We start from the raw sequence: 57671 nt of genomic DNA, 5'->3' as shown, positions 1-57671 counted from the left end.
GTCAATGCTGCGCTTTCCGCAGGAGGGTCGCCTTCCAATGATCCGGTGGATCATGGTTTTATGTATGGTTGGAGCTTTCAGGATCCGGATGGCCATCTGTGGGAAGTCATGTACATGGATCAGAGCCAGGTCGAATAGAAGCATTAAAGCAAGCAGTTGCAGGATCACAACATGAAGAAGCATACACCTAATAAAATGACGGCAGAGGTCTCCCAGGGTTATGGTGGGAATCTGCCGCTTTACTTTTATTTGGAAATCCATTATATTTGTATGTGCAAGCAATAAAAGGTGATTCAACAGGATGAACTCAGCGAAAGAGGTAGCCGTTATGTTAAATACGTATATCAAGGAATGTCTTTACTTCACTACCAATCGTCTTAGCCGGGTTATCACCAAGATGGCCGAAGATGAGTTTGCCGCAAGCGGATTGTCGCCCACCTATGCTTATTTGCTTATGGCTGTATATGAGAAGGAAGGGATCTCGCAGAAGGAATTAGGCGAAATTCTTCATCTTCAGCCTTCTACCGTAACCCGACTGGTTGAGAAGCTGGCCGTTAAAGGGCTGGTTTATAATCGGGTGGAAGGAAGGATGTCATTGATCTATACAACCGATAAAGGGAAGGCTTTGGAGAAAGTGATTCACGAGTGCTGGATGAATTTGCGCAGTCGTTACGGCGCTATTTTAGGTCATGCCGAAGGTGATGAACTATCGCTGCATCTATACGAGGTGAGTGATCAATTGGAGAATAAGGACTGAGGTCTTTTTGGACACAAGCCGATTGGCCGCAGCGGAAGTCGTGGAATGTTGGAGCTCCAAATAAAAACGCAAAAAAAAGCCCTCCAAGTGAAACTTGAAGGGCTTTCTACCATTAATTGACTTGGACTTCGGTCGTTACCTGCCACAATACGCCGAACTTGTCTTCCAGCAACCCGAACAGCGCTCCCCAGAATTGAGTCTTCAGCGGATCAAGCACCTTACCGCCTTCTGCTAAGCGGTCAAAAGCTTCATGTGCTTCAGCATCGCTCTCAAACGACAGGCTCAGATGAATTCCGTTCCCTCGCTCCAGGGTTTGGAATATGGAGTCCGACATAAAGATTGGAATTCCTCCTGCTACCAGACTAAGATGCATGACCTTGTCTTTAAGCTCTTCCTTGGTTCCAGGAATCTCGCCATGGGTTTGCACGGACAAGATCTCCCCGCCTAATGCTTGGGTATAAAACTCAGCCTGCGCTTTTGCATCCTCAGAGAAAATATACGGTGTCAGTTTAGCCACGTGCAACATCCTTCCCAGTTTTAAAATAATGGATTCGTTTTCCTTGGCTTTAGTATAAACGGTCTGAGTCTCCCGCATTTCTTCTGGATTGCTAAATCTTGCGGCAGCGCTAAAGGCTTGTTTTACAGAATAGGCGACAGCAAGCGTGAGATGGATTCCTTAAACTTGATCCACCTTGATCGCTCCAGATACTGCTTCATCGTAAGCTGGCTGGATACCTGCAGATCCTGATGAAAGATGTGAGTCAATTGTTTTGATAAATCCTCATCGTACAGGAACGCGTTCACTTCAAAATTCAGCTTGAAGCTTCGAACATCGATATTCGCCGTGCCGACGGAAGAAATCTTCTCGTCAATGATGATGGTCTTGGCATGAATGAAGCCATTATTGTAGAGATACACGTTAGCCCCGGTTCTCAGCATTTCCCCGATATAGGATAAGGTCGCCCAATAGACAAAGGGATGGTCCGGTTTATCGGGAATCATCAGGTTAACCTCAACGCCGGACAGCGCCGCAATGCGGAGCGCATCCAGGAGGCTGGCATCGGGGATAAAATACGGCGTCTGAATATGAATCGATTTCTTGGCGGACGAAATCATTTTGATATAACCGTTTTTGATGTGTTCATATCTGGAATCCGGACCGCTGGTCACAATCTGAATCCCGACATTGCCAGGCGAATCGATCTTGGGAAACAGATTCGATTCATAAGAAATATCGTGATGGTGCGAAGCCTGATTCCAGTCGAGAATGAAGCGAACCTGCATCGCATAAACAGCTTCACCTTGAATGCGCAGATGGGTGTCCCGCCAATATCCGAACCTGGAGTTGAGACCCAGGTACTCATCCCCAACGTTAAAACCGCCTACATACCCGATGTCGCCATCAATGATAGCGAGCTTTCGGTGATTCCGGTAATTCAAGCGCAGATTAATGAAGCGCAGCTTGGACGGGAAGAAGGCCTCGGCTTCTCCGCCGGCTTCGCGAAATGCTTTGAAGAAGCCCTTGGTTAATTGACGCGAGCCCAGCTCGTCGTACAGAACCCGGACTTTCACGCCTTCTTTTGCTTTTTTGGTCAACAGGGACATCAGCTTCTTGCCCAGCTCGTCCCGACGGATGATGTAGTATTGAATATGTATATAGACTTTGGCTTCCTCAATATCCTGAAACAACCGTTCAAATTTCTTGCGTCCATCCGTGAAAATTTCAACGTGGTTGTCGTCCGTAAGGATCGCCTGATTCTCATTGATATGCATATGGATTAAATCGCTGCTATCCGCCGCGGCTTGATTGCTGAACGGGTAGTCCCCGTTAGTCATCCCTTCCATTTGAGACAGCAATACCTTCTCGATGCCTGTTTTCTGCAGATCACCCCAATGAAAAAGACGGATTCTTCTTAAATTTTGGGCGAACAACAGGTAGAGCGCAAAACCCAAAATCGGGATAAAAGACAGCACTAGCAGCCATGCCCAGGTGGAGCCGGCATCCCGCCGTTCCCTAAAAACCACGAACATGGAGAACACGATATTCAGTACGATGATCAGACCAAGAGTGATGGATGTAACATGCATGTTCATAATATCCTCCTAAACTATATCCTTGCCCTTGCAATCCTTCATATTATACGTGAGGCGTTAGGAGAAGTATATATCGGCAGGATGAAGTGAACGGAATGGTTATATAAGCGATGGCGCTACAATCCGACATCCTATACCAGTGTAGACGCAAGCGATTTGTATATGCACACATTGTCATGATACGATGGTGAAAAAAATAGGAGAAGGGGCATGCTTTTTGCTGAAAATGAACAAGTTTTTCAAATTATGTCTCGCCGTGATTCTGGTCCTCATTATTATTTATTTGGGATCGCTGGTGGATTTTATATTCAGACCGGTACTTTCGTTCTTCTCGATCATCCTCGTGCCGCTGATGCTGTCAGGATTCTTCTATTACCTGCTCAGGCCGCTGGTTGATCTTCTCGAAAAGCGCAAGCTAAATCGCTCGCTGGCCATCCTGCTCCTATATGTCGTGTTTGCAGGCATACTTACAGGTTTTATTATTGGGGTATGGCCATCCCTGCGGGATCAGATCATTGCTCTTGTGGAGAATGCGCCCGCATTATTTGCTGCCTTAGGTGAACAGTTGCAGGAGTGGGAAAATAACGGGCTCTTTAAGGAGATATTTCCGGAGGATTCTAATCCACTTACCCAATTAACCGATTATTTGAATCAAGGCTTCACGTTCCTGACGAATTATATTATGAACCTCTTCTCGTTCGTGTCGAACTTTGCCATCGTTTTATTTACGTTCCCGATCCTGCTGTATTACATGCTGAAGGAAGGCGGGAAGTTCGGAGAGATGATTGTCAGCTTTTTGCCTAACCGCTTCAAGGAAGTGGGAGCTTCGGTACTGGATGAAATCAACAATGCCCTCAAAGGGTTCATCGTTGGACGAGTGCTCGTCAATCTGGCGCTGGGTGTCTTGATGTACATCGGCTTCCTGATTATTGGTCTTCCTTATGCATTACTGCTGACGACCGTGGCGGTTATCGCGAATTTCATACCATTTATCGGAGCTATTCTATCCTCGATCCCGATCGTGATCATCGGCTTCATTCAATCCCCTGGAACGGCGATCTGGTCGCTTGTTGTCATTCTGGCAGCTCAGCAGATTCAGGATAACCTGATTGGACCATATATCTTTGGCAAACAGCTGGCTATCCATCCGATTACGATCATTATCCTGGTTTTGGTGGGACAGGATCTCGGCGGAATTATAGGGGTTCTGCTGGTGGTACCGATTTACATGATCATTAAGATTATCGTAACGAGAGTTTATCAGCTATTCTTTAAGGAAAAATGGCAAAAAGCATAGACGGGTGATAGGCATGCGGTCGCAGCTGCATACTGAAGCCGCCTAAGAGCGTGGAAGCGTTCTTGGCGGCTTTTTGTATGCCCGAGGTTTGAAGGCGCGCTTGACAATGATATGAAAAATATATAATCTTAAATTAAAGATATTAAATTTAAAGATTGTATATTTTAATTATATGAACCAGAAATCATGTATGGAAACATCGGGTTCGACACGAAACAATGAGGAGGCGATAGATATGGCATTACAAACGGCAGGCATTCATCATATTACCGCTTATGCGCAGGATCCGCAGAGGAATGTTGATTTTTATACGGGTGTGCTTGGACTCAGATTGGTGAAGAAGACGGTGAATTTCGATGCGCCTGAGGTGTACCATTTGTATTTCGGGGATGAGGAGGGGCACCCGGGGACTATTATTACCTTCTTTCCGTCTCCTGCTTCGCGAAGAGGGAGACGTGGAGGAGGGCAGGTTGGGTATACAACCTTTGTTGTCCCTGCGGGTGCCCTGCCTTATTGGGAACAGCGTTTACGGAGCTTCGGCGTTCCTGTCATGAAAGCATTCCGTTTTAACGAACATTATCTTCAATTCTCTGATCGCGATGGACTTTCTCTGGAGCTGGTCGAGCGGGAAGACGGACCGAAGAGCAGTTGGTCTGTAGACGATGTGACGCCGGACACAGCGATTAAGGGGTTTGGCGGTGCGGTCCTGTTCAGCAGCAAGTGGAAGGAAACGAAGATAGCGCTGGAGCAGGTAATGGGACTGACCTTCATGGGAGAGGACGTTAACTATGCGCGGTTTCAATCATTAGGGCCCTTCGGCAACGTGATTGATTTACCGATGCGGGATATCCCGTGGGGCGCCGGAGGTGCCGGAACGACCCATCATATCGCATGGCGGGCTCAAGATGATGGTGAGCACGTTACATGGCAAGAGTGGGTGAAACAGCATGGCTTTTTGCCAACGGATATTAAGAACCGCAACTATTTCAAATCGTTATATTTCAGGGAACGAGGGGGGATCTTGTTTGAGATCGCAACCGATCCGCCCGGATTTACGGTGGATGAAGATCTGGACTCACTGGGGGAACAATTGAAGCTTCCTGCCTGGTTTGAACCGGAGCGAGCCCGTATTGAGGAAGGTCTGGAGCCTATTCAAGTCAAAATACAAGAGAGGGGTAACTGAAATGATATCCATTGACCCGAATACCCAAAGCGAACGGGACACCTACAAGCTGCTCATCGGGAGCGTTGTTCCGCGACCGATCGCTTTTGTTACGACATTATCGGAGGACGGTGTGCTGAATGCGGCACCATTCAGTTATTTCTCCATTCTGTCCAGCAATCCGCCCCTGCTGTCCGTTTCCGTTCAGCGGAAGAACGGTACGGCTAAGGATACAGCGAGAAATGCCATGCAAAGCGGCGAGCTTGTCATCCACATCGTGGACGAAGACAACGTTGAAGCCGTGAACGAAACGGCGGCGAACTTGCCCCCGCATGAGAGTGAACTTGACCGAGCGCATTTAACCCCGGTCGTTAGCGAGGTCGTTAAAGTTCCCGGCGTTCTGGAGAGCAAGATTCGCATGGAATGCGTGCTGGAGCAGGTCGTCACTTTGAATGGAGCGGATCAGCTGCCTGGTGCCGATCTGCTGATTGCCCGCGTAGTTCGCTTCCATGTTGCGGAGGAACTTTACGAGCAAGGCCGGATTGACGCTGCCAAGTTGAAGCCTGTGAGCCGTATGGCTGGTAATATCTATGCTTCACTGGGAGAGATGTTTACGATCGAGAGGCCTGTATAACAATGGACAGGCTGGATAAGGTTAGGATGCGGCGAATATTAAGTTGTGAGCGTCCATATGCCGTTATTCGATAGGATGTTGTTCAGGAAAGAAACGGGGGCTTGTGGAATATCATGCCTGGAATATGTTAACTCTACATGAATATGGAACCGATATGATGAATTCACAATATAGGAGTGGTCGACAAATGAAATTTGAATCCAAGGTTGTCATTGTGACGGGAGGCGCCAGCGGGATCGGCGAAGCAGCAGTAAGGCTTTTTGTAGAAGAGGGAGCCAAGGTTGTTATTGCAGATTATTCGGACCGGGGACAGGCTGTTTCGGATGAATTAAGAGGCGCAGGCTTTGAAACGCTGTTCGTTAAGACGGATGTGACCCAAGAACAGGAAGTTGCAAATATGGTGAAGCAGACGGTTGAGCATTTTGGCCGTGTCGATGTATTGTTCGCCAATGCAGGCATTGCTCATGATGCCCCTGCTGATCAGTTGTCGATGGACAACTGGCAAAAGACGATTGATATTAATCTTACAGGGGTGTTCCTGTGTGATAAATATGTAATCCAACAGATGTTATCCCAAGGAACCGGAGGGGCGATCGTAAACTGCGGCTCGATCCATAGCCATGTCGGAAAAGCGGGTGTTACCGCTTATGCTTCCGCTAAGGGAGGCGTTAAGCTGTTAACCCAGTCGATGGGCGCGGATTATGCTCCAAAAGGGATCCGGGTCAATGCCGTATGCCCGGGATACATCGATACTCCGCTTATTAAGGGAAGAACGGAAGCGATCACCGAGCACCTGGTCGGCCTTCATCCGATGGGCCGCTTGGGACAGCCGGAAGAAGTAGCCAAAGCCGTGTTGTTCCTTGCCAGTGAAGATGCATCCTTCATTACAGGCACAAGCTTACTGGTGGATGGCGGATATACAGCCGTATAATCCATGGACCAAAAATCCCGACACTTATCGGGGTTTTTGGTGTGCATTCATTGCTTCATAAAGCGGTTAATATATGATGCTGGCACCAGCGCTCCCGTAACTAGAAGTAAATGAGTCATAATGGGTTTTTAATGGATAATCAAAAATTTTTTTTGGTTCAGATGGAGTGTAGAAGCTTTCCACTGTTTTGGTCTAATTCATGGCATAAACTATCCATCACATGAACGAGTAAGGGAGGCATGGCAAACGCCTGCTATATAGCGAAAAATAGGTATGGGATAAAATCCCTATGTTGTAGGTGGACAGGCTTGAATGAGGCATTTTTCTAGCTTGTCATACACCCCGGAAGAATGGCATTTCTGCGTCTGAATTTCCAGAAAAAGCGGTTAAAGGGGTTTGACTTTTCCTAAACTTCCCTTTATCATGGACACACGCTTAGTTTCCGGCATACATTTTCCGGAAAGCGGGGGAACCAGTTTCACCAGGGGCGAGTCACTTAGAATCATGAGTGTAGGGTACCATCTTACCCGAGTCCGTCAGCTAACCTCGTCAGCAGTGGATGGGTCTTGCATACATAATGGATGTTCATAACAAAGGCCCTTGATTCTCTTAGGGGCCTTTTCTCTATTTTTTGACCCCCTGCTGGCGGAGCTATGTCTAAATCCCCTGTTTGGTGGTCTTTTTGTATTCTGCTAAAGAGGAGGGGCAAGGCCTGCAAATGTTTAACCAATTGAATCAGTCGGATGGCATTGGGTTTAAGCGTGCAAGGAGATGGATGAATCATCTTCCCTGAAGCCCCGACCCGTGCAAGGTGTCTGAATGTCCTTATATCCAAGTTAATATATGTGTTAACAAGGGTAATTTCAACGTGCCATTTTGTAAGGATTGCAAAGTCATAACGAAAGGTTGTGGAAGGTTTTGAAGAGAGTGCTTGTGCTGATGTTGTCAGTGACTATGGTGGTATTGCTTGCGGCTTGCGGTGACAAAGGGAGTACACTGGATCGCGCCATTGAGCAAGGGTATATCACCGTAGGTTTTGCGAATGAGAAGCCTTATGCCTATAAAGAGGCCAGCGGGGAGCTGACGGGAGAAGCCGTTGAGATTGCTCGGGTTATTCTGGAGCGGCTTGGCATCAAGGAAATGAGGGGAGAGCTGACGGAATTCGGTTCACTGGTTGCCGGACTGCAGGCCGAGCGGTTTGATCTAATCACCGCAGGCATGTTCATTAATCCGGACCGCTGCTCCGCCGTATTGTTTGCCAATCCGGAGTACAGCATCGGGGAAGCCATTGCGGTGAAGCAAGGGAATCCGATGGAACTCGGAAGTTATGAGGATATTGCTAATCATGACCAGGCTAAGGTCGCCGTCATGACAGGCGCGGTTGAAATCGGCTATATGGAGAAGTCCGGTATTCCTTCAGACCGGATCATACAGGTCCCCGACCAGGCCTCGGCTATTAGCGCCCTTCAGGCAGACCGGGTACAGGCGATTACCATGACGGGACCCTCTCTGCAGGCGATGCTGGATTCGGCTAGTGATGACAACATCGAACGTGTAACTGATTTCGAGCAGCCGGTCATCGATGGAGAAAGCGTTCGGGGTTATGGAGCTACGGCGTTCCGCCAAGCGGATACCGAGTTCCAGGAGGCTTATAATGCAGAGCTGCAAAAAATGAAGGAATCAGGCGAGCTGCTGGACATTCTGCAGAAGTTCGGATTCACAGAAGAAGAGCTTCCGGGTGAAATGACGGCTGCTGCGCTTTGCGGGGAATAGCATGCCGAATTCGTGGATTGATTTTCTCCCTACGCTGCTAAAAGGGGCGGAGATCACGATTGTGGTAGCTTTCTTTTCAGCCATCCTTGCGGTCGTGATGTCCTTTGCAGCCGGGTTATGCCGACTGTCGAAGCTGTGGATCATTCGCACATTGACAGCCGTGTACGTGGAAGTCTTTCGGGGAACCTCCTTGCTGGTGCAGCTGTTTTGGTTGTATTTCGCTCTTCCGTTCATCGGCATCGAGCTTCCAAAAATGTTGGCGGCCATCCTCGCGATCGGGCTAAACTTCGGCGCATACGGCTCGGAGATCGTCCGAAGCGCTGTGCTGGCCGTTCCGAAAGGACAGTGGGAAGCCGCTTTAGCGCTTAATCTGAAGCCTTGGCAAAGGCTGTGGAATGTGATATTGCCTCAAGCTTCCTTGCGAATGCTTCCCCCTTTCGGGAATCAGCTTGTGGAACTCATCAAATCCACCTCATTGGTTTATTTCATTACCATGGCGGATTTGACGTATCAGGCGATGGTGCTCCGCAACAATTACATCTCCTGGACGACCGAGATTCTGGTATTGCTGCTCCTCATGTATTTTGTCATTGCTACGCTCGTATCGCTGGCAGTTCGACTGCTGGAGCGTAAATGGACAGCGGGGAGGTTATAGTCATGTGGGACTGGAACTATGTGTGGGATATCCTGCCGCAGCTCTTGAGTGCGTTAAAGATGACGGTATGGGTGACGATCTGCGCTTTCGTGGTGGCATTAATCATCGGATTGCTGCTTGCCTTTGCGACGCGGAGCCGATTTAAGCTGTTGTCGCTTATAACCAAAGGAATCATTGAATTTATTCGCAATACACCGCTGCTGGTTCAGGTCTTCTTCCTGTATTACAGTCTGCCGCTCCTAACGGGAATTTCCATTCCGGCCTTCTATGCCGGGGTCATCGGTCTCGGGCTGCATTACAGCACCTATCTGTCCGAGGTGTACCGTTCCGGAATCGAGGGAGTGCCGAAGGGGCAATGGGAGGCTGCCACAGCACTGAATTACACGAAAGCCCAAACCTGGCGAAGTATTATACTGCCGCAAGCGGTGCCGCCAATCATTCCGGTACTGGGCAATTATTTAATTGTCATGTTTAAAGAAACGCCGATTCTATGCGCCATCACGCTGGTGGAGATGATGCTGACGGCCAAAAATATCGTGTCGCAGTCGTTCCGTGCATTTGAGCCGTATACGCTGGTCGGGATTCTGTTCCTGATCATCAGTTATATCGCATCTTTGCTTGTGCAAAGGCTGGAAAAACGTTTGAATCTGCAGCGTGGAAAATAAAGGAGGGAGTCTATTGAATGCCGTTGTGATCGATGAGCAAGCGGAAGCGTCGAAGGTGCCGCAGCAGGAGAACAATCCCGCTACCGCTGCGGGTACCAAGCCGATTGTGAAATATACGGGCGTGACCAAGTCGTTTGGTGATCTCCAGGTGCTTAAGGGTATCAATCTGGAGATGCAGCCGGGAGAAAAGGTGGCTGTGATCGGTCCAAGCGGATCGGGCAAAACGACGATGGGCCGGATGCTGATGACGCTGGAAGAACCCACCGAAGGAACCATCGAGGTTGATGGCGAGCTGCTCTGGCATATGGAAGAGAAAGGGAGGCTGGTTCGGGCCAGCGAAAAGCATTTGCACCGTATGCGCTGCAACGTTGGTATGGTCTTCCAGCATTTTAATCTGTTTCCGCACATGAATGTGCTTCGTAATGTGACGGAGGCCCCGCGTAAGGTGCTGGGTTTATCCAAGGAGGAGGCGGAGGAGCGGGCCGTCTCCATGCTAAGCAAGGTCGGTTTGGCCGACAAGCTGAAGATGTATCCGTCCAATCTGTCCGGGGGGCAGAAGCAGCGGGTTGCCATCGCCAGAGCGCTGGTCATGCGGCCGAAGGTAATGGTGTTTGACGAGGTCACCTCGGCTCTTGATCCGGAGCTGGTCGGCGAGGTGCTGGAGGTCATTCGGGAAATCGCGGATGAAGGCGAAATGGCTATGATGCTGATTACGCATGAGATGGATTTTGCGAAGGAAATCGCGGATCGGGTCATATTCGGAGCCGATGGAAGAATCGTTGAGCAGGGCACGCCGGAGGAGATATTCGATAATCCCCAGAGCGAGCGGCTGCAGAGCTTCCTGCAGCGATTCCGTTCCAACGGAAATTAGTTCTGGAAAGAGGTGATTGTATAGAATGGCTGTGGATACCGAAACCGAAATTGTTTACCGAAGACCGGAAGCACGGGATGGCACCCGGGTGTGGGAGCTCATACGCGACACCGGATCGCTTGATCTGAACTCCCCTTATTGTTACATGCTGCTTGGAGATTACTTCCATGATACCTGCATGATCGCTGAGCATGAAGGAGATATCATCGGTTTTATTTCCGCCTTCCGTTCTCCTCGTAATCCGGAGACGCTGTTCGTATGGCAAGTGGCCGTTGCTAATTCGCATCGGAGGCAAGGCATTGCCAAGGCGATGCTGACAGGTCTCATGAATCAGAAGGCATGCCATGGCGTCCGTTATATTGAAGCTACGGTATCGCCGAGCAATATGGCGTCCCGTCGTTTGTTTCTCGGTTATGCCGAGGAGAAATCCATTCCCAGCACCGTAACCGTAGGTTATGGAGCAGAGATGTTCCCCGATGGGACATCTCATGAAGATGAGCCGTTATTCGTGATTGGCCCCTTTTTCAATGACATTTAAACAAATGGAGGGAACTATGGACAACCAAGTCATGGAGAAACCGAAGCTTACTGTGTTTAACAAGCTGGAATCGGAAGTAAGAAGTTATTGCCGGAGCTTTCAGACCGTTTTCGACAAGGCCCGGAATGCGAAGCTGTGGGATACGCAGGGCAATGAATACATTGATTTTTTTGCGGGAGCCGGTGCTTTAAATTACGGACATAACAATGAGAAGATTCGCGAGAAACTGGTCGACTACATTCTGAGGGACGGCGTCACGCATAGTCTGGATATGGCTACGGATGCAAAGGAAACGTTTCTGACCCGATTTCAGGAAGTCATCCTGAAGCCGCGCGGGTGGGATCACAAAGTGATGTTTCCCGGTCCGACCGGAACGAATGCCGTAGAGGCAGCGCTCAAAATCGCCCGCAAAGTGACGGGGCGCAGCACCGTTCTATGCTTCACGAATGCCTTTCATGGCATGTCGCTGGGATCGCTGGCGGTTACCGGCAATTCCTTCAAGCGCCAAGGCGCCGGCGTGGATCTGAGCCATTCGGTATTTATGCCTTATGACGGTTACTTTGGCGATGACGTGGATACGATGGCATATATGGAGAAGCTTCTGGATGATCCGGGAAGCGGCATTCCGCTTCCGGCTGCGGTGATCGTCGAGGCGGTGCAGGGGGAAGGCGGATTAAACGCCGCCAGCCGGGAATGGCTGCAGAAGCTGACACGCATCTGCAAGGAAAAGGGGATGCTGCTTATTTTGGATGATATCCAGATGGGCTGCGGCAGAACCGGGCCGTTCTTTAGTTTTGATGATGCCGACATTGAGCCGGATATCGTATGTCTCTCGAAATCGATTGGCGGCTTTGGCTTGCCGATGGCGATTACGCTGATCAAGCCGGAGATCGATATATGGGAGCCGGGGGAGCACAATGGTACCTTCCGGGGCAATAATCTCGGATTCGTGGCCGCGGCCGAAGCGCTGAATTATTGGAAAACGAAAGATTTTCAGCTCGATATCGGCATTAGGGAGAATCGGATTCGCCAATCATTGGAAGGCGTTGTGAAGGATTACCCTAAGCTCGTCGGCGATATTCGCGGCAGAGGCATGATTCAGGGGGTTGCTTTTGATAAGCCGGAGCTTGCAAGCAGACTGTCCGAGATCGCTTTCGAGCAAGGATTGATTATGGAAACGTCGGGTCCGCACAGCGAAGTGGCAAAGCTGATGCCGCCGCTGACGATTGAAATGAACACATTGACACAGGGATTGGGGATATTTGAGAACAGTATGAAACAATTAGCTGCAGAGGAGAGGTTGTCATGATTGTTAAACATTTGGAAGAGATCGTGGATACCAAGGACGATATCGATACCAAGACATGGAATTCGAGAAGGCTGCTGCTCACCAAGGACGGCATGGGTTTCTCTCTCAATGATACCCTCATCAAGGCCGGAACGGAGACGCTGATCTGGTACAAAAACCACGTCGAAGCCGTGTACTGCATCGAAGGGGAGGGGGAGATCGAGGTTATCGGGGGTGAAACCTACCCGATATCCCCAGGGATGATGTATGCGCTGGACGGTCATGAGAAGCATTATTTGAGAGCCCGTTCGCAGATGCGGATGGTCTGCGTATTCAATCCGCCGCTTACCGGTGCTGAAGTTCACGATGAGGAAGGAACCTACCCGCTGCTCGCCCCAATTTCAGACTAAGGAGATGATATGCGATGAGTAATAATCATGTGTCGGCCCTTCAGGAAAAAGAACTGGACGTTTATCCTTCAAGAGTGCATGCGGAGCCCCGAATCCTAAAGAGACAGGATCCTGTCGTTCATTCCGAATGGAGTCCGGATGCAGCGTTAACGCAGGAGCAATCCGACTTCTATGAGCGCAACGGATATTTATTCCTGGAAGACTTCTTTGGTCGAGAGGAGCTGTCGAAATATCAGGCGGAAGCCCGGAGTTTGCAGATAACGGCAAGTGAAGCGGACAAGGATGAAGTGATCCGGGAGCCGGGGGGGAACGAAGTGCGGTCGGTATTCGCGGTGCATGAGAGCCATGAAGTGTTCAAGAAACTATCCCAGCATCCGAGACTCCTGGCGATTATGGAATACCTCTTGGGAGGCGAGACGTATATCCATCAATCCCGAATTAATTACAAGCCGGGCTTTACGGGGAAGGAGTTCTATTGGCACTCCGATTTCGAAACGTGGCATGTCGAGGATGGCATGCCACGCATGAGAGCGTTGAGCTGCTCCATTGCCCTGGAGGATAACTACCCTTATAACGGACCGCTTATGGTTGTGCCGGGGTCGCATAAGGAATTCGTGGCCTGCATCGGCCAAACGCCGGAGGATCACTTCAAGGATTCCCTGCGCAAGCAGGAGTACGGTGTTCCGGATCATGACAGCCTGACACGCATGGTGAAGAAAGGCGGTATCGACACGCCGGTTGGCAAAGCGGGCTCAATCGTGATTTTTGACTGCAACATTATGCACGGTTCGAACAGTAACATTACGCCGATGCCGCGCAGCAATATTTTCATGGTTTATAACAGCGTGGAGAACAAGGTCAAGCAGCCGTATTCGGGCCAGAAGCCAAGACCGGAGTATATCGCCACTCGTGATTCTCAATGATCTCGCTGACACTTATCGGTTCCATCATCGGCATCAACGTAGTCTATGTCTCGATCTTTTCGCTGCGGCTGATTCTGATGATCAAAGGCAGAAGGGGGATCGCCTCCCTTCTGGCCATGCTGGAGGTATTCGTCTACCTGCTCGGCCTCAATCTCGTCCTGCAAAATCTGGACAATCCTTTTAATATGGCGGCCTATTGCCTGGGCTTCGGCCTTGGCGTATATGCCGGCAGTCGGATCGAGGAATATTTGGCACTCGGATACATCGTGGTACAGGTTATCGTTAATTCCGTTGAGACGAATCTGGCGATGAACCTGCGGGAGAAGGGATATGGCGTGACCGCCTGGGAAGCGGACGGCAAGGATGGCAAACGGCTCGTGCTTCAAGTGCTCGTGAAACGGAAGAACGAGCGGCGGTTGATGGAGTCACTATCCAAAATGTCGCCGCAGGCGTTCATTATCTCCCATGAACCGAAAAGTTTCAAAGGTGGCTTCTGGGTACGATTGACGGAAGGACGCAAATTGAAATTGTAGAACACATGTAATAGGAAGGCCTGCTTTGGAACCCGGTTCTGGAGCAGGCTTTTTGGGGTGCGGTATTTGCCGGCCTGATACCCGATATGGGATTTCCGGATCAGGGGCAAGGCGCGATTGCCGCTATGCTTCGAGTCATTCAGGTAAGAACCAACTCCTGCTCATTCTGGTACCAAAAAAAAGCGTAGTCGGTCATCGCGGAGGAGCTTCCGAGCTGGCGCATCATGGCGGCAATATTTCCACGATGGTACGTGCCGTGGTTCACGACATGAAGCATAATCTCGGACAGGCGGGTATCCCGGATCCCGGCATAAGGATTATCCAATCGGATGATCCGTTCCAGGTCAGGGTTTTGGCTGAGAAAAGCCGTGAATCGCTCTGACAGCTCGATAAACCGGAGGTTTAGGTCCTCCAGTGAAATGGACTCAAGCTCGTCTCGGAGCTGGAAGGCCTCCGTTAAAGCATGGTTCATGTCCATTCCGGATAAAATGTTCATCCATCCGAGATCCGCCGTGTAGATGTGAATCATCGCTTCGGATACGGTTGGGAAAATGCTCGTTATTTTCCGATTGTACAATTCGCCCGGCAGCTCCAGGAGGCGGTTGAATATCGCTTGGTTGGCCCATACATGGTACTCATACATTTTGACAGGATAGTTCATCGTGATCGTCCCCTTTGGCTTCTTCGTTTTTGCTTTCTTGGGAACATTGTAAATAAAAAAGTATGACAGCGGACTGTCATACTTATGCGTAAACCTTCAGCATTTTTTCTAATTTGGATTGCATGCGCGTCCTTAAGTCAGCGGGCTCAATGATCTCGATATCCTCGCCAAAGCTCAGCAGGGTAGACCAGAACCACCAGGAATCCGGATGTTCGACCTTGAACGTGAGACGGAGCGAGCCGTCATCATGAAATTCCCGCTGCACATCATAGAATTGATCCATTGCTTTGGCCAAGGCCCGGGGGGATACGTGAAGGATAACTTCTATTGCATCGGATGAAGGTTCCCAGCTGTGCTGCTCCCCTCGGTGGAACGGATTCTGCTCTTGAAGATGGGGCCCGTGCGTGTGCTCCTCTGAATGCTGGTGTTGAAAGGGCTCGGCGGATGGGGACAGCTCCGACATTCTCGAAATCCGGAATTCGCGGTAATCGGCTCTGGTTCTGCAGAAGCCGTACAAATACCAGGATCCGAATTTATACATGAGTCGCAGAGGTTCGACTTTACGGCGAATGCGTTCATTCTTGGCGCTTATGTATTGAAATGAGATCACATGCTTGTCAGTAATGGCGCGGCGAAGGAGACGGAGGCTTTCGTTGTAAGAGCGCCAGCTCCCGATATCCATGGACAATCCCTGCGATGCGGAGTTGCCGGAACGGTCTATGGTCTGCAGACGCTGAATGGTATCCATGGCCCGTTCATCCTCAAACACCGTTGACATGCTGTGCAGGATGGTGATCAGGGCGCTGACATCGTAGGAGCCGAGCAAGCTTTTGTCCATCTTGTATTGCTCCATAATGCCATACCCGCCGTTCACCCCTTGAAACGATACAACCGGAATGCCGGCTGCGCAGATCGCATCGATGTCGCGGTATATGGTTCTTTGGGATACGTTATATTTCTCTGCCAGGGCAGACGCGGACAGGATCTCGTTGTTCAGCAGCATGTAAATCATGGATATGAGCCGCTCCAGTTTCATATCGGTTCAACTCCTCCTGTCTGTTTGGGACCTATTCTCCAATGATTCCGTATTATATCATAGGTTTTATGAATATACTGCAGGCGATAATTCGTTCATGCGGATTGGCCGGAACCTGACCGGCTGTTGTTCCATTCCCACTCATTTTGCCGTACAATATAGGAAATCCCATAATACAAGGAGTGTGAGCCTCATGGCCCGTACCAAAACGCAAAAATCGCTCCGCAAAGCGGAACGTGCCGGAACATGGTCAGCCGTCTCGATGAGAAAGACCAACGAAGATTACAGTTCGCTGTCACAGCATGTGAGAGTGAAGCCGACGAAACAGGAACAATTGAATAAGATTAAGCACAGAAAGCGGATCGGAGACGATGGCGCTTTTTTTGTTGGTTTCGGAGGATGTGATATAGTACGCTAGAGAGGTTAGTTCGGAATGGAGGTTTATGATGGCGAAGCAAAAATATTATGTAGTCTGGGTAGGTAAAGTGCCCGGAATTTATACAAGCTGGGGCGAATGCCAACAGCAAGTCAATCAGTTTACAGGTGCGAAGTTCAAGGCGTTCGAATCCCGAAGCGAAGCGGAACAGGCTTATGCGGCAGGTTATAAAAATTACTGGGGGCAGCAGTCCGGAAGCAAGCCCGGCAGTTCAGGCTCCAAGAGCTACAAGCACATCAGCGCATCAGCCGCTGAAGAACCGGGCGAGATCGATTATGACAGCATCTCCGTAGATGTGGGGACGCGAGGAAACCCTGGACCTGTCGAGTATAAAGGCGTGGATACGCAGACGGGAGATATTCTGTTCTCGTGCGGACCGATTTCGAAGGGAACGAACAATCTCGGCGAGTTTCTGGCCATCGTCCACGCGCTGGCTTACCTGAAGAAAATGGGCAGCACCAAAACGGTGTACAGCGATTCCATGAATGCACTCAAATGGCTGAAGCAGAAAAAGGTGGCCACCACGCTTCCGCGCGACGCGTCAACCCAAGAGATCTGGGATCTGGTGGACCGGGCCGAGCACTGGCTTCGAACCAATACATATGAGAACAAGGTGCTGAAATGGCAAACGAAGAGCTGGGGCGAGATTAAGGCTGATTACGGGCGCAAATAAAGAGGGATTACAGAAGGGAAACGTCCGAAATTTTATATAAAGCCGTTGTTTTATAGCAACGTTTATCGCGTCTGGGCGGCACCTTACATTAGGCGAAGACAGGGAGGAGGCTTCCTTGTCTTCGCTTTTTTGATATGCCATTGACCCTAGGATTCAAGTGCAAAAAAATCCAAATCAATGTATGTGGATAATTCAAACTAAGGACGCTTACTTCACACCGGAAGGACTGTGTATAACATTATGAATGGCTTCGTTATACACAGAGTTATAAACATTATCCCCGTTCATTCTGCACAAATCGAATTTCGATCATATATTTCATGGTAGTTATCCAGCGTTTGTGAACAAATGTGGAGAAGTGCAAGCATAACTCCCCATTCACTGGTGGGAGGAGACCGGTTATCCCCAAAACCGGAGGGTAGCCGTTACGCTTGCAGTGGATCTATCCACAATAGGGCGACTTTTATACCGTGAGCTTAGCCGCGAGTACACCTCACCTTATTCCTTCTCGCGGACCTGCTTATAGTATTGATTGGGGGACATACCGACATATTTTTTGAACACCTTGCTGAAATAGAACGGATCCTCCAGGCCGGTCAGATAACCAATCTCCCCAAAGCTGAGGTGGGTGGCCTCGATTAACTCCTTGGCATGATTGATTCGAACCTGATTCACATAGCGCATGATCGTATGGCCGGTAAGCTTGACGAACACTCGATTGATGTAATCATAGTTGCATTCGAATCGCTGCTCGATCTCCGAGCTGATGATTTTCTCGGCGTAATGTTCATGGATGTAGTCGAGCAGCGCATGCACCTTCATATAAGACTTGGTGTGCGGGCTGTTCTTCTCCAGCTCATCGAACAGGCTCTCACGGGACAGCTCGATCAGCATTTCCATGAATTTGAGCGCGGTCAAACTGCGGTTAAAGTGCTTCCGTCTGTACAGCTGCAGCATTTCGCCGAGGGCATGGTACATGTGATGAAGGCTTTTTTTCTGGGTTAGCGTGCAGGTCTTGGGGAAATATAGCTGCCTGCTGTCATCTTTGCCTGCCGTTTGGTTCTCCCCCATGATCCATTGCTTGGCTAACAAGGACAAGGGCCGCTCGGGGGCTTGATGAATATCGGGGTGTTCAAAATGAATATAGTAGTAGTCACAGGGACGTTTCTGTGTTCCCTCGTGGTCCAGATGCGGTTCAAGGACCAGTAAGTCGCCTTTCTTGAGCACATGTGAAACGCCGTTCTCCCGCATATGAAGCTCGCCGCTCTTCACGAAATACAGAATATACTCGTGTGTGTTCCGCTTGAAATGAATCCAGGGGTTCTTGTAGGAGACAAACCCCATCAGTTTGATCCTTGGCACATAGTCAGCGTTCATCGATAGCACGAATTCCACCCTCTCTCCCAAAAAAACGCGAAGTCGTTTTTGTACAAAAAGAGTAACTTTCACACATTCCCGTTCATTGTAACACAGCCTATACTTGGGATGAATGTATAAGAGGTCGCTTTATTTCAATATTAAAGGAGGCCACTACCCTTGGCTAATATCAATGTAACGGTATGGAATGAATACCGGCACGAGAGACATAATGAACAAATCGCTAAGATTTACCCTGAAGGCATCCACCGTACGATTGCTGATTTTCTGGGAAAGGATGCACAGTTCGTTGTACGCACCGCCGTACTGGATGATCCGGAACACGGCTTGACGGATGAGGTGCTCGCTTCAACGGATGTTCTGATCTGGTGGGGGCATGTGGCTCACGGCGAAGTGCGGGATGATATCGTGGAAAAAGTGCGCCAGCGCGTACTGGACGGCATGGGGATCATCGTGCTGCATTCCGGTCACGGCTCGAAGATCTTCCAGCGCCTTCTCGGCACGAATACAGGCGCACTGAAATGGCGCGATGACGGTGAGAAGGAGCGGTTATGGGTCATCGATCCCAGCCATCCGATCGTTAGCGGACTTGGAGAATATATCGAGGTTCCGCAGGAAGAAATGTACGGTGAGCGCTTTGAGATCCCGGCACCGGATGAACTGGTGTTTGTCTCCTGGTTCGAAGGTGGCGAGGTATTCCGCAGTGGCTGCTGTTACAAGCGCGGACGCGGCAAGCTGTTCTATTTTAGACCGGGACATGAAGCATTTCCGACCTATCATCAACCTGAAATTCAGCAGGTAATTACGAATGCCGTGGCCTGGGCGGCACCGATCCAAGGGGCAAAAGCTTCTTATGGCCGGGTATCTCCGCTGGAGTACAAAGCATTGATCTAAAGTTTTGCCTCGCTAGACGACATCCGTATGAGGGTTGAAGTACACCCCTTGGAATGGAGATTGGATTAAACCTTGGGTTTAACCGATTTAAATTCTTAGGGGTGTATTTTTATTGGCTGAAGGCATAGAGCTTATCCGATTTAACGGGCATGTCATTCGTAAACGGTAAAGCTGCAGAATCAGGGATCATCTCTGAGAGAAATCAGTATATAGGTGCCAGAGGATTGGTGCATCCGACATTTTATGCTATATTAATCTGAAATTCGAGTGAAAATGGGTGAGCCAGTCATGAACTATTGGATGGATCGTTTGCATGCCATGGAACTAAAGACTAAGCTGATGCTGCTGTTTCTTTTGATTGCGGTCATCCCTCTCGCAGTGTTAGGTATTTTCTCCATTCGTAAAGCCTCTAGTGAAATCCAGACCAAAGCCAATGAAATCATTCTGGAAAACCTATCTCAAATCAACTACAGCCTTAATTACTTCGTCGAAGATATTGAACAGCTGTCCATGTATCTGTACAGCAACAAAGACATTCAGGAGATTCTGTCCAAGCCGGCTGCTCGAAGCGTGGAAGAGAAATACCGCGACCAGCAGACGGTCGCTGCCATTTTGAACAGCTTCCTCGGTTTTAAATCATGGGATATCCAGCTGTATGTGCTCGGAGAGAACGGAGACCGTTACTTTACGGGAAAATTTATACCAAGCTCCTATCTACGTTATAACGCGGATTGGGGGCTTTTTCGTAAAGCAAGGCTGGCAGGTGGCGATGTGGTCTGGGATAGCCATTATTCCTTGAAAAAATTCGAGGATTACGGGACGGTCCTCAGCTCTGGCCGATTGCTTAAGCAGATTGATACCGGCAAACCGCTGGGGTATTTCATCGTGGACATTATGGAGCCTGCCCTCGCGGATAAATATGAAAGGGCTTACCGGTATGACGGGGGAGAAGTGTATCTTTTGGATGACAAAGGATATATCATTTCCAGCCATCTCTCCAAACTGGAGGTCGGCACGCGCCTCGAGAAACCTTACCTTTCCACCATTCTGCAAGAAAGAAAGGGATTCTTCCGAATAATGGAACAGGATATTGAACATATGGTCATTTATGATACATCCGATACCCATGGTTTTAAATTGATCAATGTGGTTCCTGTAAGCGCTTTAACCGGTGAGAGCGCCAGCATTCGCAATTTCACGATATTCATTGTCATATTCGGAGTGTTGATCTCTTACTGCACGGCCTTCTTGCTGTCCGATTACATTACCCGACCGCTCCACAAGCTGCGTCGACTAATGAGGCAGGTTGAGAAGGGAGACCTTGAGGTCACCTTCGATTCGAAGTACCGGGATGAGGTTGGTCATCTGGGCGGAAGCTTTAACCGGATGCTTCAGAGGATCAAGGAATTGATTAACCAGGTGTACGAGAAGCAGCTAAAGGTGCAGGAGGCGGAGATCAAAGCGATTCATGCCCAGTTCACCCCCCATTTTTTGTACAATGCGCTGGATTCCATTAATTGGATGGCGCGGATTCACAGGATCGAGGTGATCAGCAGCATCGCGGTTTCGCTGGGCAGCCTGCTGCGCTTCAGCATCCGGCGAGGAAATACCGTTATCCCCATTCGTGAGGATATGCAGCAAATTCGCAATTATCTGACAATCCAAGAAATTCGTTATCGGGATAAAATTACGATTTCGGTGGAGATCGATGAAGGCATTCTGGATTTATGCATCCCCAAATTGCTAATTCAGCCGCTGGTGGAGAATGCGATCAACCATGGACTCGAGATGAAAGCCGGTCAGGGTAGTCTGCTTATCTCCGGCCGATTGGCGGGAGAGCGGGTGCAGTTCGTGGTGGAGGATAACGGACTCGGGATAGCTCCGGATAAACTGCAGCGCATCCTGCGGGGAGAGTACGTTTCCGGTGAGGAGACCAGCACGACCGGAATCGGACTTCATAATCTCTTGCGGAGGCTGGAACTGCATTTTGGACATGCCTACGTTCTGCATATTGATAGCTTGCCGGGTCAAGGGACGAAGGTCAGTCTAAGTATACCGATTATACGGGAGGCGGTAAGCGATGTTTAAAATTCTGATTGCCGATGATGAATGGATGATCCGCGAAGGATTGAAGCAGACGATCAATTGGGAGGCACTGAATTGTGTTCTGGTCGGTGAAGCGGCGGACGGAGAACAGGCTGTGCAGCAAATTCAGGCGTTTCAACCGGATATTCTCATCTCTGACATTCGAATGCCCGGCATGGATGGTCTTGAGTTGGCATGGTCCGCCCAGGAGTTCTGTCCAGAGCTGAAGGTGATTTTTCTTACCGGATTTGATGACTTTGTTTATGCCCAGCAGGCGATCAAACTCAAAGCTTCCGATTTTGTGTTAAAGCCGACAGATCCCGATACGTTGGTAAAGGCAATTGACAAGGTATGTAAGGAGCTTGTCCGGACGAGGCAGCATGCGAGCGTGATGGAGCAGCTGCAGAGTTGGAAAAGGGACAGGGAATCACTCGTTGTTCAGAAGCTGATTCATGACAGCATGCTCGGAATCACGGATACGTCCTCCTTGGAGATGCTGAAGGAATGGCTGGAGGAGACTGCTGGCTTACAGAAGATACGGGTTGCCGTGGTACAGATGGAGGAAGAAGGCGAGGAGCGGCGGCATGAGCGGTGGCTGCATATAAAGGAACGGTTGTATGCCCACATTTACGGTCCCTTGATTATGATAGATGAACTGCAAAGAGCGTGCATTATTCCCGATGAAGAAGGGGCAGTGGGCATGTTGAAGGAAACCGTCACCGGATTTGGCAAAGCGCTGGTCTATGTCGGGGTAAGTCTCTCATATGGGGGGCTTGAGCAGCTGGACCGAGCATATCAGGAAGCGTTAGAGGTTGTCAGGCATAGAGCAGCAAGTAAACAGAGCGGGGTGTCCGTATACGGTGACATCGAACATCTGGATAATGCTGCCGTGCATTTTGCCGAAGGGTTCCGGCAAGTAGAGGCGTATGTCCAACATAATTTTAACGAAGATATCAGCCTGCAACAGCTGGCTGCCCGGTTTCACTTGAGCGAGGCGCATTTCAGCCGTCTGTTCCGCAAACGGCTTGGTGTAAGCTTTATAGAATATTTAACCCGGTTAAGAATGGAGCAGGCAAAGAGATTGCTGGGGGACGAGAATGTGAGGATTTATGAGGTTTCGCTTGCCGTGGGGTATCAGGATTCCCGTTATTTCAGTCAAATTTTTCGTAAATATACTGGGGAAACGCCGACGGAATATCGTAAAAGAATGCTGGAATCACATGGAATGTAATATTTGTGTAAGAAAATTGGACGAAGAAGGCCTTTGAAAGCTAAAGGCCTTCTTTTTTAAACGCTTAGATTCACGCAATTAAGCAAAAAATTAAACATTTATGCAATTTTGTCTCGTTGAGAGGTGGAAGCCTGACAGGTATAGTAAATTCGTGGAAGGGAAAATAACACAAAAATAAAGGGGGATACAAAAAAATGGTGAAAAGATGGCTTACCGCAATCGCTAGTGTGATTATTTTGTTAGGTGTTATTACAGCTTGTGGTGCTCCTGCGACCGAAGGCAAGGGGGAGTCTGATTCCTCGAATTCCAATTCGAATTCCAGCGCGGGTACGGGAAAGCTGACCATTTATTCGCCGAATGCAGCCGAAATCAACAACCCGATTATCAAAGAGTTTCAGGATCGGACAGGTATATCCGTCGATCTGATCTCCGGCGGTACAGGGGAATTGCTGAAGCGTGTGCAGGCTGAGGCAAGCAATCCGCTCGGGGATATTTTTTGGGCAGGAGGAGCCGATTCCTTGGCATCATTTAGCGAATATTTCGAGCCGTATCAAACAAACGAGAAGGGGGATATTTTCCCGGGCTATCTGGATCCGTCCAACTATTGGACACCGTTTAACGCTCTCCCGATGGTAATCACTTACAACAAAGAGCTGGTATCCGAGGATGAGCTGCCTGCATCTTGGGAGGATCTGCTGGATCCCAAGTGGAAGGGGCAGATTGCATTTGCCGATCCAGGCAAGTCGGGCTCCTCCTATACGCAATTGGTGACCATGCTGACGGCTTTTGGTAAGGACGACGAGCAGGGGTGGGAGTATGTCAAGAAACTTGTGGCCAATATGGACGGCAAAATTTTGTCGGGTTCCAGTCTGGTCCAACGCGCCGTACCTGACGGTGAGTTTGCTCTCGGCATCACACTGGAAGATGCTGCACTGCGGTACATGGAAGGCGGCTCGCAGATCGGCATTATTTATCCGAGCGAAGGCACTTCGGCTGTACCTGATGGGGCTGCAATCATCAAAGGAACCAAAAATCCGGATGAAGCGAAGCAGTTTATTGATTTTATTGTCAGCAAGGATGTGCAGGAACTGGTGCAAAAGGAATTTAAGCGCCGCTCGGTTCGAGATGATGTAGAACCGGTGGAAGGCTTGCCTCAGACTGCGGACATCGAACTGGTTGATTACGACTTTAGCTGGGCTTCAGATAACAAAGAAGCCGTTATCAGTAGATTCAACGATATTATGATGGGCAAGGAATAGAGCACAAAGGTGGGGGGATGGCTGGTTGATCCGTGGGCAGTCGTCCTCTCGGATATGGAGGCATTCATGAGTCAAGTGGTATTCGATCATGTTACAAAATACTTTGGAGAGAACAAGGCGGTTAATGATGCGCATTTTTCAATAAACGAAGGGGAGTTTTTTACCCTGCTGGGACCGAGCGGCTGTGGGAAAACCACTCTTCTCCGAACGATTGCCGGCTTCTATAAACAAGAGGAAGGGGATATCTACTTTGGCAGCCGAGTCATTAATGACGTGCCTACCCATGAGCGCAATATCGGGATGGTGTTTCAGAATTACGCGATCTTCCCCCATTTGAGTGTGTTTGACAATGTGGCCTACGGGCTTCGCGCCCGGAAAATTTCGAAACGGGACATCGAGAGCCGGGTGATGGAAGCGCTGGAGATGGTGGAGCTGGCCGATCTCCGAGACAGGATACCCGGTAACATGAGCGGGGGACAGCAGCAGCGGATTGCTCTGGCAAGAGCAATTGTCATCCGTCCCGCACTGCTGCTAATGGACGAGCCGCTGTCCAATTTGGATGCCAAGCTCCGGGTGAAAATGCGGACCGATATCCGTCAATTGCAAAAGGAGCTTAATATCACCACTATTTATGTGACGCATGACCAGGAAGAGGCGCTCGCCGTTTCGGACCGGATCGCAGTACTGAGCGAGGGAGTCATCCAGCAGATCGCTTCCCCGAGGGACATCTATCAATACCCCCGGAATCAGTTCGTGGCCAATTTTATCGGTACTTCCAACTTTCTGGAAGGAACCTGCACGTCTGAATCGGGCGGTGACGACGGGATCGGAACAATACGATTGCTCGGCAAAGAGACGCAGCTGCCAATCAAACAATCTTATTCAGGCAAAGTGATTTTTTCAATTCGTCCCGAGCGGGTGCAGATCAGCGCGGAACCAAGTCCCACTTTTGCCTTTGAAGGAATCGTTCAAGCTGTCAGCTTCTTGGGCGATAAGGTGAGTTACTTAATGAAGCTTGAGGACGGGACCTTTATCGATGTACATGATTATCCGGGCAAAACCCTAAGTCTGTTTCAGGAGAAGCAACGGTTGTTTCTGGATTTTCAGCTTCAACGGTCCGTTATGTATGACAGCGTTGGCCTGGAGGTGATCTATCGTGCAGGCGAAGCTTAAGCCCGTCGGGTCTCCGACCGTTGGACAGCGTCTGCTGCTCAGAAGATGGGATTTCTGGACGTTTGTAACCGTATGTGTGTATATCTTCATGCTGGTGTTCATTATTTACCCGCTGGTGTCCCTGCTGTTAAACAGCTTTATCGGCAAGGACGGGAGCATAACCCTGCAGAACTACCTGGATTTCTTTCAGCTCAAGTATTACCATCAGGCTCTGCTGAACAGCTTTCTTGTATCCGCGTTGGCAACCGTGCTGGCAATTCTGATCGGCACCCCGCTAGCCTACATCGCAACAAGATACGACATCAAATGCAAAGGCTTGATGCAGATGATGGTGATTATGTCTCTGCTATCTCCGCCATTTATCGGAGCGTATTCATGGATTTTATTGATGGGCAATAACGGCTTTGTTACGAGGCTCATCCGGGAGTTGGGGATTGATATTCCTTCCATCTACGGCTGGCACGGGATTGTCATCGTATTTGCCCTGCAATTCTACCCTCATATTTTCCTGTATGTATCCGGTGCACTCAAGACGATCGATACTTCGTTGGAAGAAGCATCCGAGAGTCTGGGAATGACAGCATGGAATCGTTTGCGAACCGTGACGCTGCCGCTCATATTTCCTACGCTGTCGGCAGGGGCACTGATGGTATTTATGGCTTCATTTGCCGATTTCGGCACGCCAATGCTGCTTGGGCAGGGCTATAAAGTGCTGCCGATTCTGGCCTACGAGCAATTTATCAGTGAGATGGGCGGCAATCCCGCAATGGCCAGCACGCTGAGTGTGGTCATGATCTTTTTCTCAACGGCCGTTTTGTTTGGTCAGCGGTATTTTGTATCCCGCAAAAATTATTCCATGACCGGCATGCGAACGCCGACGGTGAAGAAGCTGAAGCGGATGCCGAAGGTTCTGTTGACCGTGCTGGCATTTATTCCAGCCTGTATATCCATTATGCCCCAGCTGACCGTGCTTGTGACCTCCTTCCTTGCGAAAAAGGGACCGGTGTTCCATAGCGGATTCAGTCTAGACAGCTATAAAGAAGTGTTCTTCCGTGTGCCCAAAGCGATCATGAATACGTACTCTTACTCTGTGTTGTCCATCATCGTCATGGTTATTGCGGGCATGCTCATCGCTTATATTCTCGTGCGGCGAAGGTCCAAATTCACGGCTTTTATCGACGGCATCATTATGATTCCCTATATCATGCCGGGCACCGTGCTTGGTATAAGTCTGATCATTGCCTTTAACAAGCCGCCGATAGTGCTGACCGGAACATGGATCATCCTTGTCATTGCCTACGTGATACGAAAAATCCCGTACACGATCAGGTCGAGTACGGCGGTTCTTCACCAGCTGGACCGAAGCGTGGAAGAGGCTTCGATCAGCCTTGGCGAGCCGCCGATGAAAACTTTCTTCAAAACGACGGGCCGGCTGATGGCGCCAGGCGTTATATCCGGAGCCATCCTCAGCTGGATTACAACGATTAATGAATTAAGCTCCACGCTTGTTCTGTATTATGGAGCAACGGCGACCATATCCGTCACGATCTACAGTGAGGTTTTTACCTCCAATTACGGCACCGGCGCCGCACTTGCCTCTATTCTTACGGTGACTACGCTTATATCGCTGCTGATTGCGAACAAGTTGTCGGGCAGCAAGGGGTTGTCCTTGTAACTTATGCTTGCGATGCTCGATTTGGTAGTTCTCCTTCAATATTGCTTCCTTTTATAATGTAAAAAAAGGAGGGGTGCATGCTGGAGCGGAAAAATCGGATTTGGAGCAAGAATGGGCTGATCTGGATTGTCTTTGTACTGATTATTGCCGGAAGTCTGGTCGTTTACTCGACTTATTTCCGGCGGCTCGGGCATCCGCCGGAGCAGAGGATCAAGGAAATAGAGCGAATGGAATGCTGGATTTACAGCAGTGAATGGGAACCGATACTTAAGTCCTTGCAGGCTCGTTATCATGAAGTGGAGATGAATGTGCGCACCTTCCAATCGTATGAGGCGCTGCATTCGGAATTGTCAGCTGCCATCTCTGCAGGACGTGCTCCGCAAATTGCGGAATTGAACAATGCCTACGGTCTGGCGGAATGGGCAGAAGACGGGGCGCTCGTGCCCATCAAACTGCCAGGTGAGACAACGGACCTAACGGCTTCAGCCCGCAATGCGTTCACGTTTCAAGGTAAGCTGTGGGCGATGCCTGCCGGTGCATCGATTCCGGTACTTTACTATAATCAAGACAAGCTTCGGAACGCAAGTTTTCAGAGAGAACTGGAATTTGCGGATCTTGAGCAATTAAATGAAGAGATTTCAGGCTGGGTGAGAGGTCTGAACCATCGCAATGCGTCCATCAAGTGGAAGCAGGTAATGGCGGTGGATGAGAATTTGGCCTTTGTTTTTTTGAATATGTGGGGCCATCCGGCAGAAGAGGAGAGGGGAGAGCGGCTGCTTGAACTTCTGGGGGCATGGAACAGGCTGGTGTTTGATTCCGGTGTGATGTTTCCTCTGGAGCACCGACTGGCTCTGAGTGAATTCATGGACGGACAGATTCTGCTTCTGGTATCAAGCTCGCAACATATGCAGTGGATGGATAAGTATATTGCAGGCAAGTTCAATTATGGCGTAGTTCCTCTGCCGGGAGCAGTGGACCAAGGGGTCTCGCCGGGCTTTAGCGCTTTCGCCGTGCTTGCCGGGGGAGGCAACAGAGAACTGGCGCAGGAGCTTGTTAACCACATCGCTTCCCCGTATATACAGGACACTTTGCTGGATGCGACAGGCTATATGCCGGTCCGTCAAGACAGCCTGGACTCGCTGGCGCGGCAAACAGCGGAGGGGACCCGTTATAACATGTTGTTACGGCTGGTCGGGAATGATGACGGGATTGCACCAATGTCTGACGATTACAGACGTTGGAACCGAATCGATGAAACACTGAAAGCCTTGGAGATAGAGCGTAGACCGGATCTGAAGCAGAAGGCGGCCGATCTGCTGCCCCTTCTTCCCTGATCTGTCATACAGAGATTGGAGAACGAGATCATATGCGGGGGAGCTCCGTGGGAGGGATATGAAAACATGATGAAAGTGCAAAATTTGTCGATACAGGGGAGCGGTATCTGGAACGAGGATGCGCTTATTATCAACGATCAGCTGCAGATATACGGCGTTATAGACGGTGCCACTTCGTTGGTGCCGTTTCGAGGCTCAGAGGGGGAGACTGGCGGACGGATTGCCTCGCAGTTGTTAAAGCGATATTTTGAGCAGATTTCACCGGAAGAAAAGCGTAATCTGGAGCAGTTGACCCGTGAGGCCAATCGCATATTGGGAGTGGAAATGCAGGCGCACGACATACCGACCGATTCCAAGGATCAGTTATGGACGGCGGGAATTGCAGTGATCCGGATTACTGACCATTATATCGAATATGCTCAATCAGGCGACTGCATGATTATGGGTGCCTATGCTGACGGGTCTGTGCGCATGGTGACACGGGACCATGTGGCGCATATTGATTATGAATCCAAGCTAATCTGGGAACAGGCCGTCCTGGCCGGAGTCCAGTCGAAGGATCAGTTATGGGAGTTGGTGAAGCCTCGCATTCTCAAGAATAAAGAAAAAATGAATACGGCCAGAGGCTACTCCGTTCTGAATGGACGTTTGGACGCGGAGGATTTTATTGAGTACGGCAAGATTAACCGGATTCAGCTTGAGGAGCTGCTGCTGCATACCGACGGACTCTATTATCCAGAAAAATTGGTGAATGGGGGCAGACGGACCTCCGAGGAAATTTTGTTCCGCAATATTAAGTCGCGGGGACTGAAAGAGTATGCCGATTGGCTGGTGGCGTTGGAACAAAGCGATCCGGAATGTATTACCTATCCACGATTTAAATTGTCTGACGATAAATCTGCGGTTTTGATCAGACTGGGGTAACCTTAGTTCAAGATATATGCCAGCTCCAACTCGCTATCGAATTTTGTGTCAGATCACGTTATAATGTACCCAATTCGGTTACGACATAAATAAAAGTGGGTTGGATCATGGATCAGGATAAACAGCGCCTTAGCATTGAGGCGGCAAGATTGTACTATATGTCGGATTACAGCCAGCAGGATATCGCGACAAGACTCGGCGTTTCACGTCCTACGGTCTCCAGGCTGCTTCAGCACGCCAAGGAGCAGGGCTATGTGCAGATCAGCATTGTGGACCCTCTCGAGGACCTGGACGCTTTGGGCGAAGGAGTGAAGAAGAAGTACGAACTGGAACAGGTGCTGGTGAGTTATTCCCCCATCAATGAATACCGCGAAATTCAGAAGCATATCAGCAAAAGGGCAGCCGATTACCTTCATGAAACGGTTCAGGATGCTGATATTATCGGCGTGACCTGGGGAACGACCATGCATGCCGTGGCACTTCAGCTGCAGCAGAAGCCCGTTCGGGGCGTAGAGGTCGTGCAGTTGAAGGGCGGTGTCAGCCACTCGCATGTGAACACGTACGCCGCCGAGATTGTCAATCTTTTTGCTGAGGCGTACCACACGATGGCGAGATATTTGCCGCTGCCCGTCATCTTTGATACCACTGAGCTGAAAGAAATGGTGGAGCGAGACCGGCATATCCAGCGGATTATCCAATTAGGCAAACAAGCCAACATCGCCATGTTCACGGTCGGTACTGTTCATGAGGACGCACTTCTGTTTAGGCTCGGCTATCTTAGCAAGGAAGAACAGAAGCTGCTGCAGAAGATCGGTGCGGGCGATATTTGCTCTCGGTTTTTTGATGTGGAGGGCAGGGTGTGCAGCGAGAATATTAACAATCGTACGGTGGGCATCGATTTGGATGATCTTCGGCACAAGGAAAAATCCATTCTCGTCGCAGGCGGGCAGCGAAAGGTAGATGCCATTCGAGCGGCGCTGGTCGGTAAATATGCAAACATTCTGGTGACGGACCAGTTCACGGCGCAAGCCTTGTTATCATGAAATGCTCAACTTGATGTGGATAATGAAATAGACACCTCGTTTTAGGGAGATTTGAAGCCGGTACAGCTTCTCGCTCGCCTTGATGAGGTGTTTTTTAATGCGTTGAAATTAGCTCTCTATGCAGGAAGAGGGGCTTCTTTTCTGTTTATGTTTACCTTGATCGGGTATAGAGCATAGTAAAAGGAATGAATTGTTAGATTATTCCTGAATGATGAATTGTCGCTCAGCGAACAATGATATATATCATTGCAATAAATGGGAATGAACATATTTTCAATATGCATTTTACATATGTTCAGGTCTGTGATATGATGGTCCCGTCTAAAGGATTAAGCGTTATGATAGCGCTTTTACAAGATTGCAAAAAAAACAGATTAAGGAGTGTTTTAACCAGATGAATATAGCAGGAATGATCGACCACACGCTCTTGAAGGCGGATGCAACCCAAGCCGAGATTACGAAAATTACGGATGAGGCCAAAAAGTACGGATTTGCTTCGGTATGTGTGAACCCGACTTGGGTATCCTACTGTGCTGAGCAGCTAGCGGACACCAACGTCAAAGTATGCACGGTCATCGGTTTCCCACTGGGAGCTGCGACATCCGCGGTAAAAGCCTTTGAAGCGAAGGACGCTATCGCTAACGGGGCCAAAGAGGTTGATATGGTAATCAACATTGGAGCGCTTAAAGATCGTAACGATGAGTTTGTACTGAACGATATTCAGGCTGTAGTGGACGCGGCGAAAGGCAAAGCTCTGGTTAAAGTCATCATTGAGACAAGCCTTCTGACGGAGGAAGAAAAGGTGCGTGCAAGCAAGTTGTCTGTGCAAGCTGGAGCCGATTTCGTGAAGACGTCAACAGGGTTCTCCACGGGCGGAGCGACGGCGGAAGACGTTGCCCTGATGCGCAAGACCGTTGGCGAGAACACCGGTGTGAAGGCTTCCGGCGGCGTACGCAGCAAGGAAGACATGGACCGCATGATTGAAGCGGGTGCAACGCGTATCGGTGCGAGCTGCGGCGTGAAAATCATGGAGGGCGGCCAATCCAGCTCATCCTACTAATGTCTTGGCCATTTTCGATTGTCGATGATTCGGTAGCCGAGTAATATCAAAAAATTCACCTATGGGGGAACAACGACGATGAAATATTTAATCGCCATACTAGGTTTGCTGGTCGTATTCGGTCTTGCGTTCCTTATCAGCAATGATAAGCGCCACATTCGTTACCGTCCGCTGGCTGTCATGATTGGGCTGCAGCTGATCCTTGGATTTATACTGCTGAACACCAATGTCGGCGAGTATCTTGTTAAAGGGATAGCGAATACGTTTAAAGCGCTGCTTGACTACGCCGGAGCCGGAATCGGGTTTGTATTTGGCGGCTTTGCCATTGAAGGTAATGGTCCGTTCTTCTTGAATGTCCTGCTGCCAATCGTGTTTATTTCCGCGTTGATTGGTATACTTCAATATATTAAGGTGCTGCCGTTTATCGTAAGATATATCGGTCTCGTCTTGAGTAAAGTCAACGGCATGGGTAAGCTGGAGTCTTACAACGCGGTAGCTTCCGCGATTCTGGGGCAATCCGAAGTGTTTATTTCGGTAAAAAAACAGATCGCCTTAATTCCGAAGCACCGTATGTATACGCTCTGTGCTTCCGCGATGTCCACGGTATCGATGTCGATCGTCGGTGCTTACATGAGCATGATCGAGCCACGGTACGTGGTGACCGCGCTTGTACTGAACCTGTTTGGCGGATTTATCATTGCTTCCATCGTCAATCCTTACAAGGTGGATAAGGAAGAGGATATCCTGGAGGTGCAAGAAGAGGAGAAGCAATCCTTCTTCGAGATGCTGGGCGAGTACATCATGGACGGTTTCAAGGTAGCGATTACCGTTGCAGCGATGCTCCTTGGTTTCGTTGCTTTAATCGCGATGATCAACGGCATTTTTGATATTATTTTCGGAATCACCTTCCAGGAGCTGTTAGGATATATTTTTGCTCCATTTGCTTTTGTCATGGGCGTGCCTTGGAAAGAAGCAGTGGATGCAGGCAGCATCATGGCTACGAAGCTGGTATCGAATGAGTTCGTTGCGATGCTCGATCTGGCCAACTTCACGAATATGTCCGAACGCACCGTGGGTATCGTATCGGTATTCCTGGTGTCCTTTGCGAACTTCTCCTCGATCGGCATCATTGCCGGCGCGGTCAAAGGCCTGAACGAGAAGCAGGGGAACGTGGTTGCGCGTTTCGGTCTCAAGCTGTTGTACGGCGCAACGCTGGTGAGCGTGCTGTCGGCCACGATTACCGGACTGTTCCTGTAAGCCAGGTTTGAAGGACTACTACAAGCGAGCCTTATGGATAGTTTGATTAAAAACTCATATATGAGGGGGAGCAATGGATATGGAACGTTTTGACCGAATTCACTTGATCGTATTGGACTCTGTAGGTATCGGTGAAGCACCGGATGCGGCTGATTTTGACGATGTCGGATCCGACACGCTGGGTCATATCGCCCGCGAATGCGGCGGGCTCAACATGCCGAATATGGCAGCGCTCGGGCTGTCCAACATTCGGGAGATCGAGGGAGTCCCTGTCGCGGACAAACCTAGGGCTTACTATACGAAGATGCAGGAAGCTTCGAATGGCAAAGATACCATGACGGGTCACTGGGAGATCATGGGCCTGTATATCGATACGCCATTCCGCGTGTTCCCGGACGGATTCCCGGATGAGCTGATCCAGCGCATTGAAGAGAAGACCGGACGCAAGGTCATCGGGAACAAGCCGGCCAGCGGAACGGAGATTATCGAAGAGCTTGGCGAAGAGCACGTAAAAACGGGGGCTTTGATCATCTATACCTCGGCGGACTCCGTGCTTCAAATCGCTGCGCATGAGGATATCGTTCCACTGAAAGAGCTGTACGAAATCTGCGAATTCTGCCGCGAAATCACACTGGAAGATCCTTATATGCTCGGCCGGATCATCGCGCGTCCGTTCATTGGCGAGGTGGGGAGCTTCAAGCGTACGGCGAATCGGCATGACTATGCCTTGAAGCCATTCGGACGTACCACGATGAACGAAATGAAAGATGCTGGTCTAGACGTCATTGCTCTTGGTAAAATCTCCGATATTTTTGATGGCGAAGGCATTACGAAGGCAGTCAGAACCGTATCGAATATGGACGGCATGGACAAAATGGTGCAAACCCTGGGTGAATCCTTCAAGGGATTGAGCTTCCTGAACCTCGTGGATTTCGATGCGGTATACGGACACCGACGCGATCCAAAAGGATATGGCCAAGCGTTGGAGGATTACGATCAGCGCCTGCCCGAGGTATTTGAGAAAATGACGGAAAAGGATCTACTGATCATCACGGCCGACCACGGGAATGATCCGACTTACAAAGGAACGGACCATACGCGTGAGTACGTACCGCTGCTTGTTTATTCTCCACGTTTTGCGGAGGGGAAGGAACTTCCGCTTCGCAAAACCTTTGCTGACCTTGGCGCCACGGTTGCCGACAACTTTGGCGTGAAGCTGCCAGAGCACGGAACAAGCTTTTTGAATGATTTGAAATAATCGAAAATGTGGAGGAATGGGACATGAGTACACATATTGGAGCGAAACCAGGAGATATTGCGGAGTCGATTCTGCTGCCAGGCGACCCGCTGCGCGCTAAATTTATTGCCGAGACGTATCTGGAGGATGTGACCTGCTACAACGAAGTGCGGGGCATGCTCGGATTTACGGGAACCTACAAAGGAAAACGCATCTCCGTGCAAGGTTCGGGCATGGGCGTGCCTTCCATCGGGATTTATGTCAATGAACTCATTCGGGATTATGGCGTCAAAAATTTGTTCCGTGTCGGAACATGCGGTGCGATGCAAGAGCACGTTCGTGTGCGCGACGTTATCCTGGCCCAGGCGGCTTGCTCGGATTCCGGCATGAACCGTCACCACTTTAACGGTTATGATTTCTCCCCGATCGCCAGCTTCCCGCTGTTGCTCGGCGCGTATGAGCGCGGCAAGGAGAAAGGCCTTAAGATGCATGTCGGTAACGTGTTCACGTCCGATGTGTTCTACCGTGAGGACAAATCAGTGGTTGAGAAGCTGATGCAGCACGGCGTGCTGGGCGTAGAGATGGAAACAACGGCCCTCTACACAATTGCCGCACGCTTCGGCGTAAATGCTCTGACGATCCTGACTGTAAGTGACCACTTACTGACAGGGGAAGAGACTTCGTCCGAGGAGCGCCAAACGACGTTTAACGAGATGATGGAAGTCGCGTTGGATACAGCGATTTCGTTGTAAGGAAACTGTCCCGAGCGAAGAAGGCGGAATTGTTTTGGAGAAGTGAAGCGGGGCAACGGCGATTGGAAGAACAATCCGCATTTGTAGTGATGCCCGTGGAAGGAACACAATCATCGCAAACAGTGAGGAGAATGTACGATGAGAATGGTTGATTTAATTGCGAAGAAACGAGACGGCAAGGAACTGACAACCGAAGAGATCAATTTCTTCATCGACGGATATACCAAGGGAGATATTCCCGACTATCAGGTGAGCGCCATGAACATGGCGATTTATTTCCAGGACATGACCGATCGGGAGCGGGCGGACCTGACGATGGCAATGGTAAACTCCGGAGAAACGATTGATCTGTCCGCAATTGAGGGAATCAAGGTTGATAAACACTCCACCGGGGGCGTAGGCGACACCACGACACTCGTTCTGGCTCCGCTTGTAGCGGCACTGGATATTCCCGTAGCGAAGATGTCCGGACGCGGCCTCGGCCATACCGGAGGAACGATTGACAAGTTGGAGTCCATTGAAGGATTTCATGTGGAGATCAGCAAAGACGAATTTGTGAACCTTGTGAATCAACATAAAATCGCCGTCATCGGCCAAACCGGGAACCTCACCCCGGCGGACAAAAAACTGTATGCGCTTCGGGATGTGACGGCTACCGTTAATTCCATTCCGCTGATTGCCAGCTCCATTATGAGCAAGAAGATTGCTGCAGGCTCGGATGCGATTGTACTGGATGTTAAAACCGGAGCAGGCGCGTTCATGAAAACCGTGGAGGATGCCAGGGAATTGGCACACGCCATGGTTAGCATTGGCAACAATGTCGGCCGCAAAACGATGGCCGTCATTTCCGATATGAGTCAGCCGCTTGGGGTTGCGATCGGCAATTCGCTGGAAGTACAGGAAGCAATCGATGCGCTTCGCGGCGAGGGTCCGAAGGATCTGGAGGAGCTGTGCCTGGCTCTAGGCCGGCAGATGGTTTTCCTTGCTCAAAAGGCAGATTCGCTTGAAGATGCCGAAGAGATGTTAAGAGAGGTTATCCGCAACGGCAAGGCATTGGAGAAATTCAAGGAATTCATCCAGAACCAGGGCGGAGATCCATCCGTGGTGGATCACCCCGACCGACTGCCGAAGGCGCAGTATCTGATTGAGCTTCCTGCACAGCAGGACGGTGTTGTCGCGGAGCTAGTAGCGGATGAGATCGGTACCGCAGCGATGCTGCTTGGAGCCGGTCGTGCAACGAAGGAATCCGAGATTGACTTGGCTGTAGGCCTGATGCTGAACAAGAAGGTCGGCGATGCCGTGAAGAAGGGCGATTCCCTTGTAACCATTCATGCTAACCGCGAGAACGTAGATGACGTGAAGCAGAAGCTGTATGAGAGCATTCGGATTGCAGATCATGCGGATGCGCCAGTATTGATTTATGACATTGTGACGGAGTAAGGTGAAGCCTTAATCCGAAGCGATGTCATAAACCGAACACTAAGGACAACAGGGTGAGCACCCACTGCTCGTGCGAATCGCTCATCCCTATATCAGTGCCTCATTTTCAAAGCTAAGCTGGAAACCTGCCTCCCGTTTTTTATAAACGGGGGCAGGTTTTTTGGCGGTCCCCGTCATAAAACGGGTGGAAGCCCTCATAAGATGGTAGTGGGGAAAACGTAAGGCATTTAACGGGAGAGGGAGATGTGTAGCCCGGGCAAGAGTCATCCTGCTTGAAGGAGGCTTTTGGCCATGACCATCGATCAGTTGATTGCTTTGCTGGCACTTATCGTTATGATCATCGGACTTGTGGTGAAGAAGGAGTCTTAACCTGTAAAGTCCGGGAGGGCTGCTGCTAAGTAGAAATTCTACTGATGCAGCAGTCTTTTTCTTTCTAATAGGTTGATAGAGTTCGATATAAGTCATATACTTAGATTGCAATGTTCTCCATTATTCATCATTTATTGGGAGGAAACTATGCTATATTTTGCAGCGTTTGTCATATCTATGGTGCTGGTATTGGTCCTGATTCCGCCATTTCGCAAGCTTGCGATCAAGCTTGATTTTGTGGACAAGCCAAGGCCGGACAGCGAGCGGAAAATACACCGCGAGCCAATACCGCTGACGGCGGGAATCGCCATATTTATCGGATTTTTCATCACTTATTTTGCACTTACCGGCGTCATTTCAAGGGAAGCGGTAGGTATCTTTATCGGTAGCGCCTTGATTCTCGGGATTGGCCTCGTGGACGATTGGTATAAGTCCCAGGGCAAGGAGCTGGCATCGCTGCCGAAGCTCATTGTACAGGTCAGCGCAGCCGTCGTTGTATACAGCTATGGCATCGCGTTTGAAGGATTCAACAATCCGTTTACGGGTCAGTATATTAACCTGCCGGAATGGCTGCAGCTCATCTTAACGATTCTGTGGATTTTCGGTGTAACGACAGTCATTAATTTCTCGGATGGCATCGACGGTCTTGCCGGAGGACTCTCCGCCATATCCGGAGGTACGCTGTTTGTTGTGGCGATTACGCTGGGCAGAGGCGAGTCCGCGCTCCTCGCTGTCATTCTTGTAGGTGCCGCGCTAGGATATCTAAAGTACAACAAGCCGCCGGCCAGAGTGTTTATGGGGGATGCCGGAGCCACTTTCCTTGGGTTCATACTCGGGATTATTGCTCTGGATGGTGCGTTTAAAGGGGCAACCCTGGCGTCCTTATTCGTTCCAATCTTCGCACTGGGCGTGCCGATCTTCGATAATATCATCGTAGTCATCCGCAGAATGCTTCAGTCGAAGCCGATCTATCAGGCCGATGCATCCCAGGCGCATTATCGTTTATTGGCAACGGGACTCAATCAGAAGCAGACACTAGTATTTCTGTGCTTGCTGAATCTCTGTTTCGGTCTGGCTGCCATCATACTTGCGATGAATGGCGGCGCTTGAGGCGTTTAAGCCTGCCATAAGCTTTATCCAGTGCGTTATTAAAGTCTCGTCTCCAAATGGATGTTGGTGGCGGGACTTTTTTTTAGAGATAAGAAAGTATAAACTTCAGAGGCTTACCATCCTTATCTCGCAAGAAAAATTTCCGCTAAATGCGGTCTGTCTTCTGAGAAAGTACGTCGATAGACGTTTTTTTATTACAATGGTAGAAGGTATACGAAGCAGGAGGTCTGTGGATGAATGACATGACAGGGAAAATCATCATCGTGACAGGAGCGAACTCCGGAATGGGCCTGGCGACAACCGTGGAGCTGGCCAAAGGGGGAGGGCACGTCGTCATGGCTTGTCGGAGCCAAGCCAGAGGAGAAGCGGCTCTTCGGCAAGCGTTACAAGAGAGCGGCAGCTCGAAAATTGAGCTGATGACATTGGATTTGGGCTCTTTTGATAGCATCAGAGTTTTTGCTTCCGACTTTAAGGCCAAATACGACAGGCTCGATGTATTGGTAAACAACGCGGGTGTGGTCACCCTCAAGCGGGAATTGACGCAGGACGGATATGAAGCCATGATGGGGGTCAATCATCTGGGGCATTTTTTACTGACGAACGAGCTCCTGGAGCCTCTTCAGCGTGCCCGCCAGGGGAGGGTTGTGAACGTATCCTCTGGCGCACACAAAGTGGGCAGCATCCACTTGGATGACCCTAATCTCGGTAAAGGATTCAATGTGGTCAAAGGTTATGCGCAGTCCAAATTGGCGAATATTTTATTTACGAAAGAGCTGGCTCGTCGGATGCAGCCGACAAAGGTAACGGTCAATGCGCTCCATCCCGGTGCAGTGAGTACCAGCATTGGCGTGAACCGGGATACAGGCTTTGGCAGAGCGGTCCATAAGCTACTTGGTCCGTTCTTTCTAACCGCGCAGGAAGGTGCGCGGACAGCGATTTACTTGGCTTCAAGCCCTGAAGTAGAGCATGTGACAGGGGAATATTACGTTAAATGCAAACCAGCCAAGACCACCGAGAAGGCAAGGGATCCGAAACTTGCCGCTCGCCTGTGGGCATGGAGTGAACAACAGGTAGGTTGGAAGTCGGACAAAGGTCGATGAACTTATGCATTTCAAGAAGGCTCGGTTCTATGAGTGAGGCTAAATCTGATTGATCCGATAAGGGCATGATCGGACTACAAGGAACGACGAGACCAATCGGCCCATTAGTATGATGACGACTAACTGTAAATGAAGGTCCATGCTGGCGAACAAATAAACGGGATATCTCCAGATCAACATGATCTTGGGATATCCCGTTTCATTTTACGATCGATGTTCATGATAGGCCATAGAAGCACGAAATATGCTACTTCGTTGTTTTCATATCGATCGCGCTGCGAACAAATCCGCTGGTACCGTCAAGGAGTTTGGACGCTTCTGCGGCATTGACATTAGCCAGAAGCATCACGATGGCGGTTTTGACATGGGCGCCGGATTCATGGTATGCCTTCTCAACAGCATCCTCAGATGCTCCCGTTGCCAGGGTGATAATGCGTTTGGCGCGATGCACAAGCTTGTTATTGGACGGGTTGAGGTCGACCATTAGGTTTTTGTACACTTTGCCGATTCGAATCATGGCGGTCGTTGTCAGCATGTTCAGAATCAGCTTTTGCGAAGTACCGGCCTTCATCCGCGTGGAGCCCATGATCACTTCCGGTCCGACAACAGCTTCGATCACAAAATCCGCGTACTGATGCATCGGCGATTCGTAGTTATTACAGAGTCCGATGACAACGGCTCCACACTCCTTGGCGCGTCTCATTGCACCAAGAACATAGGGCGTGCGGCCGCTTGCAGCGATGCCGATGACAACATCCTTCTCGTTGATCCCGTTTTCATGGATATCCTGTTCACCTAACTCCTCGCTATCCTCGGCACCTTCGATAGCTTCCTTCACGGCCCTGAAACCACCAGCGATCAATCCCTGCACCATAGAAGGGTCTGTCCCATAGGTAGGCGGACACTCGGATGCATCCAGAATCCCGATTCGACCGCTGGTTCCGGCACCTATATAGAACAATCTGCCCCCCTTCTGGAAAGCTTCTACTACGAGATCTGCCGCTCTAGCTATAAGAGGAATAAGCTCGCGGATCGCATCGGTGATCAGGCTATCCTCGCTATTGATGAGGATCATAATTTGTTCTGAGCTCAACTGATCAATGTTCTGCGTATTTTCATGAGGCTGTTCGGTTGTCAATTGACTTAGAATATTCGTCATGAGACAGGTCTCCTTTTTTGCCTTGGAATATGGACGGGCACTGATGTAAAGCTACAGCAAGTCAGAGACGCCGTCTGTAAATAGCTTGCAGGCTAACAGGGCCGCGCCATGGGCGGGTGTACGTTCACGATTTCCTTCGGGGAACCGGAGGCGGGGATAACGCGTTAGCAGAATGCTAGTGTACGTTTCCCGAAACGATTGCGAATGTTTGAAGATCGAGCCGATCCGCACGAGTTCACTCTCTGCGAATTCAGCTTGCCGCCTGATGAGAGCGCTTGTTGTATCGGCCAGTTCTTCTGCCTGCTGCCGGATGATACGGTTTGCCGCTTCATCACCGGCTTCGGCTGCTTCTATGCAGCAGCGGGCGAAGGAAGCGATATCCTGTTTCGTTATAGCGGGCTGGTAAATGTAAGATTTGAGATCGGTAATATGCTGGAGAGGATAGGCTGCAACAATCAGGCTGCTCATGATGGTGGGTGCCAAAATGCCCTCGTGGCTCTTAATGACAGATTTTAGAGCCTGAAGTCCGATCTGATAGCCGCTGCCTTCGTCTCCGAGAAGATGTCCCCAGCCACCGACGCGGTGGATGTCTCCCGATTTGGTTATAGCATAGGTATTGGATCCGGTTCCCGAGATCGCAAGTATTCCATACTGACGTTCCAGTACGGCCATTAATGAAATTTCGGCTTCCGAGCGCATGTAAATACGCATCGAGAGCTGCCGCTGCTGGAAATAGGAATGAAGGAAGGACTGAACACGACGTCGTTCTTCTGCAGAGCTTACACCTGACATTCCAAGACATATTGATGTAAATATTAATGACTTATTAAAAAGAGGTGCCAGAAGCCCATCCAACACCGTTCGGAGTTCCTCCATCGCTTTATCAAAGGTTACAATGTAGGGATTGGTGGAACCTCTGGTAAACCGGGACAACACTTCTCCAGCGCTGTTGATAGCGGTTGCTTCGGTCTTGGTACCGCCACCATCCACACCGATAAAAATTTCCATATTGAACCACTTCGCTTTCTATAACCAGTATAGGAGAAAACAGAAGTGTTGTAAAATAAAATTTTAAATCATGAATTATGTATTGAAATATAATTTCATACAATTTATAATAAACTCAATCCACTGATATTGAAAGCGATACCAGTCATGCTTTCGTTCAAGTTGTGTAAAGTAATATTACATATGGGTGATCATCAGAGGATTATTTGTAAAGGGGGGGCAAGAAATGAACGGCGGATTGGTTCGATTGCGTGAGGTGTATGATTCATTAAATCCGTCCGAGCGCAAAGTTGCAGCCTTCATTTTGCAGGAACCGGCAGAGATGATACAGATGTCGGTCGCGGATCTTGCAGTCCGAAGCGGTTCCAGTCAGGCTGCCATAGTACGCCTGTGCAAAACGATGGGTTTCAAAGGCTATCAGGATCTGAAGCTGAAGGTAGCTGGAGACTTGCAGGAGCCATTAGCCACCGGGTATCAGGATATCCGGCCCAATGACAGCATTTCTGCAATTATACAGAACGTCTCGAACAACAACATTCAATCGATTCGGGATACGATGAAGATTATGGAGGAAGGGAAGGTAGAAGAGGCCGTTCTGGCCCTCGATCAATCGAAGCGCATTTTCATGTTCGGGGTAGGGGCTTCCAATCTGATCGGGATGGATGCTCAACAGAAATTTTTGCGGATTAATAAGGTATGCATATCTTTTCCGGATCCACATGTTCAGCTCACCTCGGCGGTACTGCTGACGCCAGATGATACGGCCGTATGCATTTCCTACTCCGGTGAAACGGATGAAGTGATCCGCGCAGCAGCCATTGCGAGGGAGAAGGGGTGCAAGACGATTGGCATTACCAAATACGGTGATTCTACCTTGAGCCGATCGGTAGACATTCCCTTGTACACCTCTTCCACGGAGAACGAGATTCGCAGTGGCGCGATGTCCTCTCGTATTACGCAGCTTAATCTTATCGATATTTTATATCTTGGCGTCGCCAGCCGGAATTACGAGAATTCAGTGAAATACCTGGATGAGAGTCGGCAAGCGATCAAGCGGTTGTAGTTGATAGCGAAAACCACAAATATATAAATGATAAGGGGAGTAGTACATGAAGAAAAAAGGTTGGCTTACATTGTTGGCTTCTTTGATGCTCGTGTTTACCGCAGCTTGCGGCGGATCCGGTGGGGCGAAGACTCCGGAAGGCGGATCCGGGACCACATCGGAAGGAAACGGTGAGGCCGCACCGAAGCAGGATACGGTTGTCGTCTGGACTTATCCGGTTCATGGTAAATACGAAGATGAGTTGAAAGAGCATGTGGCGGATCTGAAAGAAAAATATCCGCACATTACGGTCCAAACCGAAGTGCTCTCCTGGGCTGAAGGTCCGAAGAAGTTCGACGTGGCCTTGAATGCGGGTAACCCGCCTGACCTCTATTTCCACGCGGTGGATGGAGCTTATGTGGATACGGGCCTTGCACTGGAGCTTTCCCCTTATATTACAGACGAGATCAAAAACGACTACCTGCCGGGAACGCTTGAGCTGGGCCAAATCCAGGGCAAACAATATGGACTTCCGCTGTACCAATCCCTCTGGGCTTGGGGCGGCAACAAGAAGATTCTTGAAGAAGCCGGCATCGACTGGAAGGCTATTCAAGAGAACGGCTGGACTTGGACCGAATTTAAGGCAGCTGCCGAGAAGCTGACCAAGAAGCTCCCGAACGGAAATACGCAGTATGCGCTGGTGACGGACGGTACTTCCCTGGACTTCATGGAAATGCTGACACGCAGCAACGGCATGCCGGACGTTCTGAACGATAAAGGCGAGTTCCAATGGAACGACGAGCGGATTCTGGACACGATGACATTCGTGTCCGATCTGATGAAAGCCGGACATTTGCCTGCCGAGACTGCCGCGGTTACGCCGGCGAAACGGATGGATCTGTTCTATGCAGAGGAAGCCGCGGTTGTGTCCAAAGCGATTCCTTACTACGATGTGATGCTTCAGAACCGCGCGAAGGATATTGACAGCGGTACGGTCCAAGGCGCGAAAATCGAGTTCGTCCTGCTGCCGGTTCCGCATAATGACGGGGCGGAGCGCAAGACATCCATGTTTGGTGAAGGCTATGTCGCTTTCAAACAGAAGAAGGATAAAGGCGAAGAGCATGCGAAGAACACGTTCCTGATCATGGAAGGACTGAGCGGCGCGAAAGCCGGCAATTCCGCGAATGAACTGGTGTTGCCTTTCGTTCGCAAATCCCAAGCGGAGTTTTATGAAGGCAAAGGACTCGGTACGGAATCCACAATCAAAGCAGCGGAAATTTTCGCAAACTTCAAAGAAATTCCGGTGACCCTGAACCTCGATGCAGATGCCTCAGGCAACCAGAAGAAGTTCAAGGAGCAAGTGGTGAAGCCGAACATTCAGGCGCTGTTCTCGGGAGAGAAGACACCGGAGCAGATCGCGCAGGACTTCAAGGATAAAGGCAAACAAATTTTAGGACAGTAATTGAAGTTATAAGGGGGTGTCCCGTTGTCCTTAGCAGGAACAAAACGGGTCACTCCCTTTTTAAACCAACCACTCCAGGCTTCAAAAGGCTTCATGAAAATACTTCACCTGTGCGCAAAGGAGGAAATCAAATGCAGACTGCCCCGGCGCAAACCCGGCCCTCGCGTCCCCCAATGAAGGGTTATCTACGCGAATATGGATGGGCGTATTTATTCATTTTGGCTCCCGTACTGTTGTTCTTGATATTTACGCTTTACCCGGTCGCCTCCGCCTTTCTGATGAGCTTTCAGGAATATAGCGTGATGGGCTCCGAATGGATCGGAACGGACAATTACACACGGATGGTACAGGATGAAGTGTTCTGGAAATCCATGAGGAATACGGTTTTATTTACGATCGGTACCGTTCCGGTTAACATTGTCATCACGTATGCATTATCCTTTTTTATTTTTCAGATGAAGAATAAATGGCAGACGTTCTTCAAGGCTACGATGTATTTGCCGGCCGTTGCTTCCGGCGTCACCATCTCGGTCGTATGGCTCGCGATTTACGATCCGACCCATGCGGGGCTGCTGAATCGCTTCATTGGTTTGTTCGGATTTGACCCGGTCATATGGCTCGGCAAATCGAACACCGCACTCTTTTCGCTCATCTTGATGAACTGGCTCGGTTCTCATGGTGCGGGCATTATTCTGTATTTGGCTGCCATGGGCGGAATTCCCAAATCGCTCTATGAAGCTGCGGATATTGACCATGCAAGCGGTTGGTCCAAATTCTGGCGCATTACGTGGCCGCTGATGAAACCAACCACGTTGTATCTGCTGGTGACGGGTGTCATTACGTCCTTCCAGGTATTTATCTCGGTGTATCTGATGACGCAGGGCGGTCCGAACTTCGCGACGACAACCATCGCCTACCTGATTTACAGCACCGCCTTCAACTTCTATGAATTTGGACTCGCAGCAGCGCAATCTTTTGTATTAGCCGCATTGATTATTGTCATTTCCATCATTCAGTTCAAATACTTCTCGTCCGACGTGGAGTATTAATGCATATTTCTGAAGCTAAAAGGGGGTGCACCTATGAAATCAAGATCAAAATTGATCATGCTGATTGTGGCTTCGGTCATCTTGGTGGTATGGAGCGTTCTGACGATCATTCCGATGTACTGGATGTTGATTGGCTCTGTGCAGGACACCAAATCAGCGGCTTCGTTTATCCCGAAAATGATTCCGGACGTATTTTCCGTGGCCCCGTACGAGCGTTTTTTTGGCAAAACCAACGTCATGAGATGGCTCTTTAACTCCTTATTGATCTCGTCCATCCTGACGGTGACCAACGTATTCCTGGCCTCACTCGCAGGATATGCCTTTGCGAAGCTGAAGTTCCCAGGGAACAAAGCGGTATTTTGGGTTTTGCTCAGCACGATGATGATCCCGGCGCAAGTGACGCTGATTCCGCTCTATATTTTGATGATTGACGTATTTGATCTCGGGAATACATACACGGCTATTCTTCTTCCCGGCATTGTAAGCGTGGGCAATATTTTCTTGATGAAGCAGTACATGTCATCACTGCCTACCTCTCTGATTCATGCAGCGCGTATCGACGCTTGCGGGGAATTCGGCATCTTCTGGAAAGTTATTCTTCCGATGGCTAAACCGGGTCTTGCCGTGCTGGCGATTTTCACGTTCGTTGCATCCTGGAACGATTTCTTCTGGCCCTTCCTCGTGACAAATTCGACGGAAATGAGGACCATTCAAGTCGGTCTGGCTTCCTTCGTTTATGCGGACACGACCGATTTCGGCGCACTTATGGCTGGAGCAACCGTCGCGGCACTGCCGATGATGATCCTGTTCTTCTCGCTTCAGCGCTATTTCCTGCAAGGCATCACCATTGGAGCCGTTAAAGGCTAGAAGGAGGCAAAGTTATGGCACGCGTAGAATTCCGTAATATACGAAAAGAATTTGTAGACGACAACAAAGGGACCTTTACCGCTGTAGGGGGGTCGGACTTTGTGATCAATGATAAAGAGTTCGTGGTATTTGTCGGTCCTTCCGGCTGCGGCAAAACCACCTCGCTGCGCATGATTGCAGGCCTTGAGCGTCAGACGTCCGGCGATATCGTCATCGGCGACCGGGTGGTGAACAATCTTCATCCGAAAGACCGGGATATCGCCATGGTGTTTCAGGATTATGCGCTGTATCCGCATATGACGATTCGCGAGAATCTTTCCTTCGGCTTGAAGAACTTGAAGAAGCCCAAGGCTTATATTGAGCAAAAAGTAGCGCAGGCAGCATCCATTCTCGGCCTGGAGTCGATGATTGACAGGAAGCCGCGCGAGCTGTCCGGTGGACAGCGTCAACGTGTGGCGGTTGGGCGGGCCATCGTGCGCGACCCGCAGGTGTTCCTCTTTGACGAGCCGCTGTCGAACCTGGATGCGAAGCTTCGCGTGCAGATGCGGGTAGAGCTGTCCGAGCTGCACAAGCGACTGGAAGCCACCATTGTATATGTAACGCATGATCAGGTTGAAGCGATGACGCTTGGTGAGCGGATCGTCGTGATGAACAACGGCATTATCCAGCAGATCGCATCACCAACTGAGCTGTATGCGAAACCGCAGAACATGTTCGTAGCCGGCTTTATCGGTTCCCCGCCGATGAACTTTATCGATGTGCAGAAGGAAGGAAATGTCCTCCGGATGGAAGGCGGGGTATTCACCATTCCGGACGCGATGGCGGGTGCGCTGAGTAAATACGACAATGAGCATCTTATTCTGGGGGTTCGCCCCGAGCATATTACCGGCGAGGATATGCCAGGCACAACCAATCTGGATTACAAATATTCCACCAAGGTTCAGGTCGTTGAACATCTCGGTTCTGAGAACCTGGTGTACTTCCGCATAGGAAACCGGACCGTTACCGCGAAGGTTCACCCGGAAACGACGGGTTATCCGGGCATGGACAAAACCTTCATTTTCAATTTCGATAAGGTGCATTTCTTCGATCCTGAGACGGAACAGCGTATCGATTGGTAAACAACGACGAAGAGGAGAGGAAAGCTATGCGCAAGCTGAATGATGTGTTGAAGAAGACCGGGGTTGAGATTTACCGTGAGATTACGGCGGTGGCCTTATACAGCATGATTACCTCGCTGGTGCTCGTAACGGTGGTTATGTTTGTGCCGCTGTGGGTAGCGCTGGTGCTGCTGCCGGTTCTGTATATGCCGCTGTTCTATGGTGTTTGTTATGCCTATCACCGCAAAACGGAGCGGGGCAAGTCCAGGCTGAAAGACGTGTTTCAAGGTGCGCTTAAAGGGCTTGGACCCGCCGTCGTCATGGGCTTCTTCTTCGTGGTGATGACATTGATTCTATGGTCCACCTGGTGGTATTACGGAGGCAAAGAGGGGATCGGCTATCTTGCGATTGGCGTGTTCCAAACTTATTTTGTTGTCATGGCGCTCATCTCCCAATTCTACACCTTTCAGCTTGTCATTCAGGAAGGGATGGGCATCTTCAAGGCCATGGCCCACAGTGTCAAGCTGTTCCTGAAGTTTCCGGCCTATACACTGGGCGCATGCTTTCAAGCCTTCTGCGTTGCGATTCCGCTGATGGTTACGGTCGTTGGCTTTGGATTTTTGTTTAACGGTATGTGGGCTATATACCAGCACAAGGTTACGTATAATGTACTGAATCCGGAAGAGGCCAAACCGGTGGAAGACGGTGTGGTAGCCTCGGAAGCGAGAGGTGTAAGCATATGATGAGAAGCAACGTGCGGAGCGGAATTGATATGCTGCCGAACATCAAGCATGAGAAAATCACGGGTCGTCGCCTTGGCGTCATCACGAATCCGACGGGGCTTACGTCGGATTTTCGTTCATCTATCGAGGTGATTGCAGGCCTACCCGAGTCCGAATTGACGGCTTTGTTTGCTTGCGAGCATGGGCTGCGAGGTCAGCTGCAGGCAGGCAAGCACGTCGATGATGAAGTGGACCCGGTATTCGGCGTGCCGGTGTACAGCCTGTATGGTTCGCGGCGTAAACCGGATGCCGACATGCTGAAGAACGTGGACACGGTCATCTTCGATATTCAAGACATCGGTGTCCGTTTCTACACGTATTTGACCACGCTGCTCTATGTCATGGAGGCATGCGCTGAGCAAGGCAAGAGCTTGCTTGTCCTGGACCGGCCGAATCCGCTTGGCGGTGAGCGCTGTGAAGGCGGCTTGCTGCAGCCGGGATATGAATCCATGGTGGGAGGATGGCAGATTCCGATTAGCACCGGGATGACCATTGGCGAATTTGCGCGCATGGCCAATGACTTGCGGGGGACCGGATGTGATCTGGATGTGATTCGGCTCGAAGGATGGACGCGCGACATGGTTTATACCGACACGGGTCTTCCGTGGGTACCGCCTTCCCCGAACATTCCTACGATGGATACGGTGCGGCTGTACAGCGGGACCTGCTTCTTCGAAGGGACCAATCTTTCGGAAGGCAGGGGGACGACCCGGCCGTTTGAATGGATCGGTGCTCCATGGGTCAATGGAGAAGAGTTGGCGAAGGCATTCAACGCGTACGGACTGCCAGGTGTGTTTGCCCATTCCATGTACATGACGCCCACCTTCTCGAAGCATCAGGGCGAAGGCTGCGGCGGGGTGATGTTGTTTGTAACGAATTCGGCAAAAGTGGAAGCTGTGCGTACAGGGCTTGTGGTGTTGCACCTGGTCAGCCGAATGTACCCGGATCAGTTCCAGTGGCTTACCCCACCGGAGGGACGCAACCGGTATTTTATTGATTTACTGACGGGCAGCGAAGATGTCCGGCGGCACATCCACGAAGAAGCCGGACTCCAGCGCATTGTTGCCGAATGGGGCAAGGATGCGGAGCGGTGGAGAATGATGCGGGCTCCTTACCTGCTGTATGGGGAGGCGTAAAGTATGATGTTCTCACCATGGAAGGATGGAGGGCCGACCGTTGTGGTCGGCCTGATGTCGGGCACTTCGCTTGACGGCATCGATGCGGCCATCGTCCGCATACACGGAAGCGGCCTCGAGGCATCGGTTGAATTGCTGCATTACTATAGCAAGCCATACGAACCGGAGCTCCGTCAGCGGCTGCGCAATTTGTGCAGTGAAGAGAATTCCAATAGCGCTGCTGTATGCAGTATGAATGCATACCTGGGGTATCAGTTCGGGGCGGCAGTCCTGGAAGTGGTCGCCGATGCCGGCATGCGAATCGATGAGGTGGATTTGGTAAGCTCACATGGACAGACGATCTGGCATCAGCCTGTACCTGAACAAGGTGATCCCTATGCTGTCGCTTCGACTCTACAGATCGGTGATATATCCGTTATCGCCAAGCACACCGGCAAACTTACGGTAGGAGACTTCCGTCCCGCAGATATGGCGGTTGGGGGGCAAGGGGCTCCGTTTGCTCCTTACGGAGATTTGATCCTGTTTCGGCACCCGCAGCGGGGAAGGCTGCTGCAGAACATCGGCGGGATCGGCAATTGCTCGGCGCTGCCCGCAGGGGCGGATCCTGCGGATGTGCTGGCCTTTGATACCGGGCCCGGCAATATGATCATGGATGCTGTAGTCCATATGCTGTCCGGAGGGCAGCTTTCGTATGACGACAGCGGAACATGGGCTGCCCGAGGCAAGCCGGATCAGGCCTTGTTAAGCGAGATGATGGAGCATCCTTATTTTCACGCCGAGCCGCCCAAATCAACGGGAAGAGAATGGTTTGGTCATAATTATGCGGTTTCATTTCTGGAACAAGCCAGGCTCAGGAAGCTTTCGGATGAGGACGTGATGGCAACGGCTACGGCGTTTACCGCCCATACTATTGCGGACAGCTATGTGAGATACGTGTTTCCTCGTTACAAGATCGATGAAGTGATCGTGACCGGCGGAGGAGCCCACAACAAGACGCTGCTCTCCATGTTAAGCGAGCTGCTGCCGGAACAGAAAGTCATGACCTCCAAGGCGCTGGGCTTTGATGACGATGCCAAAGAAGCCGTCATTTTTGGACTCTTAGGCAATGACTTCATGCTCGGTGTTCCTAACAATTTGCCTGCGGCGACGGGAGCCGATCGCCCAACCGTTATGGGGAAGCTGGCCCTGCCATAGCGGAGGAAGCATAAACCGTTCATAAACCTGTGCTTAGTCCGAACATAAACCCGAGCATAACCGTTCATTAAAGACCGCGGGACGGTAATGCCAAGCGATGGTGGATAGATAATGTTAAACAGCGATTAGATAAGTAAAGTGATTATTATTTGTTGTAGTCAAACCCGTATAGGGGAGGGGGAAACAACGTGCTGGAATCTGTTATTCGCGAGCAGCTGGCCGCCGTGGTTGGCGGGAAGTGGTTCAAGGACGATCCGGAAAGTCTCGTCTCTTACAGTTATGATGCTACGCCGCTATATCAAGCGATGCCGGACGGAGTTATCTTTCCTGGAAGCACGCAGGAAGTATCCGACATCGTTAAAATTTGCTCAAAACACCGCATACCCGTTATTACGCGGGGAGCTGGCAGCAATCTGTGCGGAGGGACCATTCCGCTTCAGGGCGGTCTGATTGTGGTCATGACCCGAATGAATAAGCTGCTGGAGATCGATGCCGATAACCTGACCGCGACCTTCCAGACCGGTTTGAATACAAAGCAGTTTCATCTGGCGGTTGAACAGACAGGGCTGTTCTATCCTCCGGATCCAAGCAGCATGATCATCTGCACGATGGGCGGTAATATCGCTCTGGGAGCTGGCGGGCTGCGCGGCTTGAAGTATGGAACGACCAAGGATTACGTCCTTGGCCTGGAAGCCGTATTGCCGGATGGCAGCATCCTGTGCACGGGCGGCAAGCTGGTGAAGGATGCGGCAGGGTATGATTTGACCCGACTGTTGGTAGGATCAGGCGGTACGCTAGCCATTCTGACCGAGGCCACGGTTAAGTTGATTCCTAAGCCTTCATACAGGAAGGCGATGGTTGCCGTCTACGACGATCTTAACGCGGCGGCCCGAACGGTTTCGAATATTATAGCGAATCATATTTTCCCGTGTACCTTGGAATTCATGGATCAGCCGACCCTCCAGGTGGTTGAGGAATTTGCCAAAATCGGACTGCCGGTTCACGCCAAAGCGATGCTGGCGATCGAGCAGGACGGCAATGTCGATGATGTGGAGCGGGATCTAAAGAACCTGGAGGAGATATGTCTCGCTTCTGGCGCGGTTCAGCTCAACATCGCCAAGACACCAGAGGAGGGTGCGAAGGTAATGGAGGCGAGACGGAGCGCGCTTGCCGCGCTATCCCGATTGCGGCCGACCACGATCTTGGAGGACGCGACGGTTCCGCGTTCGAAAATTGCGGACATGGTGCTTGAAGTTCAGCGTATCGCCCAGAAATACGACGTGCAGATTTGCACATTCGGCCATGCCGGGGATGGCAATCTGCATCCGACCGCGATGACGGATGCCCGTGACCCGGAAGAGATTCACCGCGTGGAGCAGGCATTCGCCGAAATCTTTGAGGTGGCGATTGCCATGGGGGGCACCATTACCGGTGAGCATGGCGTCGGTATCGTGAAGGCTCCTTACCTGGAATGGAAGGTGGGCCAAGCCGGCATCAAGATGATGAAATCCATTAAGGATGCGATTGATCCGCACCAGATCATGAATCCCGGCAAGTTGTTTGCGGAAACCCGGAAGCGAATTGTTTTCCAGGAGCGGACAGAGCTGGCAGAACGGGACTCAGCTTCGGATCAGGATCAGAAGATCGAAACATCGTGAGAGGAGGCGAACGCGCATGAGTTCAACCCATGAGAAGCTTGCACAATCGCTAAAGCTGACGCTGGATGAGGATCAATTGACGAATTGTATGCGCTGCGGGTTTTGCCAGACCGCCTGTCCGACCTTCCTCGAGACAGGGCTCGAAGCTGCCTCCCCCCGCGGGCGGATTGCGCTTATGAAAGCGGTTGTGGATGGTTTGATGGAGCCGGATGAGAGCTTTCGGAGCCAGATGGATCTATGTCTGGGCTGCAGAGCCTGTGAGCCTGCTTGTCCTTCCGATGTGAAATATGGCCAGCTGATCGAGCAGACCCGGGCGGCGATTGCGGCCGAGAAGCCTTATTCGCTGCCGGTACGAGTCGTCCGTAAGACGTTCCTGCAAGGGATATTCCCGCATCGCGGAAGACTGAAGCTGATCGGCAAGACGCTTTCGTTCTACCAGAAATCCGGCCTTCAAAAGTTTGCGCGCAGTTCCGGAGCCATGAAGCTGTTTCCCGACCATCTCCAACAGCTGGAGAAGGCGCTGCCTCCCGTAACGGGCGACGGCCTGGAAGAGCTGTGGAGCAAGGCTGGCTTGCCCTACCGCCGCGAGACGACAGACAGCGGTTCAAGGCTAATGGTTATCCCTGCGGCTGGGGCTAAGGTTGGCCGGGTCGGGATGTTCCGTGGCTGCATTATGGATGTCATGTTTGCATCCACGAACATGAACACCGTACGGCTGCTGCGGCAGGCCGGGTTCGAGATTGTCATTCCGGAGGAGCAGGTATGCTGCGGAGCGCTGCATGCGCATGCTGGTGAGATGGGCGATGCCAAGCAGTTGGCCGGTCAGAACATATGGGCTTTCGGGGAAGCGGACGTGGATTACATTGCAAGCAATGCAGGAGGCTGTGGAGCACTACTGAAGGAATACGATCATCTGATGCATGCAGAACCGGATGAGCGGCTTCAGCAAGCGGCGATTCGTTTTGCAGATCAGGTGAAGGACATCTCCGAGCTGCTGCACAGCCTCGGTCGGCCGCTTACGCCGATTCAGGCGGAAAATCCGCAGAACGGGGCCATAACCGTCACCTATCAGGACTCTTGCCACTTGCGCAATGTGATGAGAGTACAAGGCGAGCCGCGCCAACTGATGGAGCTGCTTCCGGCTGTACAGATGTGCGAGCTTCAGGGGGCCGAGGTATGCTGCGGTTCCGCCGGCATTTATAATTTGACCCAGACGGAAATGTCGACCACGCTTCTGGATCACAAGATGGAACATGTGGAGGCTACCGGAGCCAAGGTCATCGTGACTTCGAACCCGGGATGCCTGCTGCAGATGAAGTGGGGGATCGAGCGTGCCGGTAAACAAAATGGCGTAGAGGCCGTTCATCTTGTGGATTTTCTGGCTGAGCAGGTGCTGATTGAGGATAAGCGTGACTAATTGTACAAATTGGGGCAACTTCATGGTCATTATGATCGTGGGGATGCCCTTTTTAGCCTGATTATCATAATTCAGGGTGTCTGTTGCGGCCATTTATTATATATAATGGTTCCAACCTGCATTAATCTTATCAGTACTATGATATAAGGATCGATATAGTGATATAAGGCAACGAACCGGTTTACATCGTTTCCTATCAAAGGTATGGTAAACCGATGAGGGGAGTTCTCCCTCACTGGGTTCATATTAGTACGTATAAGCAAAAATGCAATCATGCGAGGAGGAGAGCGATACCATGAAAGAGAGCTTTGATCCGTCACTCATAGACCGATTGGAAAGTCCCGAAAGGAAGAAGGAGTTACCGGCATCTTCGCTGCTAGAGAAGCTCCAAGTGAGCGGCGGGGTGGATGTCCTTGACATTGGGGCAGGTACCGGCTATTTTTCCATACCGGCAGCCGAGTTAACGACAGGCACGGTTTACGCGCTGGATACCGAGCCAGCCATGCTGGACATGATGCGGGGGCGTGCACAGGAACAGGGACTCACGAATATTAAGGTGATGGAAGGCATGTTGGAAAAGCTTCCCCTCCAGGATGAAGGTGTGGATCGAGTCATCGCTTCCCTGATCCTTCATATCACCGATCAATTGGAGGAGTCCATCCGCCAGATGGCAAGAGTGCTGCGACCAGGAGGACGATGCTTGTGTTTGGAGTGGCAAGAGGATCCGGCTGAGAAGCGGGTTCCCCGTCCGAACCGGGTTGATCCGCATGTGATGAAGGTTTTGTTGGAGCAAGCTGGGCTGCATGTGGAAGGCATCGAGTATCCTACAGAGCGTCATTATCTGATCATCGCCAGTAAATAGCGAATGTCGATGAAGCCTCTTGCTGGATGGACTCTCCCCTTTAAATCGACCGCCGTCTAGCGCCGCCTCACCACGTTTTGTGGAGGTCGGTTCTCAGATCGGTGCATATATTGATACATCTGGAACATTTTGGGGGAGGGGGCCGTCTTAGGTTTGAGGTGATTCATTGATGAGAAAATCCATGGTTATGATCCTGCTTAGCTGCTTGCTGCTGCTCGTGAGTCTGTACACGGTCAAACCAGCCAACGTATTTGCCTGTTCTTGTGCAGGACCGCCTACGGTTGAGGAGAGCTTGGAACGGAGTGCAGCGATATTTGCAGGCAAAGTGACCAAGCTGGTTGGCCCGAAGCCGAAGCTGGTGATGTCATCCGCAGATCCGGTTCATGTTATGTTAGAGGTAACGGAAGTATGGAAGGGCGAATTGGCCGGAATGACGGAGCTTACAACAGCTATGTCATCAGCCAGCTGCGGTTATGATCAATTTGCCGTAGGGAGCGAATTCCTGGTGTTCGCATCTGTAGAATCGGGTCAGCTGAGAACAGGGATGTGTGATGGTACGAAGCTCCTCTCCAGCGCAGGCAAAGAGTTAACCGAGCTTGGAGATGGATACCTTCCGGAAGATGCATCTGCTCGGGGATCAGGGCCCGATACGTTTGCCGAGGGCGTGCCTTCAGGTGAAGGTCAGAATTCAGGGCAATCTCCATTCTTACTGAAGCCCGTCTTGGGGGGAGTTGCAGTAGTGCTGCTGGCAGCGGGGGTATGGCTTTATTTTTGGAGGAAGAAAAGAGAAATATAAAGGGAATGTAAAATGTTTACTCCTGTAACCTATTTCCGAGTTGAAACTTTATCGCCGATTGTCGGGGTAAAGTTTTTTTGTTTCCTTTGGTCTTTTGATACGTATGTATGGTAGAGCTTGCGATATTGCGGTTGCGGTTGAAGTGATTTTGGCTGCCGTTGCCCTTGCTCTGACGCTGCCGGAACCCGGCCTCACGAATATCGGGGGCATGGACGGCGAATAATGAACATAGGAAAAAAGAGAGGAATTGTGATCTCGCGTGTAAAATTATCGTTTCTGCGCAACCTTACATTATAATTTATGATACGAGGAGAAACGATTGTCATTGAATAAATGAAGTTCGAAGTTAGATAAAATGCTGCCTGCCCTGATTCTGTTTATGGTTTTGGAGAGTCATATGACTTTCTGGGTTACAGCCGAGCTGAAGCTGCCTCCGAGGATACAGCAAGCATACGCTACCGTTCCCGTGCCCGCCCGCGTATAAACAGAAGGAAGACATTCCTAACGGAAATGATTGAGGTTCCCTTGGCTTAGGAGTAGAATAAGATGAGGTAGGGCGCTTTTCGCTTTTCTTTTTTTGGATACAAGACAAGAAGAAAAAGCAGATACACCTTGTGATTGTGAATTAGCCTTATTGGCCGGGGAGTGAGGAGAGGCAGGTGCCTGTCTTCAAGAATCTTCGGTCAGCTAAGGCTTTTTGATTTGAATAGGAGATAACAACCATATGAGAAGGAGTGAGCAGGATTGATAATTCTCAAAACACAAGAACAAATCGCCAAGATGAATAAAGCGGGGGACATTCTCGCCGAATGCCACCGGCAGATTGCCAAGATGATCAAACCGGGCGTGACAACACTGGAGATTGATCAATTTGTCGAGCGGTTTCTGGCAGAGCGCGGCGCGACACCGGAGCAGAAGGGGTATCACGGATATCCCTTTGCCACCTGCGCATCGGTTAATGACGTAATTTGCCATGGTTTTCCGAGCCATGAGCCATTGAAGGACGGGGATATCGTTACCATTGATATGGTGGTGAAGTATGATGGCTGGCTCGCCGATTCTGCTTGGTCCTATCCGGTCGGAAACGTGTCCGAGGAAGCGCAGCATCTGCTGGATGTAACGAAGAAATCCCTGTATCTCGGCATTGAGCAAGCGGTGATCGGCAATCGAATCGGAGACATCTCCCATGCGATTCAAACCTATGCGGAATCCCAAAATTTATCGGTCGTCCGCCACTTCGTGGGGCATGCCATCGGTGAAAATATGCATGAGGAGCCGCAAGTACCCCATTACGGCCCACCTAATCGCGGGACACGACTTAAAGAGGGCATGGTCATCACCATTGAACCGATGCTGAATCTCGGCACATATCAATGCAAGATCGATTCAGACGGATGGACCGCGAGAACGGTAGATGGCAAATGGTCCGCGCAGTATGAGCATACGCTCGCCATCACAAAGGATGGCCCAGTGATTCTGACGGAACAATAAGATGCGACTCCGTAGGGGCTAACGCTCCCTATGGAGCCGTCGGACGGTATAAGCTATAAAACTCTATTCATGGCTTAAAAGAAATGCTCCAACGGAGCAGGCGGAATTGTTCTGTAGAAACGAAAGTGGTCGCCTTTGCCCCCGGATTCCAACGATATAAATCGTGATTCGAAGGAAATCTGGGGGCAACAGCGATCGGAGGACAATCCGCATGCGGAGTGTTGCATCAGCTCTCAGAATTCGTCTTTGAATAGACTACGATTCGACATCTGCGAATACGCGATCAATGAATAGACGCCAATCCCAGTTTTTCTTATAATAGAGTAATCATTTTACAAGCGAAGGGAACATGGAACATGACGATACGAAAAGCACTAACAGTAGCGGGCTCCGATACGAGTGGCGGCGCTGGCATCCAGGCTGACCTGAAGACGTTTCAGGAATTTGACGTATACGGTATGACCGCACTGACCACGATTGTCTGCATGGAACCAAAGACATGGGACCATCAGGTTTTCCCGGTGGCGCTAGATATTGTAGAAACGCAGCTGAAAACCGTCCTCGAGGGCATTGGCATCGACGCCATGAAGACCGGCATGCTCGGATCCGTAGAGATCATCGAGCTTGTGTCCCAGTATATCGACCGCTATAATCTGGAACGAATTGTCATCGATCCGGTGATGGTCTGCAAAGGCACGGATGAAGTGCTGCAGCCGGAAAATACGGAAGCGATGCTGGAGTTCCTTCTCCCGCGCGCCGATCTGGTAACGCCAAATCTGTTCGAGGCGTCCCAACTGGCTAAGTCCGGCCCGATTACAACACTGGATCAAATGCAGGAGGCTGCGGCCATTATTCATGAGCGCGGCGCGAAGAATGTGCTGATTAAAGACAGAGGCAAGATCCGCGAAGGCAAAGCGATGGACCTGCTCTATGACGGAAACAGCTTTGAATGGTTCGAGGCTGATACCATCGTAACGAAGTACACCCATGGCGCGGGCTGCACGTCATCCGCTTCCATTACAGCTAATCTTGCTAAAGGCTTGACCGTTCGCGAGTCGGTACAGCAAGCGAAGGCATTCATTACCCAAGCCATCTCCAATGGCTTCCCGCTGAATGAATTCGTAGGTCCGACAAGACATTCCGCGCATCGCAGTTTATCTGCAAATTAAACAAAATACATTTTTTTGCAAGCTTATTCATGCATGGAATTCGGCTTGCAGAGAGTGACGCCAAACCTTTCTTCCAAGAAGAAAGGTTTTTTTGTTGTTAGTTGAACTCGCTGCATATAGTGTATAGGAGCAAAGGCATGCTTCGTTTTACGCGTTTTTTGGGGAGGGATAGGGCGGCTTAGGTCCTTTCCAGTATAATTATGTGCTATACTTTATACAGGGTCTGATAGAAACAGGAAGAAAATGTTTAGGGGTTGAGACATGTTTCAGGACATTTTGGATTTTTTGATCAAGTTTGGTCCATGGGGATTGTTTATTCATTCGTTTGCTGATGCTGTAATTTTTCCGGTTCCCGCCTTTTTTCTGCAGGTTTCGCTAAGCATCATGCATCCGCAGAATGCGCTGTGGCTTGCAACGTATGGCTTTATCGGGTGCTTGCTGGGGACGCCGCTGGGTTATTTAATCGGAAAGCTGCTTGGGAAGTCGGTACTATACAAGATTTTGAAAAAAGAGTGGATTGACTCTGCTACGAACATGTTTCAGAAAAACGGCGAGGCCGCCATATTGATTGGTTCCTTCACGCCGGTACCCTTTAAGGTGTTCACGATTCTATCGGGGTGCTTGAACTTCCCGTTATGGAGACTTCTTGCTTATGCCGCTATAGGCAGAGCTACCAAGTTTTATGTGGTAGGTACCTTGTTTTACCTGTACGGTAACGCGGCAGAAGGTATGGTTAAGGATGTATCGTTATATATTGCGCTTATTGCCGTTCCGCTTCTGTTGATCGGTGTGTACTTTAACCGCAAACGCAAGCGTAAGAAA

At 50.3% G+C, this 57671-nt stretch carries 55 protein-coding genes and 1 riboswitch (2 of these 56 cut by a window edge); of the genes, 48 read left to right on the top strand and 7 right to left on the bottom strand.

All coding sequences use genetic code 11. The features are described 5' to 3' along the window. On the top strand, positions 1 to 138 hold the end of the coding sequence (locus tag AB4124_RS25110) for a VOC family protein (RefSeq protein WP_441974539.1). 273 nt of this gene lie to the left of the window's left edge; 138 of the gene's 411 nt are visible here — the last part of the coding sequence; its start codon lies off the left edge, out of view; it ends in the stop codon at positions 136 to 138. Between the two features lie 163 nt (positions 139 to 301). Next, on the top strand, positions 302 to 757 hold the full coding sequence (locus AB4124_RS25105; RefSeq protein WP_430200546.1) for a MarR family winged helix-turn-helix transcriptional regulator: 456 nt from the start codon (positions 302 to 304) through the stop codon (positions 755 to 757). 112 nt (positions 758 to 869) lie between these two features. Here the strand turns inward: AB4124_RS25105 and AB4124_RS25100 are convergent, their stop codons facing one another. Next, positions 870 to 1274 (bottom strand): VOC family protein, encoded by a 405-nt coding sequence (locus AB4124_RS25100; protein ID WP_076325301.1) that lies wholly within the window; start codon positions 1272 to 1274, stop codon positions 870 to 872. Positions 1275 to 1396: 122 nt separating this feature from the next. After that, positions 1397 to 2845: a cardiolipin synthase gene (gene cls / locus AB4124_RS25095; RefSeq protein WP_441974556.1), complete on the bottom strand. Its 1449-nt coding sequence runs from the start codon at positions 2843 to 2845 to the stop codon at positions 1397 to 1399. A gap of 223 nt (positions 2846 to 3068) precedes the next feature. On the opposite strand from cls, the gene AB4124_RS25090 reads away from it, so the two are divergent. From AB4124_RS25090 to AB4124_RS25030, 13 genes are all read left to right on the top strand, one after another. Beyond that, the gene (locus AB4124_RS25090) at positions 3069 to 4148 is read left to right on the top strand and encodes an AI-2E family transporter (protein WP_076325302.1); all 1080 of its coding nucleotides are present in this window, start codon (positions 3069 to 3071) and stop codon (positions 4146 to 4148) included. 235 nt (positions 4149 to 4383) lie between these two features. Continuing rightward, the gene (locus AB4124_RS25085) at positions 4384 to 5331 is read left to right on the top strand and encodes a ring-cleaving dioxygenase (RefSeq protein ID WP_441974538.1); all 948 of its coding nucleotides are present in this window, start codon (positions 4384 to 4386) and stop codon (positions 5329 to 5331) included. A 1-nt stretch (position 5332) separates the two neighbouring features. Next, positions 5333 to 5944 (top strand): flavin reductase family protein, encoded by a 612-nt coding sequence (locus AB4124_RS25080; protein ID WP_076325304.1) that lies wholly within the window; start codon positions 5333 to 5335, stop codon positions 5942 to 5944. A gap of 187 nt (positions 5945 to 6131) precedes the next feature. After that, positions 6132 to 6875: an SDR family NAD(P)-dependent oxidoreductase gene (locus tag AB4124_RS25075; protein ID WP_076325305.1), complete on the top strand. Its 744-nt coding sequence runs from the start codon at positions 6132 to 6134 to the stop codon at positions 6873 to 6875. A 422-nt stretch (positions 6876 to 7297) separates the two neighbouring features. Next, a riboswitch (cyclic di-AMP (ydaO/yuaA leader) is annotated at positions 7298 to 7443 on the top strand. Positions 7444 to 7793: 350 nt separating this feature from the next. Next, entirely contained in the window at positions 7794 to 8648 is an 855-nt protein-coding gene (ehuB, locus tag AB4124_RS25070; RefSeq protein ID WP_441974537.1) for an ectoine/hydroxyectoine ABC transporter substrate-binding protein EhuB, read from the top strand. Between the two features lies 1 nt (position 8649). Next, complete coding sequence (gene ehuC, locus AB4124_RS25065) at positions 8650 to 9303, top strand: ectoine/hydroxyectoine ABC transporter permease subunit EhuC (RefSeq protein ID WP_076325306.1); 654 nt, start codon at positions 8650 to 8652, stop codon at positions 9301 to 9303. Positions 9304 to 9305: 2 nt separating this feature from the next. Beyond that, a complete protein-coding gene (gene ehuD / locus AB4124_RS25060) occupies positions 9306 to 9968 on the top strand; it encodes an ectoine/hydroxyectoine ABC transporter permease subunit EhuD (protein WP_215161867.1) in 663 nt (220 codons plus the stop codon). Positions 9969 to 9981: 13 nt separating this feature from the next. Beyond that, positions 9982 to 10839: an ectoine/hydroxyectoine ABC transporter ATP-binding protein EhuA gene (ehuA, locus tag AB4124_RS25055; RefSeq protein WP_083659798.1), complete on the top strand. Its 858-nt coding sequence runs from the start codon at positions 9982 to 9984 to the stop codon at positions 10837 to 10839. A 25-nt stretch (positions 10840 to 10864) separates the two neighbouring features. Further along, the gene (gene ectA, locus AB4124_RS25050; RefSeq protein ID WP_215161873.1) at positions 10865 to 11377 is read left to right on the top strand and encodes a diaminobutyrate acetyltransferase; all 513 of its coding nucleotides are present in this window, start codon (positions 10865 to 10867) and stop codon (positions 11375 to 11377) included. A 16-nt stretch (positions 11378 to 11393) separates the two neighbouring features. Next, positions 11394 to 12686 carry a diaminobutyrate--2-oxoglutarate transaminase gene (gene ectB / locus AB4124_RS25045; RefSeq protein WP_441974536.1) on the top strand — a complete coding sequence of 431 codons (1293 nt, stop codon included), beginning with the start codon at positions 11394 to 11396 and terminating at the stop codon, positions 12684 to 12686. After that, positions 12683 to 13075, top strand: a complete 393-nt coding sequence (locus AB4124_RS25040; protein WP_076325310.1) for an ectoine synthase — start codon at positions 12683 to 12685, stop codon at positions 13073 to 13075. Before ectB ends, AB4124_RS25040 begins: the two co-directional genes overlap by 4 nt. A gap of 14 nt (positions 13076 to 13089) precedes the next feature. Next, positions 13090 to 13998 (top strand): ectoine hydroxylase, encoded by a 909-nt coding sequence (gene thpD, locus AB4124_RS25035; protein ID WP_441974535.1) that lies wholly within the window; start codon positions 13090 to 13092, stop codon positions 13996 to 13998. Next, the gene (locus AB4124_RS25030) at positions 13995 to 14531 is read left to right on the top strand and encodes a DUF2179 domain-containing protein (protein WP_076325312.1); all 537 of its coding nucleotides are present in this window, start codon (positions 13995 to 13997) and stop codon (positions 14529 to 14531) included. Before thpD ends, AB4124_RS25030 begins: the two co-directional genes overlap by 4 nt. Before the next feature lie 139 nt (positions 14532 to 14670). Here AB4124_RS25030 and AB4124_RS25025 read toward each other — a convergent pair whose 3' ends face one another. Then, positions 14671 to 15192: a DinB family protein gene (locus AB4124_RS25025; RefSeq protein WP_441974534.1), complete on the bottom strand. Its 522-nt coding sequence runs from the start codon at positions 15190 to 15192 to the stop codon at positions 14671 to 14673. An 82-nt stretch (positions 15193 to 15274) separates the two neighbouring features. Next, a complete protein-coding gene (locus AB4124_RS25020) occupies positions 15275 to 16228 on the bottom strand; it encodes a helix-turn-helix transcriptional regulator (RefSeq protein ID WP_441974533.1) in 954 nt (317 codons plus the stop codon). Positions 16229 to 16421: 193 nt separating this feature from the next. Here AB4124_RS25020 and AB4124_RS25015 point away from each other — a divergent pair, with 193 nt between their 5' ends. Then, the gene (locus AB4124_RS25015; protein WP_076325315.1) at positions 16422 to 16646 is read left to right on the top strand and encodes a hypothetical protein; all 225 of its coding nucleotides are present in this window, start codon (positions 16422 to 16424) and stop codon (positions 16644 to 16646) included. 28 nt (positions 16647 to 16674) lie between these two features. Next, positions 16675 to 17337 (top strand): ribonuclease H, encoded by a 663-nt coding sequence (gene rnhA / locus AB4124_RS25010; RefSeq protein WP_441974532.1) that lies wholly within the window; start codon positions 16675 to 16677, stop codon positions 17335 to 17337. 498 nt (positions 17338 to 17835) lie between these two features. On the opposite strand, the gene AB4124_RS25005 is transcribed toward rnhA, so the two are convergent. After that, positions 17836 to 18723, bottom strand: a complete 888-nt coding sequence (locus tag AB4124_RS25005; RefSeq protein ID WP_430182335.1) for a helix-turn-helix domain-containing protein — start codon at positions 18721 to 18723, stop codon at positions 17836 to 17838. A gap of 150 nt (positions 18724 to 18873) precedes the next feature. Here AB4124_RS25005 and AB4124_RS25000 point away from each other — a divergent pair, with 150 nt between their 5' ends. From AB4124_RS25000 to AB4124_RS24925, 16 genes are all read left to right on the top strand, one after another. Further along, a complete protein-coding gene (locus tag AB4124_RS25000; protein ID WP_215161887.1) occupies positions 18874 to 19608 on the top strand; it encodes a ThuA domain-containing protein in 735 nt (244 codons plus the stop codon). A 288-nt stretch (positions 19609 to 19896) separates the two neighbouring features. After that, complete coding sequence (locus AB4124_RS24995; protein WP_430200555.1) at positions 19897 to 21696, top strand: cache domain-containing sensor histidine kinase; 1800 nt, start codon at positions 19897 to 19899, stop codon at positions 21694 to 21696. Beyond that, entirely contained in the window at positions 21689 to 22924 is a 1236-nt protein-coding gene (locus AB4124_RS24990; protein ID WP_441974531.1) for a response regulator, read from the top strand. Before AB4124_RS24995 ends, AB4124_RS24990 begins: the two co-directional genes overlap by 8 nt. Before the next feature lie 194 nt (positions 22925 to 23118). Continuing rightward, complete coding sequence (locus AB4124_RS24985; protein WP_076325320.1) at positions 23119 to 24183, top strand: ABC transporter substrate-binding protein; 1065 nt, start codon at positions 23119 to 23121, stop codon at positions 24181 to 24183. Positions 24184 to 24249: 66 nt separating this feature from the next. Then, positions 24250 to 25356: an ABC transporter ATP-binding protein gene (locus AB4124_RS24980; RefSeq protein WP_215161894.1), complete on the top strand. Its 1107-nt coding sequence runs from the start codon at positions 24250 to 24252 to the stop codon at positions 25354 to 25356. After that, positions 25340 to 27031, top strand: a complete 1692-nt coding sequence (locus AB4124_RS24975) for an ABC transporter permease (protein WP_441974530.1) — start codon at positions 25340 to 25342, stop codon at positions 27029 to 27031. Before AB4124_RS24980 ends, AB4124_RS24975 begins: the two co-directional genes overlap by 17 nt. 77 nt (positions 27032 to 27108) lie before the next feature. Further along, positions 27109 to 28365 (top strand): extracellular solute-binding protein, encoded by a 1257-nt coding sequence (locus AB4124_RS24970; RefSeq protein WP_441974529.1) that lies wholly within the window; start codon positions 27109 to 27111, stop codon positions 28363 to 28365. A 66-nt stretch (positions 28366 to 28431) separates the two neighbouring features. Continuing rightward, positions 28432 to 29289, top strand: a complete 858-nt coding sequence (locus tag AB4124_RS24965; RefSeq protein ID WP_441974528.1) for a protein phosphatase 2C domain-containing protein — start codon at positions 28432 to 28434, stop codon at positions 29287 to 29289. Between the two features lie 107 nt (positions 29290 to 29396). After that, positions 29397 to 30332 carry a sugar-binding transcriptional regulator gene (locus tag AB4124_RS24960; RefSeq protein WP_441974527.1) on the top strand — a complete coding sequence of 312 codons (936 nt, stop codon included), beginning with the start codon at positions 29397 to 29399 and terminating at the stop codon, positions 30330 to 30332. Between the two features lie 394 nt (positions 30333 to 30726). Continuing rightward, a complete protein-coding gene (gene deoC, locus AB4124_RS24955) occupies positions 30727 to 31392 on the top strand; it encodes a deoxyribose-phosphate aldolase (RefSeq protein WP_430109612.1) in 666 nt (221 codons plus the stop codon). 78 nt (positions 31393 to 31470) lie between these two features. Next, positions 31471 to 32649 carry a NupC/NupG family nucleoside CNT transporter gene (locus tag AB4124_RS24950; protein ID WP_441974526.1) on the top strand — a complete coding sequence of 393 codons (1179 nt, stop codon included), beginning with the start codon at positions 31471 to 31473 and terminating at the stop codon, positions 32647 to 32649. Between the two features lie 79 nt (positions 32650 to 32728). Further along, on the top strand, positions 32729 to 33907 hold the full coding sequence (gene deoB, locus AB4124_RS24945; RefSeq protein ID WP_430109616.1) for a phosphopentomutase: 1179 nt from the start codon (positions 32729 to 32731) through the stop codon (positions 33905 to 33907). A gap of 23 nt (positions 33908 to 33930) precedes the next feature. After that, positions 33931 to 34638, top strand: coding sequence for a purine-nucleoside phosphorylase (deoD, locus tag AB4124_RS24940; protein ID WP_076325327.1), 708 nt, complete (start codon positions 33931 to 33933; stop codon positions 34636 to 34638). Between the two features lie 138 nt (positions 34639 to 34776). Then, positions 34777 to 36078, top strand: coding sequence for a pyrimidine-nucleoside phosphorylase (locus AB4124_RS24935; protein WP_076325328.1), 1302 nt, complete (start codon positions 34777 to 34779; stop codon positions 36076 to 36078). 516 nt (positions 36079 to 36594) lie between these two features. Beyond that, positions 36595 to 37557: an MraY family glycosyltransferase gene (locus AB4124_RS24930; RefSeq protein WP_076325329.1), complete on the top strand. Its 963-nt coding sequence runs from the start codon at positions 36595 to 36597 to the stop codon at positions 37555 to 37557. Between the two features lie 233 nt (positions 37558 to 37790). Continuing rightward, a complete protein-coding gene (locus AB4124_RS24925) occupies positions 37791 to 38657 on the top strand; it encodes an SDR family oxidoreductase (RefSeq protein WP_441974525.1) in 867 nt (288 codons plus the stop codon). Positions 38658 to 38904: 247 nt separating this feature from the next. On the opposite strand, the gene murQ is transcribed toward AB4124_RS24925, so the two are convergent. After that, complete coding sequence (murQ, locus tag AB4124_RS24920; RefSeq protein WP_076325330.1) at positions 38905 to 39816, bottom strand: N-acetylmuramic acid 6-phosphate etherase; 912 nt, start codon at positions 39814 to 39816, stop codon at positions 38905 to 38907. 51 nt (positions 39817 to 39867) lie between these two features. Further along, complete coding sequence (locus tag AB4124_RS24915; RefSeq protein WP_441974524.1) at positions 39868 to 40824, bottom strand: BadF/BadG/BcrA/BcrD ATPase family protein; 957 nt, start codon at positions 40822 to 40824, stop codon at positions 39868 to 39870. A 226-nt stretch (positions 40825 to 41050) separates the two neighbouring features. Here AB4124_RS24915 and AB4124_RS24910 point away from each other — a divergent pair, with 226 nt between their 5' ends. The 15 genes from AB4124_RS24910 to AB4124_RS24840 form a co-directional block, all read left to right on the top strand. Then, positions 41051 to 41887, top strand: a complete 837-nt coding sequence (locus AB4124_RS24910; protein WP_076325332.1) for a MurR/RpiR family transcriptional regulator — start codon at positions 41051 to 41053, stop codon at positions 41885 to 41887. A 46-nt stretch (positions 41888 to 41933) separates the two neighbouring features. Further along, entirely contained in the window at positions 41934 to 43328 is a 1395-nt protein-coding gene (locus tag AB4124_RS24905) for an ABC transporter substrate-binding protein (protein ID WP_339291787.1), read from the top strand. Between the two features lie 131 nt (positions 43329 to 43459). Then, positions 43460 to 44377 (top strand): carbohydrate ABC transporter permease, encoded by a 918-nt coding sequence (locus AB4124_RS24900; protein WP_098749028.1) that lies wholly within the window; start codon positions 43460 to 43462, stop codon positions 44375 to 44377. Positions 44378 to 44410: 33 nt separating this feature from the next. After that, positions 44411 to 45244 carry a carbohydrate ABC transporter permease gene (locus tag AB4124_RS24895; RefSeq protein ID WP_076325335.1) on the top strand — a complete coding sequence of 278 codons (834 nt, stop codon included), beginning with the start codon at positions 44411 to 44413 and terminating at the stop codon, positions 45242 to 45244. A gap of 14 nt (positions 45245 to 45258) precedes the next feature. After that, positions 45259 to 46365, top strand: coding sequence for an ABC transporter ATP-binding protein (locus AB4124_RS24890; RefSeq protein WP_441974523.1), 1107 nt, complete (start codon positions 45259 to 45261; stop codon positions 46363 to 46365). 26 nt (positions 46366 to 46391) lie between these two features. Next, entirely contained in the window at positions 46392 to 47087 is a 696-nt protein-coding gene (locus AB4124_RS24885; protein WP_430109630.1) for a hypothetical protein, read from the top strand. Continuing rightward, positions 47084 to 48262, top strand: a complete 1179-nt coding sequence (locus AB4124_RS24880) for a DUF1343 domain-containing protein (protein ID WP_441974522.1) — start codon at positions 47084 to 47086, stop codon at positions 48260 to 48262. The genes AB4124_RS24885 and AB4124_RS24880 overlap by 4 nt, the downstream gene beginning before the upstream one ends. A gap of 3 nt (positions 48263 to 48265) precedes the next feature. Next, on the top strand, positions 48266 to 49456 hold the full coding sequence (locus tag AB4124_RS24875) for an anhydro-N-acetylmuramic acid kinase (protein WP_441974521.1): 1191 nt from the start codon (positions 48266 to 48268) through the stop codon (positions 49454 to 49456). A gap of 188 nt (positions 49457 to 49644) precedes the next feature. Further along, positions 49645 to 51114, top strand: a complete 1470-nt coding sequence (locus tag AB4124_RS24870; protein ID WP_441974520.1) for an FAD-linked oxidase C-terminal domain-containing protein — start codon at positions 49645 to 49647, stop codon at positions 51112 to 51114. 16 nt (positions 51115 to 51130) lie between these two features. Next, positions 51131 to 52531, top strand: coding sequence for a (Fe-S)-binding protein (locus AB4124_RS24865; protein WP_076325341.1), 1401 nt, complete (start codon positions 51131 to 51133; stop codon positions 52529 to 52531). A 295-nt stretch (positions 52532 to 52826) separates the two neighbouring features. Further along, a complete protein-coding gene (locus AB4124_RS24860; RefSeq protein ID WP_430109644.1) occupies positions 52827 to 53393 on the top strand; it encodes a class I SAM-dependent methyltransferase in 567 nt (188 codons plus the stop codon). A gap of 169 nt (positions 53394 to 53562) precedes the next feature. After that, entirely contained in the window at positions 53563 to 54189 is a 627-nt protein-coding gene (locus AB4124_RS24855; RefSeq protein WP_441974519.1) for a hypothetical protein, read from the top strand. A 744-nt stretch (positions 54190 to 54933) separates the two neighbouring features. Then, entirely contained in the window at positions 54934 to 55680 is a 747-nt protein-coding gene (map, locus tag AB4124_RS24850) for a type I methionyl aminopeptidase (protein WP_076325344.1), read from the top strand. Positions 55681 to 56036: 356 nt separating this feature from the next. After that, entirely contained in the window at positions 56037 to 56849 is an 813-nt protein-coding gene (gene pdxK, locus AB4124_RS24845) for a pyridoxine/pyridoxal/pyridoxamine kinase (protein WP_076325345.1), read from the top strand. Positions 56850 to 57110: 261 nt separating this feature from the next. Continuing rightward, on the top strand, positions 57111 to 57671 hold the 5' portion of the coding sequence (locus AB4124_RS24840) for a YqaA family protein (protein WP_076325346.1). Its footprint extends 102 nt past the window's final position; the window shows 561 of its 663 coding nt (coding positions 1-561); its start codon is at positions 57111 to 57113; the stop codon falls past the right edge of the window.

It is taken from the genome of Paenibacillus sp. 2KB_20, assembly GCF_052115765.1.
Taxonomy (GTDB): Bacteria; Bacillota; Bacilli; order Paenibacillales; family Paenibacillaceae; genus Paenibacillus_AQ.
Note: the sequence above shows the minus strand (reverse complement) of the source record. Positions and strands in the feature narration are given on the sequence as shown.

Excerpts from the sequence above, each read along its gene's own strand:
- ectA (WP_215161873.1), top strand. The coding sequence starts at position 10,865 with ATGGCTGTGGATACCGAAACCGAAATTGTTTACCGAAGACCGGAAGCA.
- AB4124_RS24880 (WP_441974522.1), top strand. The coding sequence starts at position 47,084 with ATGATGAGAAGCAACGTGCGGAGCGGAATTGATATGCTGCCGAACATC.
- AB4124_RS25020 (WP_441974533.1), bottom strand. The coding sequence starts at position 16,228 with ATGAAACTGGAGCGGCTCATATCCATGATTTACATGCTGCTGAACAAC.
- AB4124_RS24990 (WP_441974531.1), top strand. The coding sequence starts at position 21,689 with ATGTTTAAAATTCTGATTGCCGATGATGAATGGATGATCCGCGAAGGA.
- AB4124_RS24970 (WP_441974529.1), top strand. The coding sequence starts at position 27,109 with ATGCTGGAGCGGAAAAATCGGATTTGGAGCAAGAATGGGCTGATCTGG.
- AB4124_RS24885 (WP_430109630.1), top strand. The coding sequence starts at position 46,392 with ATGCGCAAGCTGAATGATGTGTTGAAGAAGACCGGGGTTGAGATTTAC.
- pdxK (WP_076325345.1), top strand. The coding sequence starts at position 56,037 with ATGACGATACGAAAAGCACTAACAGTAGCGGGCTCCGATACGAGTGGC.
- AB4124_RS25015 (WP_076325315.1), top strand. The coding sequence starts at position 16,422 with ATGGCCCGTACCAAAACGCAAAAATCGCTCCGCAAAGCGGAACGTGCC.
- ehuC (WP_076325306.1), top strand. The coding sequence starts at position 8,650 with ATGCCGAATTCGTGGATTGATTTTCTCCCTACGCTGCTAAAAGGGGCG.
- cls (WP_441974556.1), bottom strand. The coding sequence starts at position 2,845 with ATGCATGTTACATCCATCACTCTTGGTCTGATCATCGTACTGAATATC.
- AB4124_RS24905 (WP_339291787.1), top strand. The coding sequence starts at position 41,934 with ATGAAGAAAAAAGGTTGGCTTACATTGTTGGCTTCTTTGATGCTCGTG.
- AB4124_RS24960 (WP_441974527.1), top strand. The coding sequence starts at position 29,397 with ATGGATCAGGATAAACAGCGCCTTAGCATTGAGGCGGCAAGATTGTAC.
- AB4124_RS24875 (WP_441974521.1), top strand. The coding sequence starts at position 48,266 with ATGATGTTCTCACCATGGAAGGATGGAGGGCCGACCGTTGTGGTCGGC.
- deoB (WP_430109616.1), top strand. The coding sequence starts at position 32,729 with ATGGAACGTTTTGACCGAATTCACTTGATCGTATTGGACTCTGTAGGT.
- AB4124_RS25030 (WP_076325312.1), top strand. The coding sequence starts at position 13,995 with ATGATCTCGCTGACACTTATCGGTTCCATCATCGGCATCAACGTAGTC.
- AB4124_RS24950 (WP_441974526.1), top strand. The coding sequence starts at position 31,471 with ATGAAATATTTAATCGCCATACTAGGTTTGCTGGTCGTATTCGGTCTT.
- AB4124_RS24925 (WP_441974525.1), top strand. The coding sequence starts at position 37,791 with ATGAATGACATGACAGGGAAAATCATCATCGTGACAGGAGCGAACTCC.
- deoD (WP_076325327.1), top strand. The coding sequence starts at position 33,931 with ATGAGTACACATATTGGAGCGAAACCAGGAGATATTGCGGAGTCGATT.
- AB4124_RS25075 (WP_076325305.1), top strand. The coding sequence starts at position 6,132 with ATGAAATTTGAATCCAAGGTTGTCATTGTGACGGGAGGCGCCAGCGGG.
- ectB (WP_441974536.1), top strand. The coding sequence starts at position 11,394 with ATGGACAACCAAGTCATGGAGAAACCGAAGCTTACTGTGTTTAACAAG.
- AB4124_RS24855 (WP_441974519.1), top strand. The coding sequence starts at position 53,563 with ATGAGAAAATCCATGGTTATGATCCTGCTTAGCTGCTTGCTGCTGCTC.
- AB4124_RS24930 (WP_076325329.1), top strand. The coding sequence starts at position 36,595 with ATGCTATATTTTGCAGCGTTTGTCATATCTATGGTGCTGGTATTGGTC.
- deoC (WP_430109612.1), top strand. The coding sequence starts at position 30,727 with ATGAATATAGCAGGAATGATCGACCACACGCTCTTGAAGGCGGATGCA.
- murQ (WP_076325330.1), bottom strand. The coding sequence starts at position 39,816 with ATGACGAATATTCTAAGTCAATTGACAACCGAACAGCCTCATGAAAAT.
- AB4124_RS24900 (WP_098749028.1), top strand. The coding sequence starts at position 43,460 with ATGCAGACTGCCCCGGCGCAAACCCGGCCCTCGCGTCCCCCAATGAAG.
- AB4124_RS25085 (WP_441974538.1), top strand. The coding sequence starts at position 4,384 with ATGGCATTACAAACGGCAGGCATTCATCATATTACCGCTTATGCGCAG.
- AB4124_RS25040 (WP_076325310.1), top strand. The coding sequence starts at position 12,683 with ATGATTGTTAAACATTTGGAAGAGATCGTGGATACCAAGGACGATATC.
- AB4124_RS24985 (WP_076325320.1), top strand. The coding sequence starts at position 23,119 with ATGGTGAAAAGATGGCTTACCGCAATCGCTAGTGTGATTATTTTGTTA.
- AB4124_RS24915 (WP_441974524.1), bottom strand. The coding sequence starts at position 40,824 with ATGGAAATTTTTATCGGTGTGGATGGTGGCGGTACCAAGACCGAAGCA.
- AB4124_RS25080 (WP_076325304.1), top strand. The coding sequence starts at position 5,333 with ATGATATCCATTGACCCGAATACCCAAAGCGAACGGGACACCTACAAG.
- AB4124_RS24910 (WP_076325332.1), top strand. The coding sequence starts at position 41,051 with ATGAACGGCGGATTGGTTCGATTGCGTGAGGTGTATGATTCATTAAAT.
- rnhA (WP_441974532.1), top strand. The coding sequence starts at position 16,675 with ATGGCGAAGCAAAAATATTATGTAGTCTGGGTAGGTAAAGTGCCCGGA.
- ehuD (WP_215161867.1), top strand. The coding sequence starts at position 9,306 with ATGTGGGACTGGAACTATGTGTGGGATATCCTGCCGCAGCTCTTGAGT.
- AB4124_RS24965 (WP_441974528.1), top strand. The coding sequence starts at position 28,432 with ATGATGAAAGTGCAAAATTTGTCGATACAGGGGAGCGGTATCTGGAAC.
- AB4124_RS24895 (WP_076325335.1), top strand. The coding sequence starts at position 44,411 with ATGAAATCAAGATCAAAATTGATCATGCTGATTGTGGCTTCGGTCATC.
- AB4124_RS25025 (WP_441974534.1), bottom strand. The coding sequence starts at position 15,192 with ATGAACTATCCTGTCAAAATGTATGAGTACCATGTATGGGCCAACCAA.
- AB4124_RS24865 (WP_076325341.1), top strand. The coding sequence starts at position 51,131 with ATGAGTTCAACCCATGAGAAGCTTGCACAATCGCTAAAGCTGACGCTG.
- AB4124_RS25105 (WP_430200546.1), top strand. The coding sequence starts at position 302 with ATGAACTCAGCGAAAGAGGTAGCCGTTATGTTAAATACGTATATCAAG.
- AB4124_RS24890 (WP_441974523.1), top strand. The coding sequence starts at position 45,259 with ATGGCACGCGTAGAATTCCGTAATATACGAAAAGAATTTGTAGACGAC.
- AB4124_RS24860 (WP_430109644.1), top strand. The coding sequence starts at position 52,827 with ATGAAAGAGAGCTTTGATCCGTCACTCATAGACCGATTGGAAAGTCCC.
- AB4124_RS24935 (WP_076325328.1), top strand. The coding sequence starts at position 34,777 with ATGAGAATGGTTGATTTAATTGCGAAGAAACGAGACGGCAAGGAACTG.
- AB4124_RS24995 (WP_430200555.1), top strand. The coding sequence starts at position 19,897 with ATGAACTATTGGATGGATCGTTTGCATGCCATGGAACTAAAGACTAAG.
- AB4124_RS24980 (WP_215161894.1), top strand. The coding sequence starts at position 24,250 with ATGAGTCAAGTGGTATTCGATCATGTTACAAAATACTTTGGAGAGAAC.
- thpD (WP_441974535.1), top strand. The coding sequence starts at position 13,090 with ATGAGTAATAATCATGTGTCGGCCCTTCAGGAAAAAGAACTGGACGTT.